57 protein-coding genes (1 of these 57 cut by a window edge) are annotated in these 56,824 nt (G+C 70.0%); 41 read left to right on the top strand and 16 right to left on the bottom strand.

The window, feature by feature from the left end:
- Positions 1-608, top strand: partial view of a M28 family peptidase gene (locus ACU6XJ_RS18910; protein ID WP_476313158.1) — the 3' end only. The gene continues 1,555 nt to the left of window position 1, outside the view; 608 of the gene's 2,163 nt are visible here — the last part of the coding sequence; its start codon lies off the left edge, out of view; it ends in the stop codon at positions 606-608.
- Between the two features lie 128 nt (positions 609-736).
- Complete coding sequence (locus ACU6XJ_RS18915) at positions 737-2,998, top strand: ATP-binding protein (RefSeq protein ID WP_476313161.1); 2,262 nt, start codon at positions 737-739, stop codon at positions 2,996-2,998.
- Position 2,999: 1 nt separating this feature from the next.
- On the opposite strand, the gene ACU6XJ_RS18920 is transcribed toward ACU6XJ_RS18915, so the two are convergent.
- Positions 3,000-4,304, bottom strand: a complete 1,305-nt coding sequence (locus ACU6XJ_RS18920; RefSeq protein ID WP_476313164.1) for an MFS transporter — start codon at positions 4,302-4,304, stop codon at positions 3,000-3,002.
- A gap of 49 nt (positions 4,305-4,353) precedes the next feature.
- Positions 4,354-4,875, bottom strand: coding sequence for a CGNR zinc finger domain-containing protein (locus tag ACU6XJ_RS18925; RefSeq protein WP_476313166.1), 522 nt, complete (start codon positions 4,873-4,875; stop codon positions 4,354-4,356).
- 56 nt (positions 4,876-4,931) lie between these two features.
- Here ACU6XJ_RS18925 and ACU6XJ_RS18930 point away from each other — a divergent pair, with 56 nt between their 5' ends.
- A complete protein-coding gene (locus tag ACU6XJ_RS18930) occupies positions 4,932-6,233 on the top strand; it encodes an MATE family efflux transporter (protein ID WP_476313169.1) in 1,302 nt (433 codons plus the stop codon).
- On the opposite strand, the gene ACU6XJ_RS18935 is transcribed toward ACU6XJ_RS18930, so the two are convergent.
- Positions 6,230-6,544, bottom strand: coding sequence for an ArsR/SmtB family transcription factor (locus tag ACU6XJ_RS18935; RefSeq protein ID WP_476313172.1), 315 nt, complete (start codon positions 6,542-6,544; stop codon positions 6,230-6,232). The genes ACU6XJ_RS18930 and ACU6XJ_RS18935 overlap by 4 nt on opposite strands.
- A gap of 155 nt (positions 6,545-6,699) precedes the next feature.
- On the opposite strand from ACU6XJ_RS18935, the gene truB reads away from it, so the two are divergent.
- A complete protein-coding gene (gene truB, locus ACU6XJ_RS18940; RefSeq protein ID WP_476314091.1) occupies positions 6,700-7,620 on the top strand; it encodes a tRNA pseudouridine(55) synthase TruB in 921 nt (306 codons plus the stop codon).
- A gap of 3 nt (positions 7,621-7,623) precedes the next feature.
- On the opposite strand, the gene ACU6XJ_RS18945 is transcribed toward truB, so the two are convergent.
- Positions 7,624-8,031 carry a VOC family protein gene (locus ACU6XJ_RS18945; RefSeq protein ID WP_476313174.1) on the bottom strand — a complete coding sequence of 136 codons (408 nt, stop codon included), beginning with the start codon at positions 8,029-8,031 and terminating at the stop codon, positions 7,624-7,626.
- A gap of 123 nt (positions 8,032-8,154) precedes the next feature.
- Here ACU6XJ_RS18945 and ACU6XJ_RS18950 point away from each other — a divergent pair, with 123 nt between their 5' ends.
- The 8 genes from ACU6XJ_RS18950 (at position 8,155) to ACU6XJ_RS18985 (ending at position 15,789) form a co-directional block, all read left to right on the top strand.
- A complete protein-coding gene (locus tag ACU6XJ_RS18950) occupies positions 8,155-9,105 on the top strand; it encodes a bifunctional riboflavin kinase/FAD synthetase (protein ID WP_476313177.1) in 951 nt (316 codons plus the stop codon).
- Between the two features lie 232 nt (positions 9,106-9,337).
- Complete coding sequence (locus ACU6XJ_RS18955; RefSeq protein ID WP_476313179.1) at positions 9,338-9,820, top strand: XRE family transcriptional regulator; 483 nt, start codon at positions 9,338-9,340, stop codon at positions 9,818-9,820.
- Positions 9,820-10,320, top strand: a complete 501-nt coding sequence (gene thpR, locus ACU6XJ_RS18960; protein WP_476313181.1) for an RNA 2',3'-cyclic phosphodiesterase — start codon at positions 9,820-9,822, stop codon at positions 10,318-10,320. Before ACU6XJ_RS18955 ends, thpR begins: the two co-directional genes overlap by 1 nt.
- Positions 10,321-10,482: 162 nt before the next feature.
- The gene (gene rpsO, locus ACU6XJ_RS18965) at positions 10,483-10,752 is read left to right on the top strand and encodes a 30S ribosomal protein S15 (protein ID WP_476313184.1); all 270 of its coding nucleotides are present in this window, start codon (positions 10,483-10,485) and stop codon (positions 10,750-10,752) included.
- 264 nt (positions 10,753-11,016) lie between these two features.
- Complete coding sequence (locus tag ACU6XJ_RS18970) at positions 11,017-13,227, top strand: polyribonucleotide nucleotidyltransferase (protein ID WP_476313187.1); 2,211 nt, start codon at positions 11,017-11,019, stop codon at positions 13,225-13,227.
- 26 nt (positions 13,228-13,253) lie between these two features.
- Positions 13,254-14,591 carry a M16 family metallopeptidase gene (locus ACU6XJ_RS18975; RefSeq protein ID WP_476313190.1) on the top strand — a complete coding sequence of 446 codons (1,338 nt, stop codon included), beginning with the start codon at positions 13,254-13,256 and terminating at the stop codon, positions 14,589-14,591.
- Entirely contained in the window at positions 14,588-15,355 is a 768-nt protein-coding gene (dapB, locus tag ACU6XJ_RS18980; RefSeq protein ID WP_476313193.1) for a 4-hydroxy-tetrahydrodipicolinate reductase, read from the top strand. Before ACU6XJ_RS18975 ends, dapB begins: the two co-directional genes overlap by 4 nt.
- Positions 15,352-15,789 carry a hypothetical protein gene (locus ACU6XJ_RS18985; RefSeq protein ID WP_476313196.1) on the top strand — a complete coding sequence of 146 codons (438 nt, stop codon included), beginning with the start codon at positions 15,352-15,354 and terminating at the stop codon, positions 15,787-15,789. The genes dapB and ACU6XJ_RS18985 overlap by 4 nt, the downstream gene beginning before the upstream one ends.
- 22 nt (positions 15,790-15,811) lie before the next feature.
- Here ACU6XJ_RS18985 and ACU6XJ_RS18990 read toward each other — a convergent pair whose 3' ends face one another.
- Both ACU6XJ_RS18990 and ACU6XJ_RS18995 read right to left on the bottom strand, forming a co-directional pair.
- Complete coding sequence (locus tag ACU6XJ_RS18990; RefSeq protein WP_476313198.1) at positions 15,812-16,300, bottom strand: hypothetical protein; 489 nt, start codon at positions 16,298-16,300, stop codon at positions 15,812-15,814.
- 304 nt (positions 16,301-16,604) lie between these two features.
- A complete protein-coding gene (locus ACU6XJ_RS18995; RefSeq protein WP_476313201.1) occupies positions 16,605-17,123 on the bottom strand; it encodes an N-acetyltransferase family protein in 519 nt (172 codons plus the stop codon).
- Between the two features lie 87 nt (positions 17,124-17,210).
- Here ACU6XJ_RS18995 and ACU6XJ_RS19000 point away from each other — a divergent pair, with 87 nt between their 5' ends.
- The 3 genes from ACU6XJ_RS19000 to ACU6XJ_RS19010 all read left to right on the top strand — a co-directional run bounded on the left by ACU6XJ_RS19000 (position 17,211) and on the right by ACU6XJ_RS19010 (position 20,928).
- A complete protein-coding gene (locus ACU6XJ_RS19000) occupies positions 17,211-18,224 on the top strand; it encodes an NADP-dependent oxidoreductase (RefSeq protein WP_476313204.1) in 1,014 nt (337 codons plus the stop codon).
- Positions 18,225-18,499: 275 nt separating this feature from the next.
- Positions 18,500-20,371, top strand: coding sequence for a protein kinase domain-containing protein (locus ACU6XJ_RS19005; protein WP_476313207.1), 1,872 nt, complete (start codon positions 18,500-18,502; stop codon positions 20,369-20,371).
- A gap of 41 nt (positions 20,372-20,412) precedes the next feature.
- Positions 20,413-20,928: a GNAT family N-acetyltransferase gene (locus tag ACU6XJ_RS19010; protein WP_476313209.1), complete on the top strand. Its 516-nt coding sequence runs from the start codon at positions 20,413-20,415 to the stop codon at positions 20,926-20,928.
- Here ACU6XJ_RS19010 and ACU6XJ_RS19015 read toward each other — a convergent pair.
- Positions 20,901-22,238 carry a helix-turn-helix domain-containing protein gene (locus tag ACU6XJ_RS19015; RefSeq protein WP_476313212.1) on the bottom strand — a complete coding sequence of 446 codons (1,338 nt, stop codon included), beginning with the start codon at positions 22,236-22,238 and terminating at the stop codon, positions 20,901-20,903. The genes ACU6XJ_RS19010 and ACU6XJ_RS19015 overlap by 28 nt on opposite strands.
- A gap of 197 nt (positions 22,239-22,435) precedes the next feature.
- Between ACU6XJ_RS19015 and ACU6XJ_RS19020 the strand changes: the two genes are divergently transcribed.
- Both ACU6XJ_RS19020 and ACU6XJ_RS19025 read left to right on the top strand, forming a co-directional pair.
- A complete protein-coding gene (locus ACU6XJ_RS19020; RefSeq protein ID WP_476313214.1) occupies positions 22,436-23,374 on the top strand; it encodes an EamA family transporter in 939 nt (312 codons plus the stop codon).
- Positions 23,375-23,407: 33 nt separating this feature from the next.
- Positions 23,408-24,679: a winged helix-turn-helix domain-containing protein gene (locus tag ACU6XJ_RS19025; protein ID WP_476313216.1), complete on the top strand. Its 1,272-nt coding sequence runs from the start codon at positions 23,408-23,410 to the stop codon at positions 24,677-24,679.
- A gap of 383 nt (positions 24,680-25,062) precedes the next feature.
- Here the strand turns inward: ACU6XJ_RS19025 and ACU6XJ_RS19030 are convergent, their stop codons facing one another.
- From ACU6XJ_RS19030 to ACU6XJ_RS19040, 3 genes are all read right to left on the bottom strand, one after another.
- Positions 25,063-25,581 carry an SRPBCC family protein gene (locus ACU6XJ_RS19030; protein WP_476313219.1) on the bottom strand — a complete coding sequence of 173 codons (519 nt, stop codon included), beginning with the start codon at positions 25,579-25,581 and terminating at the stop codon, positions 25,063-25,065.
- 156 nt (positions 25,582-25,737) lie between these two features.
- Entirely contained in the window at positions 25,738-26,667 is a 930-nt protein-coding gene (locus ACU6XJ_RS19035) for a DUF4097 family beta strand repeat-containing protein (protein ID WP_476313222.1), read from the bottom strand.
- A gap of 20 nt (positions 26,668-26,687) precedes the next feature.
- On the bottom strand, positions 26,688-27,167 hold the full coding sequence (locus tag ACU6XJ_RS19040; RefSeq protein ID WP_476313224.1) for a toxin-antitoxin system HicB family antitoxin: 480 nt from the start codon (positions 27,165-27,167) through the stop codon (positions 26,688-26,690).
- A gap of 178 nt (positions 27,168-27,345) precedes the next feature.
- Here ACU6XJ_RS19040 and thyX point away from each other — a divergent pair, with 178 nt between their 5' ends.
- The 6 genes from thyX (at position 27,346) to ACU6XJ_RS19070 (ending at position 32,486) form a co-directional block, all read left to right on the top strand.
- The gene (thyX, locus tag ACU6XJ_RS19045; RefSeq protein WP_476313227.1) at positions 27,346-28,098 is read left to right on the top strand and encodes an FAD-dependent thymidylate synthase; all 753 of its coding nucleotides are present in this window, start codon (positions 27,346-27,348) and stop codon (positions 28,096-28,098) included.
- Positions 28,099-28,169: 71 nt separating this feature from the next.
- Positions 28,170-28,568, top strand: a complete 399-nt coding sequence (locus tag ACU6XJ_RS19050) for an ACT domain-containing protein (protein ID WP_476313230.1) — start codon at positions 28,170-28,172, stop codon at positions 28,566-28,568.
- A gap of 267 nt (positions 28,569-28,835) precedes the next feature.
- A complete protein-coding gene (locus ACU6XJ_RS19055) occupies positions 28,836-29,063 on the top strand; it encodes a hypothetical protein (RefSeq protein ID WP_476313233.1) in 228 nt (75 codons plus the stop codon).
- A gap of 9 nt (positions 29,064-29,072) precedes the next feature.
- Positions 29,073-29,699, top strand: a complete 627-nt coding sequence (locus ACU6XJ_RS19060) for a TIGR03085 family metal-binding protein (protein WP_476313236.1) — start codon at positions 29,073-29,075, stop codon at positions 29,697-29,699.
- A gap of 79 nt (positions 29,700-29,778) precedes the next feature.
- Positions 29,779-30,795, top strand: a complete 1,017-nt coding sequence (dapA, locus tag ACU6XJ_RS19065; RefSeq protein ID WP_476313239.1) for a 4-hydroxy-tetrahydrodipicolinate synthase — start codon at positions 29,779-29,781, stop codon at positions 30,793-30,795.
- Positions 30,792-32,486 (top strand): ribonuclease J, encoded by a 1,695-nt coding sequence (locus ACU6XJ_RS19070; protein ID WP_476313242.1) that lies wholly within the window; start codon positions 30,792-30,794, stop codon positions 32,484-32,486. The genes dapA and ACU6XJ_RS19070 overlap by 4 nt, the downstream gene beginning before the upstream one ends.
- A gap of 71 nt (positions 32,487-32,557) precedes the next feature.
- Here the strand turns inward: ACU6XJ_RS19070 and ACU6XJ_RS19075 are convergent, their stop codons facing one another.
- On the bottom strand, positions 32,558-33,370 hold the full coding sequence (locus tag ACU6XJ_RS19075) for a lysophospholipid acyltransferase family protein (RefSeq protein WP_476313244.1): 813 nt from the start codon (positions 33,368-33,370) through the stop codon (positions 32,558-32,560).
- A gap of 231 nt (positions 33,371-33,601) precedes the next feature.
- Here ACU6XJ_RS19075 and ACU6XJ_RS19080 point away from each other — a divergent pair, with 231 nt between their 5' ends.
- Together ACU6XJ_RS19080 and ACU6XJ_RS19085 are read left to right on the top strand one after the other, a co-directional pair.
- Positions 33,602-36,055, top strand: coding sequence for an FtsK/SpoIIIE family DNA translocase (locus ACU6XJ_RS19080; protein WP_476313246.1), 2,454 nt, complete (start codon positions 33,602-33,604; stop codon positions 36,053-36,055).
- Between the two features lie 313 nt (positions 36,056-36,368).
- Entirely contained in the window at positions 36,369-37,787 is a 1,419-nt protein-coding gene (locus ACU6XJ_RS19085; protein ID WP_476313249.1) for a S8 family peptidase, read from the top strand.
- Between the two features lie 325 nt (positions 37,788-38,112).
- Here ACU6XJ_RS19085 and ACU6XJ_RS19090 read toward each other — a convergent pair whose 3' ends face one another.
- Genes ACU6XJ_RS19090 through ACU6XJ_RS19100 form a run of 3 tightly spaced genes read right to left on the bottom strand, consistent with a single transcriptional unit; the run spans position 38,113 to position 40,761 of the window.
- Positions 38,113-38,427, bottom strand: a complete 315-nt coding sequence (locus tag ACU6XJ_RS19090; RefSeq protein ID WP_476313252.1) for a hypothetical protein — start codon at positions 38,425-38,427, stop codon at positions 38,113-38,115.
- A complete protein-coding gene (locus ACU6XJ_RS19095) occupies positions 38,424-38,675 on the bottom strand; it encodes a hypothetical protein (protein WP_476313254.1) in 252 nt (83 codons plus the stop codon). Before ACU6XJ_RS19095 ends, ACU6XJ_RS19090 begins: the two co-directional genes overlap by 4 nt.
- Positions 38,676-38,691: 16 nt before the next feature.
- Positions 38,692-40,761 carry a HelD family protein gene (locus ACU6XJ_RS19100; protein ID WP_476313257.1) on the bottom strand — a complete coding sequence of 690 codons (2,070 nt, stop codon included), beginning with the start codon at positions 40,759-40,761 and terminating at the stop codon, positions 38,692-38,694.
- Between the two features lie 149 nt (positions 40,762-40,910).
- On the opposite strand from ACU6XJ_RS19100, the gene ACU6XJ_RS19105 reads away from it, so the two are divergent.
- Together ACU6XJ_RS19105 and idi are read left to right on the top strand one after the other, a co-directional pair.
- Positions 40,911-41,783, top strand: a complete 873-nt coding sequence (locus ACU6XJ_RS19105; RefSeq protein ID WP_476313259.1) for an alpha/beta fold hydrolase — start codon at positions 40,911-40,913, stop codon at positions 41,781-41,783.
- 59 nt (positions 41,784-41,842) lie between these two features.
- Positions 41,843-42,382 carry an isopentenyl-diphosphate Delta-isomerase gene (gene idi, locus ACU6XJ_RS19110; protein ID WP_476313261.1) on the top strand — a complete coding sequence of 180 codons (540 nt, stop codon included), beginning with the start codon at positions 41,843-41,845 and terminating at the stop codon, positions 42,380-42,382.
- Here idi and ACU6XJ_RS19115 read toward each other — a convergent pair.
- Positions 42,379-42,825 (bottom strand): phospholipase, encoded by a 447-nt coding sequence (locus ACU6XJ_RS19115; RefSeq protein ID WP_476313264.1) that lies wholly within the window; start codon positions 42,823-42,825, stop codon positions 42,379-42,381. The genes idi and ACU6XJ_RS19115 overlap by 4 nt on opposite strands.
- Positions 42,826-42,928: 103 nt before the next feature.
- Positions 42,929-43,462 (bottom strand): amino-acid N-acetyltransferase, encoded by a 534-nt coding sequence (locus ACU6XJ_RS19120; protein ID WP_476313266.1) that lies wholly within the window; start codon positions 43,460-43,462, stop codon positions 42,929-42,931.
- 125 nt (positions 43,463-43,587) lie between these two features.
- Here ACU6XJ_RS19120 and rimO point away from each other — a divergent pair, with 125 nt between their 5' ends.
- The 14 genes from rimO (at position 43,588) to ACU6XJ_RS19190 (ending at position 56,790) form a co-directional block, all read left to right on the top strand.
- Positions 43,588-44,994, top strand: coding sequence for a 30S ribosomal protein S12 methylthiotransferase RimO (gene rimO / locus ACU6XJ_RS19125; RefSeq protein WP_476314093.1), 1,407 nt, complete (start codon positions 43,588-43,590; stop codon positions 44,992-44,994).
- The gene (pgsA, locus tag ACU6XJ_RS19130) at positions 44,991-45,566 is read left to right on the top strand and encodes a CDP-diacylglycerol--glycerol-3-phosphate 3-phosphatidyltransferase (protein ID WP_476313269.1); all 576 of its coding nucleotides are present in this window, start codon (positions 44,991-44,993) and stop codon (positions 45,564-45,566) included. The genes rimO and pgsA overlap by 4 nt, the downstream gene beginning before the upstream one ends.
- A gap of 8 nt (positions 45,567-45,574) precedes the next feature.
- Positions 45,575-46,090, top strand: coding sequence for a CinA family protein (locus ACU6XJ_RS19135; RefSeq protein ID WP_476314095.1), 516 nt, complete (start codon positions 45,575-45,577; stop codon positions 46,088-46,090).
- 343 nt (positions 46,091-46,433) lie between these two features.
- Positions 46,434-46,910, top strand: a complete 477-nt coding sequence (locus ACU6XJ_RS19140; RefSeq protein WP_476313272.1) for a helix-turn-helix domain-containing protein — start codon at positions 46,434-46,436, stop codon at positions 46,908-46,910.
- A 179-nt stretch (positions 46,911-47,089) separates the two neighbouring features.
- A complete protein-coding gene (locus ACU6XJ_RS19145; RefSeq protein WP_476313275.1) occupies positions 47,090-47,902 on the top strand; it encodes a PspA/IM30 family protein in 813 nt (270 codons plus the stop codon).
- A gap of 176 nt (positions 47,903-48,078) precedes the next feature.
- Positions 48,079-48,876 (top strand): phage shock envelope stress response protein PspM, encoded by a 798-nt coding sequence (pspM, locus tag ACU6XJ_RS19150; protein ID WP_476313278.1) that lies wholly within the window; start codon positions 48,079-48,081, stop codon positions 48,874-48,876.
- Between the two features lie 392 nt (positions 48,877-49,268).
- Positions 49,269-50,588: a uracil-xanthine permease family protein gene (locus tag ACU6XJ_RS19155; protein ID WP_476313280.1), complete on the top strand. Its 1,320-nt coding sequence runs from the start codon at positions 49,269-49,271 to the stop codon at positions 50,586-50,588.
- Between the two features lie 205 nt (positions 50,589-50,793).
- A complete protein-coding gene (locus tag ACU6XJ_RS19160) occupies positions 50,794-52,140 on the top strand; it encodes a hypothetical protein (protein WP_476313282.1) in 1,347 nt (448 codons plus the stop codon).
- Positions 52,137-52,559, top strand: a complete 423-nt coding sequence (locus ACU6XJ_RS19165) for a hypothetical protein (protein WP_476313284.1) — start codon at positions 52,137-52,139, stop codon at positions 52,557-52,559. The genes ACU6XJ_RS19160 and ACU6XJ_RS19165 overlap by 4 nt, the downstream gene beginning before the upstream one ends.
- A 120-nt stretch (positions 52,560-52,679) precedes the next feature.
- Entirely contained in the window at positions 52,680-53,714 is a 1,035-nt protein-coding gene (locus tag ACU6XJ_RS19170) for a hypothetical protein (RefSeq protein ID WP_476313287.1), read from the top strand.
- Positions 53,711-54,265 (top strand): hypothetical protein, encoded by a 555-nt coding sequence (locus ACU6XJ_RS19175; RefSeq protein WP_476313290.1) that lies wholly within the window; start codon positions 53,711-53,713, stop codon positions 54,263-54,265. The genes ACU6XJ_RS19170 and ACU6XJ_RS19175 overlap by 4 nt, the downstream gene beginning before the upstream one ends.
- Complete coding sequence (locus ACU6XJ_RS19180) at positions 54,250-55,461, top strand: sensor histidine kinase (protein WP_476313292.1); 1,212 nt, start codon at positions 54,250-54,252, stop codon at positions 55,459-55,461. The genes ACU6XJ_RS19175 and ACU6XJ_RS19180 overlap by 16 nt, the downstream gene beginning before the upstream one ends.
- Entirely contained in the window at positions 55,458-56,114 is a 657-nt protein-coding gene (locus tag ACU6XJ_RS19185; RefSeq protein ID WP_476313294.1) for a response regulator, read from the top strand. Before ACU6XJ_RS19180 ends, ACU6XJ_RS19185 begins: the two co-directional genes overlap by 4 nt.
- Positions 56,115-56,214: 100 nt before the next feature.
- On the top strand, positions 56,215-56,790 hold the full coding sequence (locus ACU6XJ_RS19190; RefSeq protein ID WP_476313296.1) for a snapalysin family zinc-dependent metalloprotease: 576 nt from the start codon (positions 56,215-56,217) through the stop codon (positions 56,788-56,790).
- Positions 56,791-56,824: the final 34 nt, after the last annotated feature.

Consider the following 56,824-nt stretch of genomic DNA (forward strand, 5'->3'; position numbering starts at 1 on the left):
AGCGCAAGATCAAGGGCTACCTCAACTTCGACATGATCGGCTCCACCAACCCCGGCTACTTCATCAACAACATCACCACCGAGCTGGGCAAGGCGTTCAAGGGCTACTTCGACGAGATCAACGTGCCGACCGAGGAGAACACCGAGGGCAAGAACCGCTCGGATGACGCCTCCTTCACCAACGGCGGCATCGCCTCCAGCGGCACCGCGACCGGTGCCAGCTACCGGATGACCGCGGCGCAGGCCCAGAAGTGGGGCGGCCGCTCCGGCGTCGCCTACGACACCTGCTACCACCAGCGCTGCGACACCACCAGCAACATCAGCACCACCGCGCTGGACCGCACCGCCAACTCCATCGCCTACGCGATCTGGAAGCTGGCGGTCGGCGCCGCGTCCCCGGCGCCCACCAGCGGCCCGGCTCCGACCGGCACCCCGGCCCCGACGCCGTGCGCGGGCACGGACGCCTGGGAGTCCTCGAAGTGGTACTGGAACGGCGACCGGGTGACCTACAACGGCCGCAAGTGGCTCGCTACCTGGGGTTCGCAGAACCAGGCGCCTGGTTCGATCTCCGGGAGCATGTCCGCATGGAAGGACGAGGGCGCCTGCTGAGGCCCTTGGGCATTCGCCCAACCTGGCGTCGGCCCCCTGGTCTCTTCCCGTGGACCAGGGGGCCGACGCCGTCATAGGCCGGTCGGGCTATGACCGCACTACACTCGGTCACGTCTGGGGGTGAGGACGTGACGGGAGTTCCGGCCGAGGTGACCAGCTTCCTCGGCAGGCGGCGCGAGCTGTCGGTGCTGCGGCGGCTGCTGTCCGAGCACCGGCTGGTGACCCTGGCCGGGCCGGGCGGGGTCGGCAAGACCCGGCTGGCCACCCAGGCCATCGGCCGGGCCGGGGAGATCTTCGGCGACGGCGCTCTGCTGGTGGAGCTGGCCGAGTTGCGGGACACCGAGCTGCTGGCCGATGTGGTGGCCAACGCCCTCGGGCTGCGTGACCAGTCGCCGCGGCCCCCGGTGGACGTCGTCGTCGACCACCTGCGCGCCAAGCGCCTGCTGCTCGTCCTGGACAACTGCGAGCACCTGGTCGAGGCCGCCGCCGAGTTCGTCCAGGCGCTGTTGGCGGGCTGCCCTGAGCTGGTGGTGCTGACCACCAGCAGGCAGCCGCTGGGCGTCGATGCCGAGCAGGTGATGGCGGTGCCGCCGCTGGCCGTGCCCGACGGGGTGGGCACACCAGATGAGCTGAGCCAGTACGACGCGGTGCAGCTGTTCACCGACCGGGCCAGGGCCGTGCTGCCCGGTTTCGAGGTCACCGAGCACAACTTCGCCGACCTCGCGGAGCTGTGCCGTCTGCTGGAGGGCCTGCCGCTGGCCATCGAACTGGCCGCGGTCCGGATGCGGGCGCTGTCCGTCGGACAGCTGGCGCAGCGCCTCACCCGGCGGCTGCCCGCGCTGACCATGGGTCCCCGCACCGCGCCGGAGCGGCAGCAGACGCTGCGCGCCACCATCGACTGGAGCCACGGGCTGTGCTCGGCGTCCGAACAGCTGTTCTGGGCGCGGGCCTCCATCTTCTCCGGCGGGTTCGACGCCGAGGCCGCCGAGTACGTCTGCGGCGGCCCCGAGGTCAACGTGCCCGCCGCGATCGACACGCTGCTGGCCAAGTCGATCCTGCTCCGCGAGGAGCAGGACGGCGAGGTCCGCTACCGGATGCTGGAGACGCTGCGCGAGTACGGCCAGGAGCAGCTTGGCGAGGACCGGTGCCGGATCATCCGCAGGCACCGCGACTGGTTCGCCGACCTCGCCGCGGGATTCGACCGCGGCTGGCTCGGCCCGGACCAGGTGCGCTGGGTGCGGCGGCTGCGGCGGGACCACGCCAACTTCCGCTTCGCCCTGGAGTACTCGGTCAACGAGCCCGGCGAGGCGGTGGCGGCGATCCGTGCGGGCATCGCCGTGATCCACTACTACATGCTGTCCGGGTACCTCAGCGAGGGCCGCACCGCGATGGCGCGCGCCCTGCACGGTGTGCCCGAGGACGCGCCGGAACGCGGCACCGCGCTGTGGATCAACGCGATGGCGGCGCTGGTGGTGACCGACCTGTCCTCGGCGGGCCAGTGGCTGACCGAGGCCGACCAGCGGGCCCGGCGGACCGGCGACGAGGTGCTCACCGCCAGGACGGCGGTGGCCTGGGGCATTCTCTACACCTTCGGCGGCGACCTGCCGAAGGCGATCACCTACCTGACCGGCGCCATCCGCACCTTCGCCGAGCACCGGCTGCTGGCCGACGAGCTCTTCGCGCGCATGTTCGCCGGTCAGGCCTACGGACTCGACGGCGACTGCGACACCGGCCGAGCGGTGCTGGCCGAAGGCCTGGCCCGCAGTGAGGCATGCGGCGAGATCTACTTCCGAAGCTGGCTGCTGCACGGCCTGGCGCAGGTGGAGCTGTCCGATGAGAAGCCCGACACCGCACAGGACATCGCCCGGCGGGCGCTGCGGCTCCAGACCGAGATCGGCAACCGCTTCACCGCGGCCTTCACCTGCGACCTGCTGGCGTGGGCCGCCAACCAGCGCGGCGAGTACGCCCGCGCCGCGACCCTGTTCGGCGTCGCGGACACCGTCTGGTCGCTGCTGGGTTCCACCCCGGCCGCCTATCCGACCTTCGGCCGCGCCCACGACCTCAACTTCGCCCAGGTCAAAGACCTGCTGGGGGAGGCGGAACTGCGGCGGCGCATGACCGAGGGCTGCACCATGTCCCGGGAGCAGGCCATGGCCTACGCGATGGGCGAGGAATCCACCACGAGCAGGCCCGACCGCGGCGGGCTTACCCGCCGCGAGTTCCAGATCGCCCGGCTGGTGGCCGACGGCCTCAGCAACGCCGATATCGCCGCCAAGCTGGTGATTTCCCCACGCACCGCGGAGACCCATGTGGACCGCATCTCCCGCAAGCTGGGCTTCAGCAGCCGGACCCAGATCGCCTCCTGGGCCGCCCGCCACGGCGACTCCTGAGTTACTTCGCGGTGAGGGTGAAGCGCGAGGTCTCCGGCGCCGCGATCAGACAGCCGATGCTGACCAGCAGCGTGATCAGGACGTAGACCGAGACCGCGACCCAACTGCCGAACCACTGGAGCAGCTGCACGGAGATGATCGGGGCGAGCGCGCCGCCGAGGACACCCGCGAGCTGGTAGCCCAGCGAGGCGCCGCTGTAGCGCAGCCGAGTGCTGAACAGCTCGGCGATGAACGCCGCCTGCGGGCCGTACATGGCGGCGTGGAACACCAGCGCGACCACCGCCGCCAACACGATCAACACCGTGGACTTGGTGTCCAGCAGCGGGAAGAACGCGAAGATCCACACCGCCGCGCCGATCGCACCCGCCAGCGACACCGGGCGGCGGCCATACCGGTCGGACAGCGCCCCGAACAGCGGGATCAGCGCCAACTGGACGGCGGACCCGATGTAGACGCCCGCCAGCCCGACGCTCTTGGACAGGTGAAGCTGCTGGGTGACGTAGGTGATGATGAACAACACGAACGTGTAGAACGCCACGTCAACGCCCACCCTGGCGCCGATGGCGGTGAAGATCTCCTTGGTGTGCAGCCGGAAAACATCCAGCAGCGGCATGCTCGCCTTCTGGCCCGTGCGCTCGACCTCCGCGAACAGCGGGCTCTCCGCGATCGTCATGCGGATCCACAGGCCGACGATCACCAGCAGCGCGGACAGCAGGAACGGCAGCCGCCAGCCCCAGGACAGGAAGGCCTCGTCGGACAGCGTCGCGGCCAGCACCGCCAGCACGCCCGCCGCCAGCAGGTTGCCCGCGGGCACCCCCACCTGCGGCCAACTCGCGTTCAGCCCGCGTTTGGCGGGGTCGCCGTGCTCCAGCGACATCAGCACCGCGCCGCCCCATTCGCCGCCCAGGCCGAGCCCCTGGAGGAACCGCAGCGTGACCAGCAGGATCGGCGCGGCCACGCCGATCGTGGCATAGGTGGGCAGCAGGCCGATGGCGGCGGTGGCCAGGCCCATCAGCAGCAGCGTGATCACCAGCACGTTCTTGCGTCCGATGCGGTCGCCGTAGTGGCCGAACACCGCCCCGCCGACCGGCCGCGCCACGAAGCCGATCGCATAGGTGGTGAAGGCCAGCAGCGTCCCGGTCAGCGGCTCGTAGTTCGGGAAGAACACCTTCCCGAACACCAGGGCGGCTGCCGTGCCGTAGAGGAAGAAGTCGTACCACTCCAGCGCGGTGCCGATCAGGCTGGCGACGATGACCCGTCGCGCGCTCCGCGACCGGCCCTGCTCCACATTGGACGTCGTTGTCATGCCGGACATCGTCGCTGACTATGTGGTCACGGCGGCATAACGGTTGGGTTCAGGCGCGTCGCCGGGAACGGTGCGCGGCCACGTGGACCCGGTTCGCGCAGCGTGCGGAGCAGAACCGCTTGGCCCGGTTGGTGGAGGTGTCCAGGAAGAAGGTCTCGCAGTCGGTCGCGGCGCAGTGGCCCCAGCGTTCCAGGCCGTAGCGGCTGATCCCGGCGGCCATGCCCCAGGCCACGGCGGCGGCGACCTCGGTGGCGGGGGTGGCCTGCGGGTCGGCGACGTGGATGTGCCAGTTGGGCTGCTCGCCGTGCCCTGAGGACAGCTGCGGCTGCGGCGGATGCGCCTTGAGCAGCGTGTTCACCTCCGCCAGCACCTCGGCGGGCGCATCGGCCACCGCCGCGGCCAGCACCCGGCGCAGCCCGGCGGCCACCTCGCGGAGCACCACCAGGTCGCCATCGCCCGCGTTGTTGGCCCACCACGGCTCCTCGTGCAGCGCGGCACGCAGCGCGGCGACGTCCTCGAGCGGGCTGTTCGCCAGCCGCAGTGCCACGTCGAGGTAAGCAGCGTTGTCCATCTACGGTCCTTACCGTAAGGTGCTGTTCCGGAGTTCACACCTTACCGGGAGCGCGCATGGGGGAGATCGGTCCACGCCGGGTGGCGGGTCTCGCGCTGCCCGCGCTCGGAGTGCTCGCCGCGGAGCCGCTGTACCTGCTGGTGGACACCGCGGTCGTCGGCCACCTCGGCGGGGTGCCGCTGGCGGCGCTCGCGATCGGCGTGCTGGTGCTGGGCCTGGTCTCGGCGCAGCTCACGTTCCTCTCCTACGGCACCACCGCCCGCGCCGCCCGGCTGCACGGAGCGGGCCGCCGCGAGGACGCGGTGGGCGAGGGCGTGCAGGCCACCTGGCTGGCGCTGGCCGTCGGGCTCGTACTGCTGACGCTCGGCCAACTGCTGGCCGAGCCCATCGCCCGCGCGCTGGCCGACGATCACGCGGTGGCGGGGGAGGCGGTGCGGTGGCTGCGGATCGCGCTGCTCGGCGTGCCCGCGATCCTCGTCACGATGGCGGGCAACGGCTGGATGCGCGGCGTGCAGGACACCGCCCGGCCGCTGCGCTACGTCCTGCTCGGCAACGGCATCTCCGCGGTGCTCTGCCCGCTGCTGGTCTACCCCGCGGGCTGGGGCCTGATCGGCTCGGCGCTGGCCAACGTGGTGGGCCAGGCGGCGAGCGCGGCGCTGTTCCTCGCCGCGCTGCGCCGGGAACGGGTGCCGGTGCGTCCACAGTGGAGCATCATGCGGTCCCAGCTGGGCATGGCCCGCGACCTCGTGCTGCGCAGCCTGGCGTTCCAGGTCTGCTTCGTCTCCGCGCTCGCGGTGGCCACCCGCACCTCGGTGGCCGCGGCAGGCGCCCACCACATCGTGCTCCAGCTCTGGACGTTCGTGGCGATGCTGCTCGACTCGCTGGCGATCGCCGCGCAGTCGCTGGTCGGCGCCGAACTCGGCGCGAGCAGGCAGGCCGCCGCCCGCGCGCTCGCCTGGCGGATCACCCGCTACGGCCTGGTCGCGGGCGCGGCCCTCGGCGTGGTGTTCGCGGCGGGATCGGGACTGCTGCCCGCCGCCTTCACCTCCGACGCCGCGGTGCTCGGTGAGATTCCCCACGCCTGGTGGTTCTTCGTGCTGCTCCAGCCCATCGCGGGTGTGGTGTTCGCCCTCGACGGCGTGCTGCTCGGCGCGGGCGACGCCGCGTTCCTGCGCACCGCGACGCTGGTCAGCGGACTGATCGGCTTTCTCCCGTTGATCTGGGCCTCGCTCGCCTTCGGCTGGGGCCTGGCGGGCATCTGGACCGGCCTGTCGGTGTTCATGCTGCTCCGCCTGGCCACCCTGCTCCTGCGCACCGCCTCCGACCGCTGGGCGATCGCGGGCGCCGTCCGCGCCTAGACCTGCGCGGGTGCGGTGAGGACGGCACCGAGCAGGCCGGGGAAGAGGTCCTCGAGATCGGCGCGGCGCAGCGAGTTGAAGCGCTGGGTGCCTTCGCAGCGGACCTGGATCACCCCGGCCTCGCGCAGTACCTTGAAGTGCTCCGACAGCGTGGACTTCCCCACGTTGACCTCGAACGCGCTGCACGTCATCTCGTGCTCGGCGTCATCGGCCAGGCAGCGCACGATGTGCAGCCGCGTCGGATCGGACAGCGCGTGCAGCACCCTGGTCAGCCGCATCTCCTCGCGGCTGGGATGTTCGATCACCCTCATGCTCAACCCTCGCAATCCGGGCTCCATGGTGCCACGCGCCGCTCAAGATCAACCGGTGGCCGAGGTTATGCCGAAGTTGAAAGCCACTCGGTTTTGATGGGGAGCCGGTGAACATCCGGAGATCGGCGTGCCGCAGAATGACTCGCGTGGCCTGTATCCAACTAGAGAACGGACGTGCGGTCCTGCCCTCCCCCGTCGCTCCCGGCCTGCTGGTCGTGGACAAGCCGAGCGGGATGACCTCCCACGACGTGGTTGCCAAGGTGCGCAAGCTGATCGGCACCCGCAAGGTCGGGCACGCCGGCACGCTGGACCCCATGGCGACCGGTGTGCTGGTGCTGGGTGTGGAACGCGCCACCAAGCTGCTCGGTCACCTCGCCCTCGACACCAAGGCCTACCTCACGAGCATCCGCCTGGGGTCGGCGACCAGCACCGACGACGCCGAAGGCGAGGTGCTCTCCAGCGCCGACGCCTCCGACGTGGAGGACGACGCGATCACCGTCGGAATCCGCGCTCTGACCGGCGAGATCATGCAGGTGCCCAGCGCCGTCAGCGCCGTGAAGGTCGACGGCCGCCGCGCCTACGAGCGGGTGCGGGCGGGCGAGCAGGTCGAGCTGGAACCGCGCAAGATCACCGTCTCCCGCTTCGACGTGCTCATGATCCGCCGCGACCCCGAACTCGGCGTCACCGACATCGACGCGATGGTGGAGTGCTCCTCGGGCACCTACGTGCGCGCCCTGGCCCGCGACCTCGGCCGCAGGCTCGGCGTCGGCGGCCACCTGACCGCGCTGCGTCGCACCAGGGTCGGCTCGTTCACGCTGCGCTCGTCCCGCACCCTCGACCAGCTCGCCGAGGACCCGACGCTCAGCTACGACCTGGACGCCGCCGTCGCCGCCGCCTTCCCCTGCCGCGAGGTGGACCAACTGGAGGCCGACGCCCTGGCCCACGGCCGCCGCATCCCGGCGGTCGGCTCCAAGGGCACCACCGGCATCTTCGGCCCCACCGGCACGGCGGTCGGCCTGGTCGTGGAGCAAGGCAAGACGGCCAAGCCGGTGCTGGTGCTCAACCCCGCGGACTGAGGCTCAGGACTTCGACGCCAGCACCTCCAGGTAGTGCGGGTTGTACATGATGCCCAGGATGTTGCCGAACGGGTCGATCACCGAGGCGCCGATGAAGCCCTCGCCGAAGTCGCGCGGCGCTTGGTGCTCCTTCGCGCCCATCGCCAGCAGCCGCTCCAGCGTGGCGGGCACGTCGTCCACCGCCCAGTACACGATCGCGCCGCCCGGCTCGCGCGCCCCGCTGTCGGGGCCGAGCTCGGACAGGAACCGGCTGTCCAGCAGACCCAGTTCGTGCTGGTAGTCGCCGATCCGGAACTCGGCGTAAGCACCCCGGTCGAAGTACGGCTCGACACCGAGCAGCTCGGTGTACCAGCTCTTGGCCGCCTCGATGTCGGAGGTCAGGTAGGCGACGGTGGTGAGTCCCCGCAGCATGGTGTTCCCCTTCGGTCGAACGTCTCGACCGGACGGTAGGCGCCGACACCGACAAAAACGTGCATTGCGTCTCATAGGCAGGTGAGCCGGTGGTGTCGGGGCGTCAGCAACTAGGCTGATCGTGTGCAACGCTGGCGTGGGTTGGAACAGTTGCCGGGCGGATGGGGACGCTGTGTGGTCACCATCGGCGTCTTCGATGGGGTCCACCGCGGACACCAGCAGTTGATCGGCCGGGCGGTGGAGCTCGCGCGGGAGCGCGGCCTGCCCTCGGTGCTGATGACCTTCGACCCGCATCCCTCCGAGGTGGTGCGGCCGGGCAGCCATCCCTACCAGCTCACCACGCTGCGCCGACGCGCCGACATCGTCGAGCAGTTGGGCATCGACGTGTTCTGCGTGCTGCCCTTCACCCCCGAGCTGTCCCGCATGCCCGCCGACGAGTTCGTGCACGAACTGCTGGTGGAGAAGCTGCACGTGGCGGCCGTGGTGGTGGGGGAGAATTTCACCTTCGGCCACCGCGCCGCGGGCAACGTGGAGATGCTGCGCTCGCTCGGCCGCCGGTTCGGCTTCGTCACCGAGGGCGCCAGCCTGCTCACCGAGGGACCGGTGACCTTCTCCTCCACCTACATCAGGGCCTGCATCGACGCGGGCGATGTCACCGCCGCCGAGGACGCCCTCGGCCGCCCGCACCGCCTCGACGGCATCGTGGTCCGCGGCGACGGCCGGGGCCGCGAGATCGGCTTCCCCACCGCCAACCTCTCCACCCCGCGCTACGCCGCCATCCCGGCCGACGGCATCTACGCCTGCCGATTCGTCCACTTCGGACACGACGGCAGCGAGCCGCCCGCCGACAAGCACCTCAAGGCGGCGGTGTCCATCGGCACCAACCCGACCTTCTCCGGCAAGGAGCGCAGGGTGGAGGCCCACGTCCTGGACACCGACGAGGACTACTACGGCGAGCGCGTCGGCATCGACTTCGTCGCCCGCATCCGCGACATGATCCGCTTCGAAACCGTCGACGCCCTGCTCGACCGCATGCACGTCGACGTCCGCCAGACCCGCGAGATCCTTTCGTAACTCCAGGTCAACCCTCGTGAGTGCACGGCTCCGTTCTGACGGGCCCGCGCACTCACGAGCTCTGACCAGCGCAAATGCCTCGAACGGGTGACAGTGGCCGCCGCCTGGTCGTGCGGTGGGCGACACGATCTTGGGGATTCCGCCACGCGGAGCAACCGGCACCTGGCAGGATGCCCACCAGGACACCGTTCAAGGTGACCTTTCGCCAGTTGAGGACCCGGGGGAGAAACCGGTGGAGGAGCAGAAGGTCGTCGCGCGCAACCTGGCGCAGCAGCGGGAGTGGTACGGGGAACCGCTGGGTGACCGCGTCCGCAGACTGGTGGTGGCCTTCGACGTGTCCCAGGCCCAGCTTGCCGACGTCCTGGGCATCAGCGCCCCCATGCTCAGCCAGGTGATGAGCGGCCGCCGCGCCAAGATCGGCAACCCGGCGGTGCTCGCCCGCATGGTCATGCTCGAACGCCGCGTCCTCACCCCCGACGTCGCCTCCGGGGACCGCGAGGCCATCCGGCTCGCGCTGGAGGAGGTCCGCGCCTCCCGCCCCACCGTGGGCCGCGGCGGACTGCCGATCAACGAGCACAACGCCGACAACAACTCCGTGCTCGGCGGCCTGCGCGAACTCGCGGCGCCCGAGGACCTCATGGAGGCCGCCCGCATGGTCGGGCCGCGTTTCCCCGCGCTGGCCAGCCTGCTCCGCCGCGCCGCCGAACTGCGCTGATGCGGCTGTTCGCCGCGATCCACCCGCCGCCGCACGCCTGCGAGCACCTCGCGGCACACCTCACCCTGCCCGAGGGCGTCCGCGCCAACCCGCCGCGGAAATGGCACATCACCGTGGCCTTCTACGGCGATGCCCCGGACAGCGCGAAGGCCGTCCGGCGACTGGACCGCAAGGTGGCGGGCCTGGCCGCGCCCACGCTGCGGCTGAAGGGCGCCGACACCTTCCCCGGCGTGCTGTGGGTCGGCGTGCACGGCGAGACGCCGGGGCACGACGGCCTGCTCCGCAGGCTCGCGCTGGCGGCGGGCGCCGACCGGTTCACGGCGCATGTGACGATCGCCAGGGCCAAGGGAACGCCAGCCGTGCCCGCGGCGTTGTACGACTACGAGGGCCCGCTGTGGTCGCCGACCGAGGTCGTGCTGATCAACAGCAGGCTGGTCGACGGCATCCACGAGTACGAGCCGGTGCACCGCGTACCGCTGGTCACCCGGACGAGTGGTTAACGAACCTCCCGCGACCTGCGCCGTGTCCGATGCGAAGATCCATTGGGTACCTGATACCCTCCGACATTGGGTGTGGCTGCGGTCCGTGGCGGCCTCCACCGTCTTACCCCGCGTGTGTCCACCGCTGGGGCCTCACGGCACAGATAGCAAGGAGAACATCGCGTGGCACTGTCCACTGACCAGAAGAAGAGCATCCTCACCGAATACGGCACCCACGAGGGTGACACCGGTTCGCCGGAGGCTCAGGTGGCGCTGCTGACCAAGCGGATCAGCGACCTCACCGAACACCTCAAGAAGCACAAGCACGACCACCACTCGCGTCGTGGTCTGCTGCTGCTGGTCGGCCGTCGCCGCCGGCTGCTGAACTACCTCTCGGACGTGGACATCGCCCGCTACCGGTCGCTGATCGGTCGGCTCGGCCTGCGCCGCTGACGCTTCACCGGCGGGGAGGCCCCAAACCTGTTTTGACCGGCTTCCCCGCCGGCGCAACACCAACTCAATACTGAACAACTAACCGTGGTCACCCCCCTTCGCCGGTGGGGACGCTCTCGCTCCGCCGGTCCTCGGTAGTGGTTCCCGAAAGACGCCATGGGCGGTCTGCGGGGACTTCGATCGAAGACCGGCACTGTTGAAGATGGAAAGAGGGCGCTCCCGTTCGGGGTGGTAGGGGACCACATCCACGAGGAGCACTGCACAGTGACTGATCTCCAGGTCGCCGAGGCAACCGCCGTCATCGATAACGGCAGGTTCGGCTCGCGCACCATTCGCTTCGAGACGGGCAGGCTGGCCCGCCAGGCAGCAGGCAGCGTCGTCGCCTACCTGGACGACGAGACCATGCTGCTGTCGGCCACCACGGCCAGCAAGCACCCCAAAGAGCACTTCGACTTCTTCCCGCTGACGGTGGACGTCGAGGAGCGCATGTACGCCGCGGGACGCATCCCCGGCTCGTTCTTCCGCCGCGAGGGCCGTCCCTCCACCGACGCCATCCTCACCTGCCGCCTCATCGACCGCCCGCTGCGCCCGTCCTTCGTGGACGGCCTGCGCAACGAGATCCAGGTCGTGGTGACGGTGATGAGCCTCAACCCCGCCGACCTCTACGACGTGGTCGCCATCAACGCCGCCTCCGCCTCCACCCAGCTCGCGGGCCTGCCGTTCTCCGGCCCGATCGGCGCCACCCGCGTCGCGCTGGTGGAGGGCCAGTGGGTCGCCTTCCCGACCCACGAGCAGCTGGAGAAGGCCGTCTTCGACATGGTCGTCGCCGGTCGCATCGTCGGTGACGACGTCGCGATCATGATGGTCGAGGCCGAGGCCACCGACAACGTCATCGCGTTGATCGAGGGGGGCGCGCCGACGCCCACCGAGCAGATCGTCGCCGAGGGCCTCGAGGCGTCCAAGCCGTTCATCAAGGTGCTCTGCGAGGCCCAGCAGCAGCTGGCCACCGTGGCTGCCAAGGAGACCGGCGAGTTCCCGGTGTTCCTGGCCTACGAGCAGGACATCTTCGCCGCGGTCGAGGCCGCGGTCTCCGAGGAGCTCGCGCAGGCGCTGACCATCTCGGGCAAGCAGGAGCGCGAGGCCAGGCTGGACGAGATCAAGGCCTCCACCCTGGAGAAGGTCGGCACCGGCGACGGCGAGGAGTTCGAGGGCCGGGCCAAGGAGGTCGGCGCCGCGTTCCGCTCGCTGACCAAGAAGCTGGTCCGCCAGCGCATCCTGCGCGACCAGGTCCGCATCGACGGCCGCGGTCTGACCGACATCCGCGGCCTGTCCGCCGAGGTCGCCACCATCCCGAGGGCGCACGGCTCGGCGCTGTTCGAGCGCGGCGAGACCCAGATCCTGGGTGTCACCACGCTGAACATGCTGCGCATGGAGCAGATGATCGACTCGCTCTCGCCCGAGACGACCAAGCGCTACCTGCACCACTACAACTTCCCGCCGTTCTCCACCGGTGAGACCGGCCGCGTTGGCTCGCCCAAGCGCCGCGAGATCGGCCACGGCGCGCTCGCCGAGCGGGCGATCATGCCGGTGCTGCCCAAGCGCGAGGAGTTCCCCTACGCGATCCGCCAGGTCTCCGAGGCGCTGAGCTCCAACGGCTCCACCTCGATGGGCTCGGTCTGCGCGTCCACGATGTCGCTGCTCAACGCCGGTGTGCCGCTGAAGGCGCCGGTCGCGGGCATCGCGATGGGCCTGGTGTCCGATGAGGTCGACGGCGAGACCCGCTACGTCGCGCTGACCGACATCCTCGGCGCCGAGGACGCCTTCGGCGATATGGACTTCAAGGTCGCGGGCACCAAGGAGTTCGTGACCGCCCTTCAGCTGGACACCAAGCTGGACGGCATCCCCTCCGACGTGCTGGCCAAGGCGCTCGCCCAGGCCAAGGACGCCCGTCTCACCATCCTGGACGTCATGGCCGAGGCCATCGACGCCCCGGACGAGATGAGCCCCTTCGCCCCGCGCGTGACGTCGGTGAAGATCCCGGTCGACAAGATCGGCGAGGTGATCGGGCCCAAGGGCAAGATGATCAACTCGATCACCGAGGAGACCGGCGCCGACATCTCCATCGAGGACGACGGCACCATCTACGTCGGCGCGTCCGACGGCCCGTCCGCGGAGGCCGCGATCAACTTGATCAACGCCATCGCGAACCCGCAGCTTCCCAAGGTCGGGGAGCGGTTCCTCGGCACCGTGGTGAAGACGGCCGCCTTCGGCGCGTTCGTCTCGCTGGTGCCGGGCAAGGACGGCCTGGTGCACATCTCCAAGCTGGGCAACGGCAAGCGCATCGGCAAGGTCGAGGACGTGGTCAAGGTCGGCGACAAGCTGCGTGTCGAGGTCGCCGACATCGACAGTCGCGGCAAGATCAGCCTGGTCCTGGTCAACGAGGAGAACGCGCCCGCCGAGGCCGCTTCGCAGTGACCGCCAGACGCATCCCCGCAGCGGCCGTGAACGCTTCCGTTCACGGCCGCTCGGCTACCGAGGTACTGGAGTCCACCCCGGACGGCTGCTCGGTGCGGCGCACCGTGCTGCCCAGCGGCCTGCGGGTGGTGACCGAGCGGCTGCCGGGCGTGCGCTCGGCGGCGGTGGGCATCTGGGTCGGCGTCGGCTCCCGCGACGAGCAGCCGGTCGAGGCGGGCGCCGCGCACTACCTGGAGCACCTGCTGTTCAAGGGCACCCAGCGGCGCACCGCCAAGCAGATCGCCGAGGAGATCGACAACGTCGGCGGCGAGCTCAACGCGTTCACGGCCAAGGAGCACACCTGCTTCTACTCCCACGTGCTGGACAGCGATCTGGCGCTGGGCATCGACCTGGTCGGCGATGTGGTGTTCGACGCGCTGCTCACCGCGTCCGATGTGGAGACCGAGCGCGGCGTCGTGCTGGAGGAGATCGCCATCCGGGACGACGACCCGGAGGACCTGCTGCACGACGAGTTCTGCACCGCGCTGCTGGGCACCCACCCGCTGGGTCGCCCGGTGCTGGGCAGCGAAGAGTCGATCGTGGCGATGGAGCGGGAGACGCTGTACGGCTTCTACCGCAACCACTACACCCAGCCCCGCATGGTGCTGTCGGTGGCGGGCAACGTCGAACACGACCGCGTCGTGCAGCTTGTCTGCGACCTGCTCGGCGAACGCGGCACCGACGCCTCCCCGGTGCCGGTGCGCTCGGGCATCGCCGAAGTGACCGGCGCCCGTCCGTTGACGTTCCGCTACGACGACTCCGAGCAGGCGCACCTGATGCTCGGCGTGTCCGCGATCGACCGCCACGACGACCGCCGCTACGCGATGGGCATCCTCAACGCCGCGCTCGGCGGCGGCATGAGCTCCCGGCTGTTCCAGGAGATCCGCGAGCGCCGCGGCCTGGCGTACTCGGTGTACTCCTCGGTGGCCTCCTACGCCGACACCGGCAGCCTCGCGGTGTACGCGGGCTGCCAGCCCGACCGGCTGGGCCAGGTCACCGCGGTGGCCCGCGACGTGCTGGCCGACATCGCCGCCGACGGCCTGACCGAGGCCGAGGTGGCCCGCGGCAAGGGCCAGCTTCGCGGTGGGCTCGTGCTCGGCCTGGAGGACACCAGTTCGCGGATGACTCGCATCGGCAAGGGCGAGCTGAACTACGGCTACTACACCAGCGTCTCCGACACCCTCGCCAAGATCGAGGCGGTGACCGCTGAACAGGTGTCCGATCTCGCAGCCGATCTTCTCCGACACCCTTTCCGGGCCGCGATCGTCGGGCCGTACGCTGCTGCCGACGAGCTGCCGAACGAGGTGCACGAGGTGATCGCATGACCCGGTCCTTTGCGGACGACCCCATTCGCGTAGGCGTGCTGGGCGCCCGCGGCCGGATGGGTGCCGAGGTCTGCAAGGCGGTGGACGCCGCCGAGGGCATGGACGTCGTGGCGATGGTCGACGCCGGGGACTGGCTGTTCAACATCTCCGACGCGGGCGCCGAGGTCGTGGTGGACTTCACCCACCCCGATGTGGCTATGGACAACGTGCGGTTCTGCGTCGACCAGGGCATTCACGCCGTCGTGGGCACCTCCGGCTTCGACGCGGAGAAGCAGGCCACGATCCGCGGCTGGCTGGAGCACAAGCCCGAACTGGGTGTGCTGATCGCGCCGAACTTCGCCATCGGCGCCGTGCTGAGCATGCGGTTCGCCGAGATGGCCGCCAAGTACTACGAGTCGGTGGAGATCATCGAGCTGCACCACCCGCGCAAGGCCGACGCCCCGTCGGGCACCGCGGCGCACACCGCGGAGCTGGTCGGCAAGGCCCGCTCCGCCGCGGGCATGGGCGCGGTGCCGGACGCCACCACCAAGGAAGCCGACGGCGCCCGCGGCGCCGAGCTCAACGGCGTACGCGTGCACTCGGTGCGGCTGTCGGGACTCATCGCCCACCAGGAGGTGCTGTTCGGCACCGAGGGCGAGACCCTGACGCTGCGTCACGACTCGCTGGACCGCAAGTCCTTCATGCCGGGCGTGCTGCTCGCCGTGCGGCAGATCTTGACCCGTCCCGGCCTCACCGTCGGCCTGGACGCGTTCATGGAACTGTGAAGGCCCGGACCACGGCGCTGCTGCTCACCGCGGCGCTGGCGGTGTACCTGGTCTTGTTGACCGGCCGTGCGGTGGCGTTGATCGGCACCGGCACGGCCGTCGGCATCGGTCTGGGCTTGGGCATCCTGCTGCTCCCGCTGATCGGTGCGGGCCTGGTGCTGGCCGAACTCCGCTTCGGCCTGCGCACCGAGCGGCTGGCCCGCCGCCTCGCCGAGGAAGACGCCCTGCTGGACGTCTCCGACCTCCCGCGCCGCGCCTCCGGCCGCGTCGAGCGGGACGCCGCCGACACCTGGTTCGCCCTCCGCAAGGCCGAGGTCGAGGCCGACCCCGACGACTGGCGCGGCTGGTTCAACCTCGCCCAGGCCTACGACCTGGCGGGTGACCGCGGCCGCGCCCGCGAGTCCATGCGCCGCGCCATCGACCTGGCGGGCTGAGGCACAGCGCGTTTTCCGCCAGTCAGGCGAAGTAGCCGACGAAGAACGTCGGCGCCGCCGCGAGCGCGGCGAACCGGATGAAGCGGCCGGACAGCCCGGTCAGCACGAACACCTCGGTGCGCACCTTCGCCAGCCCCGCCATGATCGCGATCGCCGCGTACGGCGGCAGGCTCGACACCGCGCTGATCCACAGCACCACGGCGGTCCAGCGCGGACGACGGCCGCAGGTGTCGCGGAACCGCTCCAGCCAGAGTTCCCAGCGGCCCTTGTCGGCGCGGGGCTTGCGCTGCATCCAGGCGGGCAGCTTGATCTTGCCGTGGCCCGCGAAGAAGTACAGCAGCTTCCCGCCGATCTGCCCCACTGCGATCACGAGGCCCAGGGCCCACCACGGCAACGTCGGATCATTGAGTACCAGGCCGATCAGGAAAAGCTCCACGCTGATCAGCGGCACCAGCGCCGACGCGACAGCCACCCCGAACGCGGCGGCAAGCCAACCCGTCAGTACCAGCACGCGAGAGATCCCCAGAAGTCGGAGCGGAATCGACGCCGCGAAGGCTAGCAGCCGGGGATGGCCAGAAGATGGCCGGTAGAAGACACCCCCCGCCCGCCCGGGGGGCGTCGCCCTGCGCGAGCCTATCGAGTTCCGAATCGGCGCCGCGACCGAGAAAAGCAGATCTGTGGATAGGTGGGGCTGCTGTGGATAACTCGCCCGAAAACCGGGCTTGTTGGCGCTGCGAGTGAGGCGACCGTGATATGGACGTCGGCGGATGGGTGCGACCGGGTCGGCTTTGCCTGCTGGGAAGACAGAGTCGGGGTCATGCGAAGTGCAGGTCCAGGTCGCCGCGGACGCGGATCTCGCGGAGCATGCGGCCTTCGCCGGTGTCCAGGCTGCGGATGGCGCCGTCGGTCGACCAGCCCGCCCTGCGGTAGAAGGCCAGGGAGGCGTGGTCCTCCGCGGGCACCCAGGCGATGCCGGTCGCCGCACCGCGCTCGCGCAGTGCCTGCGCGGCGGTGCCCAGGAGGCGGCCGCCGTGGCCGCGGCGGCCCCAGCGCGGCTCCACCAGCAGGGTGGCGATCAGCGCGTCCTCGCCGTCGGGGTCCGGGCCCGCCGCGCAGAACCCCACCGCGAACTCGCCCTCGGTGGCCACGAAGACCTCCGCCGCGTCTCCCTGCACCGTCGCCAGCCAGGCCTGTTCCACCTCGTCGCCGTCGATGGCGGCCAACGCGGCGGCGGGGAGCAGTCGGGCGTAGGCCGCATGCCAAGTGGTGCGCTGGATGCGGGTGATGTCCGGCACGTCGTCAGCGTGCGCGCGGTGTACGGAGGCCACTGCCATGCGTCAAAACTAGCGGGCGCGGAATAGCCGACTACCCTTGAGGTGTTGCGAATAGAAACGCTGTTACATATGAAGGGAAACGCAACCATGGCTCTGCCGGCGACCGGCCGCGAGGTTCACCTGATCTCCCGCCCCAAGGGACTGCCCACCGACGACAACTTCGCGGTCCGCGAGGCCGACGTGCGCGAACCCGCCGACGGTGAGGCGCTGGTCAAGGCCCTGTACATGTCGGTGGACCCGGCCATGCGCGGCTGGATGAACGAGGGCCGCTCCTATGTCCCGCCGCTGGGACTGAACGAGGTCATGCGCGGCGGCGCCGTCGGCGAGGTCGTCGCCTCGAAGTCGGACACGCTCGCCGTGGGCGACACGGTGCTGGGCATGTTCGGCTGGCGCGAGTACGTCACCGCCCCCGGCAAGCACTTCCGCAAGGTGGACACCTCCGTCGCGCCCGCGTCGGCCTACCTCGGTGTGCTGGGCATGCCCGGACTGACCGCCTACGCGGGACTGACCGAGATCGCGAAGCTGCGTGAAGGCGACACCGTGTTCGTCTCCGGTGCCGCGGGCGCGGTCGGCAGCCTGGCGGGCCAGCTTGCCAAGCTGAAGGGCGCGAAGCGGGTCATCGGCAGCGCCGGATCGGCGGAGAAGGTCGACCACCTGATCAACACCCTCGGCTTCGACGCGGCGTTCAATTACAAGGACGGACCCGTCCACAAGCAGCTTCGCGCCGCCGCCCCCGACGGCATCGACGTGTACTTCGACAACGTCGGTGGCGACCACCTGGAGGCCGCCATCGGGGCCATGAACGACTTCGGCCGGGCCGCGCTGTGCGGCGCGATCTCGCAGTACAACACGACCGAACCCGCCCCCGGCCCCCGCAACTTGATGCTCGCCGTTGCCCGCCGCCTCACCCTGCGCGGCTTCATCGTGATCGACCACGCCGACCTGGCCGACCAGTTCTTCGCCGAGGTCTCCGGCTACCTCAAGGACGGCAAGATCCACTACGAGGAGACGGTCGTCGACGGCGGCATCGACAACTCGGTGGAGGCCCTGCTCGGCCTGTTCGCGGGCCGCAACCGGGGCAAGATGCTCGTCAAGTTCTGACCCTCCGGGGGCGGCGCGTATGCGACAGGGAGGCGGCATCGGGCGGCGGTAACCTCGCGGTGTGACCTGCGAGGTCGCCCGATGCGGCAACCTGCGGCGGGTGGCGGCCGTCTTAGATGGTGAAGGCCTGGCCGGCCCATGTGCGCATTGCGCGGGCCGGACAAGATCCGTTTGCGGATTTCGTCGTTATGACAACGGGATCGGCGGTCGCGGGTCGTTCATGTCGGAGCCCTACGATAAGCGCCCGGTGCGAGACAAACGGAGGATCCGGATAGGTGGACGTTGTCACGGACCTGGTCGCAGAGCTGCTCAGGCAGCTGCACCGGCAGTTCGGCGCCACCGTCTGCCCCGGTGACTGGGCCATCACCCTGACCGTGGCCGGTGCGTTCTTCGCGGGCTTCCCGGCCGCGGGCGCCGTGCTCGCGGCACTGATCCGCAAGTTCACCGGCAACCGCTACCACGTCGGCACGGTGACCGTGTTCATCGCGATCGGCGCCGTCTTCGGGTTCCTGTTGCCCTGGCTGATGTTCAGCGCCAGTGAGTATCTGGTCACCAGCGGCCAGCGAGTACTCGGCGGCTACTTCGGCTCCTCGTACTGCTACCTGCCGCCGCAGGGCGCCTACTTCCGCGAGGCCCCCTCGGTGCTGCGTTCGGTCACCGACCCCGGCGACTTCGGCGTCGCGGGCTGGGTCGCGCTGCTGGGCGTGACCTTGCTGCCGCTGATGTCCTGGCCGTTCATCGCCCTCCAGGGTCGCGCCGCGATGCGTCGCGGCCCCGGCTGGCCGATCCGGCTGTTCTGGCTGCCGTTCGTGCTGCTGGTGTTGTTCACCGGTGACCTGAGCAGCACCGTCGTATCGCACCTGTGGGCGGGCTTCCTGCCCGCGAGCATGCTCGGCGCGATCGTGGTGTGGCTCTTCGGCGCACCGCCGTGGTCGGTGATCAACCGATCGGCGAAACCCGAGCGGGAGCCGAAGGCCCTCCAAGCCGCCCAGCCCCAGCAGGCCCAGGGCGCGCACCCGTACCAGGCTCGGCAGGCACTGCCTCCGTACCAGCAGCCGCAGCCCTCGGCGCAGGCCGTGCCGCCCTACCAGCCCGCGCCGCTCGGATACCACCCGATGCCGCCCACCGGGCCGCCACGGCAGCCGCACCGGCCGACCGCCGTGATGCCGGACGCGGCCGCCGCGCTGGCCCAGCCGCCGCCCGACGCGGGCGGATTGGCCGCCACGCCGGGTCCACTGCCGTTCGCGGTGCCCGGTGCGCCCGCCCCGGTGGGGATGACCACGCAGAAGGCAGGCGATTCGGGCTGGATTCTGACCGGGGACCGCTTCGAGCGGCTCTCCAAGCTCGGACAGGGCGGTTTCGGCTCGGTCTGGCTGGCTCGGGACACCGATCTGGACCGCAGGGTGGCGATCAAACTGGCCCACGCCCCCGACGAGGAGACCGAGCAGCGCATGCTCCGCGAGGCCAGGGCGCTGGCCGCGGTGCGCCACCCCAACTGCGTGCGGATCTACGACATCGTGCGCGGCGACGGCGGACTGGCGATCGTCATGGAGTACATCGAGGGCGGCACGCTCGCCGACGCTGTTCGCGAGGTCGGCGTGCTGGACGACTTCGCCGCCGCCCGGTTGTGGTCCACCATGGCGGGCGCGTTGGTCGCCGCACACGCCCAGGGCGTGCTGCACCGCGACGTCAAGCCCACCAACGTGCTGCTGGACGGGTCCGGCCTGGCGCACCTGATCGACTTCGGCATCGCCCGCACCAAGGGCGACCGCACCCTCACCCGCACCGGCCTGATGGTCGGCACACCCGACTTCTTGGCGCAGGAGGTCGCCGCGGGCAGCGCCGCCACGCCCGCCTCCGACGCCTGGCAACTGGCAGCCACGGTCAGCTACGGCATGACCGGCAAGTCCCCACGCGGCCGCCGCAGCGAACCCGGCGTGGCTCTACTGGCCGCTGCCGAGGGTCAGGCGTGCATCAACCTGCCGAAGCAGAGCGCCCACTACCAGCTTTTGTGCAGCGCCCTGGACAACAACCCGGCCCGCCGCCCCACGCTCCAGTTCATCCAGCGCGAACTCCAGACCTGGCTCACCCGTCGCGGCCAGTCCGTGGACGGCCCGGTCACCACGGTGGTTCGCCCTCCGGTGTAAATCCGGTTGCCCGCTGGGCGCGGGGACCGGAGGATGCCCCGGTGCTGATTCGCCGGGAACGACCGCAGGACGCCGATGCCGTGGCCGCCGTCCACACCGCCGCCTTCGGCAAGGACACCGCCGATCCGGTGGAGCCGAAGCTCGTGGAGTGGCTGCGCGCCGATGAGGGCTGGATTCCGCAGCTGTCCTGGGTGGCGGAACTGGACGGCGAAGTGGTCGGGCACGTCGTGTGCACGCGCGCCGTTGTCGAGCCCAGCGGCGGCGCGGCGTTGGGGCTCGGCCCGCTCGGCGTGCTGCCTCAGCAGCAGGGCACGGGTGTGGGCAAGGCGTTGATGCACGCGGTGATCGGCGCGGCCGACGCGCTGGGGGAGCGGCTGATCGTGCTGCTAGGCGACCCGAAGTACTACTCCCGCTTCGGTTTCGAGTCGGCGGACCGCCATGGCATCGAACCACCGGTGGCGGACTGGGCGCAGTATTTCCAGGCGCTCCCACTCACGGCATATGAACCGTCCCTGCGCGGCAGGTTCCGTTACGCGGCGCCTTTCGACCGGCTCTGAAGCTTCCTGATCTCGGCCGCCATGTCCTGGCAATCGGAAGTGGACCGCTTGGCCGCCGCTTCCGCCAACGGAGATAGCCGATCGATCACACGCTTGGACCCCATCTTCTCCGCGTCCTTCAACAACCCCTCAGTCATCTTTATGGCAACATCGGTCTCACCGACGGTCACATGCGCTATCGCCAGCTTGGTTTGCTCGAAGAGTTGACTTCGAGCTGTCGCCGAGCCGCGTAGACGGAGGGCGTGTTTAAGCGTTGCGATAGCGGCTTCGGGCTTGCCGCTTGTCTCCAGTTGGGCGAAACCATCCGTTGCGAAGAGATCCGCCTCGGTGAACTGCTGCGCCCATCCGTATGGTCCGCCGCTGGACTTGAAATGTTGGTGGGTACGACGTAGGGCCTTCTTGGCTTCCTCATGGAGCCCGAGATAGCTGTATGCCCTCATGCAGTTGGAGGCCAGAACCGCCACCGCCATGGGGTTTCCGCTGGCGTATGCGGCTTCTTCACCCATTTGGAAGAGTTTCAACGCCGCATCGGCATCTCGGTTGTGTAGATCGATCCGACCAGCCTTGGATAGCAGACCGGCGATCTCGCCTTGGTCGCCAAGGATCTTCGCCAGCTCCAGGGCCTGGCCGTAGAAGCGTCGCGCCAGGCTCTGCTGCCCGATGTCGAACGAGGTCCAACCCGCGACGGACTGGGATCTGATCACTGCTCGGATCAGCTGCGGCCGGACCTTGTCATCGCAGTCGGAGTCGAGGAGGAGAACAGCCCATTTGGCGTGGCCCACAGCGGCGGCGTGTAGCGCACTTCCGCCGTACTGCGCGTCGATGGCTCGCAACGCGTCCGAGGCCTTCTGCATGCGCACCACATCGGTGAGGCCCACCCGGCCGGGTATCGGGGTCCTGGCGTCGGCGGTGAAGAATTCGCCGAGACCGATCTTGGGGTCGATCTGGGTGCCGAAGACCAAGACCGCCCCGAGATTCACGAACTTTCGCCGCTGCACGTCCTCGTCCTCCTCACCTCCCGCCTGCGGCGGGCCGGAACCTGGGTCGTACGCCACTCCCCTGTAACCACGGGGTATGCCGAGGCACTCCGAAATTCGGACGAGCAGGTCATAGGACTGAACCTTGCGTCCCCTCATGATTTCGCTGACCTCGGACTGCGCTCGGCCGCAGAGAGTGGCCATCCTGCGCTGAGACACCCCGTTTTCCGACATCAGTCGGAAGACCGCCCCGATGTCCTGTCGGCCCAGGGCGATCCGCATCTCCGGCAGTTCCCACAGCTTCTTGGGTGGCCGTTTCGTGTGTTCGCTCATGCGCCCGATATCGGCTTCCGAAGTAGCGGAGTGCGAACTGTCATCACTCAACGTATCGTCTGGTGCGACGAGCGGTAGTCGGCCGATCGGTTGAACCGATCGTTAAACGGCAAATCGGCCGAATGGCCGTTTCAGCGGCGGGGGAGATGGCCGAAAATCGCGAGCTTTCTGTCGTACCCCTGTGCGAGCGTGGGGGTGTGTCCGTCACCCAAACCCCGGTCAGCAGCCGGCCCTCACCCGCAACGACCGGCCTGCTGGCCGGTTTTGCCGCGCTCGCGGTCGTCTACGTCGTATGGGGCTCGACGTACTTCGGCATCCGCCTCGTCATCGAATCGGCCCCGCCCATCCTCTCCGCGGGCTTCCGCTTCCTCGCCGCGGGCGTGCTGGTGGCGCTGCTGGTCCTGATCATGTCCGGACCACGCAGCCTGCGCATGGACCTCCGCCAGTTCGGCACCGCCGCCCTGGGCGGACTGCTGCTGCCCGCCATCGGCAACGGCGGCGTCACCATCGCCGAACAGCAGGTCGCCTCCGGCCTGGCCGCTCTGCTGGTGGCCTCCGTCCCGCTCTACGTCGCCGTGCACCGCTGGCTGCTGGGCGACCGCCCGTCCGCCAAGACCCTCGTCGGCGTGGCGATCGGCTTCGGCGGCCTGATGATCCTGGTCCTCGCGGGCAACCACGCCGGTTCCGCCGGTACCCACGGCTCGGCCTGGTGGGGGCCCTGGGTGATCCTGCTGGCCGCGTTGGCCTGGTCCATCGGCACCGTCGCCACCTCGCGGCTTCCCGTGCCGCCCAACGTCTTCGCCCTATCCGCGGTCCAGATGCTGGTCGGCGGCCTGATCATGACCGTGACCGGGTTCGCCGCGGGCGAGCCGCTGCACCTGTCCCAGATCACCGCGACAAGCTGGTGGGCCTGGCTGTACCTGGTGCTGGCGGGCGGCGCGGCGATGGTCTGCTACGCGCTGGCGATCAAGCGCCTGCCGGTGTCCACGGTGGCCACCTACGCCTACGTCAACCCGGTCATCGCGGTGCTGCTGGGCGTGTTGTTCGCCAACGAGAGCTTCAGCCTCAGCCAGCTTGTCGGCGGCGCCGTGGTCCTGGTCGCGGTGGTGCTGGTGGTGCGGGCCGAACGCCGCTGAAAACTGTCAGACCCGTTTGGCACCATGCACACCGTGCACACGATGACCTTGGCCGCGGCCCGCCGCACCGCGCTGGCGGCGCAGGGCTTCGCCGACCCGCGCCCCAGCGGGCCGGTGTCCCGGCGTCACCTTCAGCGCGTGCTGGCCCGCACCCAGCTACTCCAGTTGGACAGCGTCAACGTGGCGGTCCGCGCGCACTACGCCCCGGTGTTCAGCAGGCTCGGCCCGTACAGCCGCGACCTGCTGGACGAGGCGGCCTGGTCGCATTCGACCAAGCGCCCCAGGCTGCTGGTGGAGTACTGGGCGCACGAGGCGAGCCTGCTGCCGGTGGAGGACTGGCCGCTGCTGCGCTGGCGCATGCGGCACTACGCGAGCCTGCGGGGCCGCTACTGGAAGGTCATGGAAGCCGCTCCCGGGCTGGGCGACGAGGTCATCGCCGCCGTCAAGGAACTCGGCCCCATCGGCGCGGGCGCCTTGGAGCGCGAACTGGAACGCCACCCGCCGACCGGCGTCCGGGGCGGCTGGTGGAACCGCTCCAACACCAAGATCGCCTGCGAGTACCTCTTCTCCGTCGGCGAACTCACCACCGGCACCCGCCGCGGCTTCCAACGCCTCTACGACCTGCCGGAACGCGTCCTGCCGCCCGAGGTCATGGCGCACCGCGACCTGGACGACGAGGAGGCCGCCCGCCTGCTGATCGAACGCTCCGCGCAGGCCCTCGGTGTGGCCACCGAAACCGACCTTCGCGACTACTACCGCCTCGGGCCCGCCCGCTCCCGGCAGGCCGTCGCCGAGTTGGTGGACGCCGGTGTCCTGGAGCCCACCCAGGTGGCGGGCTGGGCCAAACCGGCCTACCGGCACCTGGAGGCCCGCACCCCGCGCAAGGTCTCCGCGCGGGCCCTGTTGTGCCCGTTCGACCCGTTGATCTGGGAACGCGACCGCACGGAACGCCTCTTCGACTTCCACTACCGCATCGAGATCTACACGCCCGAACCCAAGCGGACCTACGGCTACTACGTCTTCCCTTTTCTGCTGGACGACCAGCTGGTGGCCCGCGTCGACCTCAAGGCCGACCGCTCCGCCAGGGTGCTGCGCGTCCCCGGCGCGTTCCTGGAAACCCACACCGACCCCAAGCCCTTCGGCCTCACCCTCGCCGACCCCGGCCGGGTGGCCGAGGAACTGGCCGCCGAACTCCGCGCCATGGCGCTGTGGCTCGACCTGGACGAGGTGCAGATCGGCGAGAAGGGCGACCTGGCCCCCGCTCTGCGTCAGGCGGTTGCCAACTCCACCTCGAACGCCCTCTGACCTACGGGACGCGCCCGCCGGAGTGAGCGCACGGTATGTGGCCGTGTCATCACTCATCGTGGTCCAATGGCAGGGTGGGGGTAGGGCATTCGGCCCTGAGCCGACCTGGGCAGTGCGTGCTGGGCTGAGCGCGCAGTCGGTCACGGAAGGGGAGTCGGGAATTGGACGCACTTTCCACGGCTTCCGCTGGTCATACAACCGTGCCCATTACCGCTATGCGATCGCCGCGGTCGCCCAGCGAACCGACCTCACCACGGACGGGAGCGTCCAACCATGGCTTGCATCGGCTGCCCGTGCGGCGATGAACTCCAGCGGGCCGCAGAACCACGGGAGCCAAGCCCCGCACATCACCTGACCGACTCAACCCCGGAGTCCGCCATTGGTCAGCTACGAGCAGGCTGCGCTTCGGCTGCTGCTCTCCGGCGGACGGTGCGGGCGAGAATCCCCAAGGTGGCCTTGAGGGCGGATTCGGGGACCACCGGGAAGGTGATGCGTTGCTTCCACTCCGGGTCGATCTCCGACCAGTCGTAGTAGGACGTGACGAGGGTGCCGTCCTGGGCAGGCTCCAGCCGGTAGCCGTAGATGTGACGGACATAGGGCCGGATTCGGCCCTCGACGGTCCAGGCGATCTCCTCGTCAGGGACGAGCTTGGTGATGACAACCTCGACGTCGTACTTGCCCAGGGGCAGGTCCCCGAGGGCTTCCCGGTCCATGTGGACCACGAACCGGTCGCCAGCCCGCTTGACCGGGTCCCCTTCGGCGTCCATGAGCATCCCCGAGGCGTCGATGTCCACGTGGCCCTTCGGATCGGTCAGGACCGCGAAGACCGCGCCCACGGGGGCGGAGATGTGTCGGGAGACCTCGATCCGTTCGAGGTGGGCGCTGGGCTCGTTGGCGCTCATCACGTCGTTCCTTTTCTCAGGGGGACGCGGTCGATTCTCTCAGGGTGACCCGGCCGACGAGGGAGCGGCGGCGGCAATGCGGGCAGGCGCGGGTGATCAGGCAGCGGAGATCCCGGGAGGCCGAACGGCTCCTCCCGGGACTCGCCGCGTGCGGCGTCAGACCGCGGCCGTGGTGACCACCGCGGATCCGGTGGCCGTGTGGGCGCGCAGGCGGACCGACGGCGCGGTGCCCTCGGGGGCCTGCTGGGAGACGTCGAGTTCGCTGCGGGCGTGGCCGATGCCGGAGGAGACATCCACGTTGGCGCCCGCGCCGGGGCGGATGCCGACCCGGACATCGCCGGTGCCGGTCTGGAGGTCGATGGTGCCCGCGGCGGCGTCGGCGACCGTCACGTCACCCGCGCCGGACTTCACCCGCAGGTCGGCCTGCACGGCGCCGAGCCAGATGTCGCCGCTGCCGGTCATCACCGAGGCGGCCTCGCCGATCGAGGAAGCCTCGACATCGCCGGTGCCGGTCTTGATCCGCAGCGGGGACCGCACCGGACCCAGCTTCACGTTGCCCGCGCCGGAACGCACCGACGTGTTGCCCGTCGCGCGGTCCACCTGCACCGAACCGGTGCCGGTCGCGACGTCCACCGAACCCGCCTCGCCGCGCACCGACACCTCGGCGGTGTCCGTGCCGACGGTCAGCGAGGAACCGGCGGGCGCCAGCACCGTGATGACCAGCGGCACCGTGCGCAGCAGAAACTCGCGCGGGCTGGTCACGACCAGTCGCTTGCCCGCCAACTCGATCCGGGTGTTCGCGACCGCCTGCGCCGCAAGCTCTTCCCTGCTCTGGCCCTTGAACTGGCTGCCGACCTGGGCGCCGACCCAGCCCAGCAGACCGGAGATGCCGCCGGACAGCGCGTCGCCCTGCTGTTCCTTCACGGCGACCGCGACGTGCGCGGCCAAGCCGCCCTCGACCTGCTCATCCACGAAGTTGATCTCGGTGAGGCCCGCGCCGACCCGCACGTGCACGTCCAGCGGTCCGTCGACCGTGAAAGGCTGCTGCCGGGTCACCGGCTGCACCTCGATGCTGTTCTCTTCCATGCTCTCCACCCCTCAGTGCGTCAGCCCTGTACCCAGCCCTTGATGCGGTTGCCGCCGCCGTGTTCCGGCTGCGGCCACTGCCGAGGGCCCTTGTTGTGCAGCGCGCCCTGAACGGCCTGGCCGAGCCAGGTGTTCAGCGAGACGCCCTGCGCCGCGGCGGCCTGTTCCGCCTTGGCCTTGAGTTCGTCGAAGATCCGCAGCGTCACGCGGCTCACGTCACCGCCGAGCGGCGGTGCTTCCGCGGTGCCGGTGTCGCCGCCCGCGGCGGTCACCGAGACGGCCACGTCCCTGCCGTCCAGCCGGACCTCGACGACCTGCCCGTGCAGCGACGCGGTCACCTCCGCGGCCAGGTCGGACAGCGCGTTCATGATCGCCAGCCTGGCGGCGGGCTCCAGCGCCACCGACAGCACGCTCGCCGAGCGCTGCGTCTGCTCGTCCCCGGCCGCGGCCGCCGCCGCGAGGTCCTGCCGGAGACGCTCGATGTAAGGCGTCAGATCCATGACGCCACTATGACATCAGAATTGACGTCATGCAACCGTCAAGCTGGTGTCGCGAGGGTGAACGTCACATCTGGCCGCGACACGCCGTACACCCGACCGGGGTGTGCGGTCGCCGTATTACGCTGCCCGGAGCCACCGGGAAAGTGGCTGATCAAGAGCGTGGAGAAGGGGCGGGGAAGTGGCAGAGACGGTGGCGCCGCGGGTGCAGTTGATCGCCAAGACCGAGTTCTTCCCGCCGGCCGACGTGCCGTGGACGACCGACGCCGACGGCGGCGAGGCGCTGGCCGAGTTCGCCGGGCGGGCCTGCTACCAGTCCTGGAAGAAGCCCAACCCCAAGACCGCCACCAACGCCGGCTACCTGCACCACATCCTGGAGGTCGGCCACCTCTCCGTGCTGGAGCACGGGGTGGTCAGCTTCTACCTCACCGGCATCTCCCGCTCGCTGACCCACGAGCTGATCCGGCACCGCCACTTCTCCTACTCGCAGCTGTCCCAGCGGTATGTGCCCGAGCGTGACGCCGCGATGGTCGAGCCCGAGGTGATCGCCGACGACCCGGAGCTGCACGCGAAGTTCCTGGCCGCCGCGGAGGCGAGCGTGCAGGCCTACAACGAGCTGCTGGAAGGTCTGGAGAAGCGGTTCGCCGACGTCCCGAACGCGACGCTGCGGCGCAAGCAGGCCCGGCAGGCCGCCCGCGCCGTGCTGCCCAACGCGACCGAGACCCGCATCGTGGTGACCGGCAACTACCGCGCTTGGCGGCACTTCATCGCGATGCGCGCCTCCGAGCACGCCGATGTGGAGATCCGCGCCCTGGCCGTGGAGTGCCTGCGGCAGCTCCAGAAGGCCGCCGCGAACGTGTTCGCGGACTTCGAGATCTCCACTCTGCCCGACGGCACGGAGGTCGCGTCCAGCCCAATGGTCCATGAGGGCTGACCAACCGGTCGCAAACATCTGCCTACCAATGGCTGGTGGCCAAAAGATGAAGCTTGTTTACGGTTGACGCCGTGAAGCTGACGCTTGATCTCCTGCCCGGCCGCTACGCCGTCGTCCGACTGCCCGCCGATGCCACCCTGCCACCCGAGTTGTTCCAGCGGCTCCAGGTCGGCGAGTTCGTCTCCCTGACCAGGACCACCGGCGAGTTGTCCGTCGTGTGCTCGGAGAAGCTCGCGCCGAAGGGCCGGGCCGAACTCGGCTGGCGCATCCTCGGCGTCCGCGGTCCGCTCAACTTCGGCCTCACCGGCATCCTCGCCGACCTCTCCGGCACGCTCGCCCAGGCGGGCGTGCCGATCTTCGCGGTCTCCACCTTCGACACCGACTACCTGCTGGTGCGGGACGGCGACCTGGAGAAGGCCATCACCGCACTGAGCACCACCGGTCACCGCGTCACCAGCCCCGCCCGCTGACTTCAGCCCGCCCCGCCACACCCGTGTGTGGTAACCGGGACTCCGATCCGGTTACCACGCACGGCAGGGTCGGCCCTGTGGGCGGCGACCGGACTTCCTCCCTCGGTTTGTCGCTCGGTCGGATTCGTGGGCGCGACAGGCTTCCGACCTGCGGCGATTCTCACGTCAAAAATCTTGGGCAAAAGTTGTGCGCGCCCGGACCCCCGTGGCTCCTACCTGTGAACGGCGAGGCAGCAGGCCTCGCCCGCGGGGTTTGAGGAGCTTGTCATGCACGACGTTCTGCGCAGGGCGATCGCTGTGGGCGGTCTGATCATCTCGCTCGGTCTCGGCGGCGCCCCCGCCGCCGGTCCGGCCGACAAGGTCACCGCCGCACCCGCGACCACGACCACCGTGCCGCCGACCACCACCAAGGGCGGGATCGTGTTCCACAACGCCGGAGGTGACGTCACCCTCGCCGTGAGCTGGTCGGAGGTGATCACCGCGAACCCCGGCTAGGGTGCCGGTATGCGCATAGCCCAGCGGGAACGCCAGGAACTGTGTGACCTCTTCGCCGAGGTGGGCCCGGACGCGCCGACGCTGTGCGGCGGCTGGCTCACCCGCGACCTCGCCGCGCACCTCGTGGTCCGCGAGCGCAGGCCCGACAGCGCACCCGGCATCCTCATCAAGCCGCTGGCCGCCTACACCGAGCGCGTCCAGCGCGGCTATGCGGCCAAACCGTGGCCCGAGCTGATCGACCTGGTCCGCACCGGACCGCCGGTGTGGCACCCGACCCGCATCGGACGCGTCGACGACCTCGTCAACACCGCCGAGTTCTTCGTGCACCACGAGGACGTCCGCCGCGGCCGCGAGGGCTGGCAGCCCCGCCCGCCGGAGCCGTACCGGGACGCCGCCCTGTGGTCGGTGCTCAATCGGATGGCGCCGCTGTTCTACCGAAAAAGCCCGTTCGGAGTGGTGCTGCGCACGCCAGGAGGCAAAGAACTTACGGCCAAACGCGGTCCCGACACCGTGTTCATCAGCGGACAAGCCGGTGAACTGCTCCTCTACGCCTTCGGCCGGGAGGCCGCCACGGTGTCATTCGACGGCGAACAACAAGCCGTCCTCGCAGTTCAGGGCCTTGATCGGGGACTGTGACGCAGCGGACGGAAGCCGTCCGGCGACGTGGGGTGGGCATGCGCGGAGGGATCGGCCCACTCGCGGTAGCGTCTCCACCATGACCGGATGCCCCACCGCAGCTCCCGGCCGACCATTCGGCCGCATTCTGACCGCCATGATCACGCCGTTCAACCGCGACGGAGCCGTCGACCTGGACGCGGCGCAGAAACTGGCTGTCCACCTGGTGGAGCTTGGCAACGACGGTCTGGTCCTCAACGGCACCACCGGGGAGAGCCCCACCACCAGCGACGCCGAGAAGGCAGACCTGGTGCGCGCCGTGGTGCAGGCGGTGGGGGATCGCGCCACCGTCATCACCGGTGCGGGCACCTACGACACCGCGCACAGCGTGCACCTGGCCGAGCAGGCCGCGGCCGCGGGCGCGCATGGTCTGCTCGTGGTCACCCCGTACTACTCGCGTCCCCCGCAGGCCGGTCTGATCGCGCACTTCACCACGGTCGCCGATGCCACCGATCTGCCGGTGATGCTCTACGACATCCCACCGAGATCGGTGGTGCCCATCGAGGTCGAGACGCTGTGCAGGCTCGCCGAGCACCCGCGCATCCTGGCCGTCAAGGACGCCAAGGGCGACCTGCGCGCCGGTGCCGAGGTGATGGCCGAGTCCGGCTTGGCCTACTACTCCGGCGACGACCCGCTGACCCTGCCCTGGCTCTCGGTTGGCGGCGTCGGCTGCGTCAGCGTGATCGGGCACGTGGTGGCCGACCAGATCCGGCAGATGGTCGACGCCTACGAGGGCGGCGACGTGACCACCGCCCGCGACATCAACTTCCGGCTGCTCAACGTCTACCGCGCGATGGCCCGCGCGGGCGGCGTGATCTTCTCCAAGGCGGCCGTCGAACTGCGCGGCATCCGCGTCGGCGAACCCCGGCTGCCGCTGCCGCCCGCCACCCCCGAGCAGCGGCACGGCATCGCCGCCGACCTCACCGAGGCAGGCGTGGAGCTTGAAGAGGAGCCCGCCAAATCCGCGGCCAAGGACCTCGCCGCCGCGCATGTCGCGGCCACCGACCTGGCCGCCGCCTACGTGCCGACCACGACCGCCCGGGTGCGTGACCGGTGAGCGCCACTGACGGTCCGGTCCCTCTCCGGCCCCCCGCGCCGCTGCCAGAGGGCGGCCTGCGGGTGGTGGCCCTGGGCGGCATCGGCGAGGTCGGCCGCAACATGACGGTGTTCGAGTACGACGGCAGGCTGCTGGTCGTGGACTGCGGGGTGCTGTTCCCCGAGGACGACGCGCCCGGCGTCGACCTGATCTTGCCGGACTTCCGCGCCATCGAGAACCGGCTGGACGAGATCGAGGCGGTCGTCCTAACCCACGGCCACGAGGACCACATCGGCGCGCTGCCGTTCCTGCTGCGGCTGCGCCCCGACCTGCCCGTGGTGGGCTCCCGGTTCACCCTTGCGCTGGTCGCGGCGAAATGCCGGGAGCACCGGCAGAACCCGACGCTGGTCGAGGTCACCGAAGGCCAGGCCACCAAGCACGGCGCGTTCGAACTGGAGTACTTCGCGGTCAACCACTCCATCCCCGACGCGCTGGCGGTCGCCATCCGCACGCCCGCCGGGTTGGTGCTGCACACCGGCGACATCAAGCTCGACCAGTTGCCGCTGGACGGCAGGCTCACCGACCTCGCGGGCTTCTCCCGCCTCGGTGACCAGGGCGTGGACCTGCTGCTGATCGACTCCACCAACGCCGAGGTTCCCGGCTTCGTCACCCCCGAGCGCGAGATCGGGCCGGTGCTGGACAACGTGATCTCCCGCGCCACCCAGCGCGTCATCGTCGCCTGTTTCGCCAGCCACGTGCACCGCGTGCAGCAGGTGTTCGACGTGGCAGCCGCACACGGCCGCAAGGTGGTGCTGGTCGGCCGGTCGATGCTGCGCAACATGGGCATCGCCGTCGACCTCGGCCTGCTGAAGGTGCCGGACGGGCTGATGATCGACCTCGACGAGGCGCTCATGCTGCCCGACGACAAGACGATCTTCGTCTCGACCGGTTCGCAGGGCGAGCCGCTGTCGGCGCTGTCCCGAATGGCGCGCGGCGACCACAAGCAGATCACCATCCGCGCGGGCGACACCGTCGTACTCGCGTCCTCGCTCATTCCGGGCAACGAGACCGCGGTGTTCGGCGTGGTCAACGGCCTGTCCCGGCTCGGCGCGCACGTCGTGCACCAGGCCAACGCCAAGGTGCACGTCTCCGGCCACGCCTCAGCGGGCGAACTGCTGTTCCTGTACAACTCGATCCGCCCGAGCAACGTCATGCCGGTGCACGGCGAATGGCGTCACCTGCGGGCCAACGCCGAACTCGCCACGCTCACCGGCGTGCACCCCGACCACGTCGTGCTCGCCGAGGACGGCGTGGTGGTCGACCTCGTGGACGGCAAGGCCCGGATCAGCGGCCGTGTCGAGGTGGGCCACGTCTACGTGGACGGCTTGTCCGTCGGCGATGTCGGCGAATCGACCCTGTCCGACCGCTTGGTGCTCGGCGAGGGTGGTTTCATCGCGATCACCGTCGCCGTGGACTCCACCACCGGCCGCGCGGTCGCACCGCCGACGATCTCCGGGCGCGGCTTCTCCGACGACCCGAAAGCGCTGGACGAGGTCGTGCACCTGGTGGAGGCCGAGCTGTCCCGCACCGAGGTGGAGGGCATCACCGACACCCACCGCATCGCCCAGTCCGTGCGCCGCGTGGTGGGCCGCTGGGTCGCCGACACCTACCGCCGCCGCCCGATGATCGTGCCCACCGTCATCCCGGTCTAGTCACCCGACAGGCAGGCTTATAAAGCTGTGAGGGGCAACTTCGGTTGCCCCTCACTGTCTTTGACCTGGGCTTACAGCTCCGGCTTCCAGGGGCTGAGCGTCTCCAGCGGACGGGTGGGGTCCTGGAACAGCGGCTTGTCCGGCTCCTGCGCCCGCAGCGGCAGCAGGTTCACGGCCAGCGCCCGCATGATGCGATCCCGAGCCCGAACCGCGTCGCCGGGCTTGCCCGCCGACAGGTCGGAGAGATCCACCACATCGCCGAAGTGGACGCGGAACGTCGGGCGGTTGCGAATGGCGCTCAGCCACGAGGTGATGAGGATCTTCACATCGTCCCAGCTCCCGACGGTGAGCGAACCCCAGTACATCGCCTCGTGCGCGCCCCACTGGCTGACCGGCACCACCGGGACGCCGCCCGCCAGCGCCATCCGGGCCACGCCTGTCTTGCCGCGCTCCGGCCACAGGCCGGGGTCGCGGCTGATCCGGCCCTCGGGGTAGACCAGCACGGGAGCGCCGGAGCCCAGGGCGTCCACGGCGCGCCCCATGGCCTCGGTGACGTTGCCCTTGCCGCGGTCCACCCGCAGGTGGCCGCAGCGGCGCATGATCGGCCCGCTGATCTTGGAGTCGAACAGTCCGCCGGTGGCCATGAAGCGGGGCGCGATGCCCGCCTTGTGGCAGGCGGCGATCAACACGATGACGTCGAAGTTGCCGATGTGGTTTGCGGCCAACAGCAGCGGCGTGCGGCGAAGCTCCGCGGGCACGCTGCCGGTCACCACGAGCTTGCCGGTCATCCGGACGATGACCAGGTCGACGACCATCAGCATCCGCCAGAGCAGCGGGGTCTGATGACGCTGGTAGGTGGTGGGCCGACGCCGCAGCGGGCGCATCCGACGACCGCCAGGCGAGCGGTGCAGAAGGTGCGGCCGGTTGCGCCGACGAAGCAGCGTACGGCGTGTCGGCTCGTCTGGCACGGAATGCAAGGCGACCATGAGAACGCAGCATGTCATGTCGGGCGGCACTATGGTGAGCCTGCCCGGCTAGATCATGTCACCGATGTGTCACCTGTTCCTTGAGTGACGGTTGTGGCGGAAGGGGTGTGCCGGGCTACCGTGTGGGTCATGGCGAGCCGGACGACTGCCTCCAAGCGGGGGGCCACCCGCGGACGCGGCACGCCCAAACCCGCCGCCAAGGCCGCGCCCCGCAAGAAGCCCGCCACCCGCAAACCGGCCCCGCGCCGCACCGCCAAGAGCCGCAAGCCCAGCCCGCCCGCGGCCATCTGGCACTTCTTCGCCCGCGGCATGGGCGGCATGGCCCGCGCGGTGGGCCGCACCAAGGAGATCGACCCCGCCCACCGCCGCGACGGCATGGCGCTGCTGCTGATCGCTGTCGCCGTGGTCGCCGCGGCAGGGGTCTGGTGGGGCGCGGGCGGCCCGGTCGGCGACGTGGTGCAAAGCCTGCTGCGCAGCGCGATCGGCACGGCCGCGCTGGCGCTTCCGGTGGTGCTGGCCCTGATCGCGTTGATCCTGATGCGCACCGAGGCCCAGCCCGAGAACCGGCCCCGCATCGTCCTCGGCGCCCTGCTGCTCACCCTCGGCGTGCTCGGCTTCATCCACGTCGCGTTCGGCCCCCCGCCGGGCGGCCCCATCGATGTGACCAAGCCGATGGGCCCGGCGGGCGCGCTGGGCTTCGTGGTCGGCAGCCCGCTCGCGCACGGCCTCACCCAGGGCGTGGGCGGTGCGGTGCTCGCGTTGATCGCCGTCTACGGCTTCTTGGTGCTGATCGGCGTCCCGGTCCGCGAGGTGCCCGCGAGGCTGCGCGACCTCTTCGTGTCCGCGCCTTCCGAGGACGACCACTTCGCCGAGGACGACGAGCCCACCAAGGCGCTGGAGGCCCCAGGCGCCGAGGTGCGTCTGCGCAGGCCGTCCCGGCGCCGCCAGGCGGCCATGTCCGACGAAGAGGAGCCCCCGCAACCCGAACTGCCGCTGGGCCCCACCCCGGCCCCGACCCGACCCAGCCAGGTCAAGGCCACCCCGCCCGCCGCGGAGAAGCCCGCGGCCCCGCCGCAGCCGCGCAAGGTCGACGGCGACTACCAACTTCCGCCGCCCGGCCTTCTGCAGGAAGGCGACATCCCGAAGGCCCGCAGCAAGGCCAACGACGCGATGATCGAGGCCATCACCGGGGTGCTGGACCAGTTCTCCATCGACGCGCAGGTCACCGGCTTCACCCGAGGCCCCACCGTCACCCGCTACGAGGTCGAACTCGGCCCCGGCGTGAAGGTCGAGAAGATCACCGCGCTGACCAAGAACATCGCCTACGCGGTGGCCACCGACAACGTGCGGCTGCTCGCCCCCATCCCCGGCAAGTCGGCGGTCGGCATCGAGGTGCCCAACACCGACCGCGAGATGGTGCGCCTCGGTGACGTGCTGCGCTCCAACGAGGCGATGAAGAGCACCCACCCGCTGGTGATCGGCCTCGGCAAGGACATCGAAGGCCACATGATCACCGCGAACCTGGCCAAGATGCCGCACCTGCTGTGCGCGGGCTCCACCGGCTCCGGAAAGTCCAGCTTCGTCAACTCCATGCTGGTGTCCCTGCTGGCCAGGGCCACCCCCGACGAGGTCAGGATGATCCTGATCGACCCGAAGATGGTCGAGTTGACGCCGTACGAGGGCATTCCGCACCTCATCACGCCCATCATCACCCAGCCCAAGAAGGCCGCCGCCGCGCTGGCCTGGCTGGTGGAGGAGATGGAGCAGCGCTACCAGGACATGCAGGTCAACCGGGTCCGCCACATCGACGACTTCAACCGCAAGGTCAAGTCCGGCGAGATCAGTGCCCCGCCAGGCTCCGAACGCGACTACCGCCCCTACCCCTACATCCTGGCGATCGTGGACGAGTTGGCGGACCTGATGATGACCGCCCCCCGCGACGTCGAGGACGCCATCGTCCGCATCACCCAGAAGGCCCGCGCCGCAGGCATCCACCTGGTTCTGGCCACCCAGCGCCCCTCCGTGGACGTGGTCACCGGCCTGATCAAGACCAACGTCCCGTCCCGCCTGGCTTTCGCCACCTCCTCCCTCACGGACAGCCGCGTCATCCTCGACCAGCCCGGCGCCGAGAAGCTGATCGGCATGGGCGACGGCCTGTACCTGCCGATGGGCGCCTCCCGCCCGGTCCGCGTCCAAGGCGCCTACGTCGGCGACGACGAGATCAACGCGATCGTCACCTTCACCAAGGACCAGGCACAACCGGACTACACCGACGGCGTCACAGCCGCCCAACCCGCCGAGAAGAAGGAGATCGACGCCGACATCGGCGACGACCTCGACCTCCTGGTGCAGGCCACCGAACTGATCGTCACCAGCCAGTTCGGCTCCACCTCGATGCTCCAACGCAAACTCCGCGTCGGCTTCGCCAAAGCAGGCCGCCTGATGGACCTCCTCGAGTCCCGCGGCGTGGTCGGCCCCTCCGAAGGCTCCAAGGCCCGCGAGGTCCTGATCAAGCCCGACGAACTCGACTCGGTCCTCTACCTCATGCGCGGCGGCGGCCCCGTCTCCACCGACGAAGACTGATCGGCCGCTTCTTCCCGGTCCGCCGCTTTGTCGCGGCCGAAAGTGATCGCCCCACCGCGTCGCCTTTCCCAGGTCTGACCCCCATTCGGGGCGTCCGCGGCGAGCTCTGCTGACAAAACGTGATCACCCAGAACTGATTCCCACAGTTCTTATTCTGTTTATTTGTGCAGGTCACGGTTGTATCTCGCTTTGTGGCTCACGTCGCGTCATGTTCTTTTCTGATCTGCCTTCACCTAGTTAAGTTCCGCCTATCGCGTTGTTGGGTCACTCCCTGTTGCCCGCACGCGGTCACCCCTGCGAAAGGAACAGCCAGGTGCGACTCAACAGGAGAGCGCTCACCGCCATCGCGGTCGGCGCCACGACGGTGGCCAGTGGGTTCTTTGCCACCGGTGCGCTCGCCGCCCCCGCCGCCCAGCCCGAAGCCGCCGGACCGGCGGTGTCCAAGCTGATCGTCACGTACAAGTCCGGTGCCGCCGAGGAGGCCTCCGACGACGCGGCCGCCATCGACGCCCGCACCAAGGGCCACGGCCTGAAGGTGCAGCGCAGGCTGGGCACCGGCGGTGTGCTGGTCGATCTGGGCGGGAGCGTGCGCGGTAAGGCGCTGGACAGCGTGCTGCGCCGGTACCAGGCCGACCCGGACGTGGCCGTGGTCGAGCCGGACGCGCTGATGACCGCGCAGGCCGAGGTCAACGACCCCGAGTACACCAAGCAGTGGGACTTCTTCGAGGCCAAGGCGGGCATGAACGTGCCCGGCGCGTGGGACGCCTCGACCGGCAGCGGCGTGACCGTGGCGGTGCTGGACACCGGCTACGTCAAGCACTCCGACCTGGCGGGCAACATCATCGCCGGTTACGACTTCATCTCCGACGCCGCCAACGCCCGGGACGGCAACGGCCGGGACGCCGATGCCGCCGACAACGGCGACTGGAACGACACCGACGGCGAGTGCGGCGCCGACTCCAAGGCGCACAAGTCGACCTGGCACGGCACCCACGTGGCGGGCACCATCGCCGCCTCGGCCAACAACGACAAGGGCGTGGCAGGCGTGGCCTACCGCGCCAAGATCCAGCCGGTGCGCGTGCTGGGCAAGTGCGGCGGCTCGCTGTCCGACATCGCCGACGCCATTACCTGGGCCTCCGGCGGCAAGGTGCGCGGCATCCCGGCCAACAACACCCCGGCCAAGGTCATCAACATGAGCCTGGGCGGTTCGGGCACCTGCGGCGGCACCTACCAGGCGGCCATCACCGGCGCCGTCAAGCGCGGCACCACCGTGGTCGTCGCGGCGGGCAACTCCAACAAGGACGTCTCCGGTTTCCGCCCGGCCAACTGCAACAACGTCGTCTCCGTCGCATCCAGCGACCGCAACGGCGACCGCGCCTTCTACTCCAACTTCGGCAAGCTCATCGACGTCGCCGCCCCCGGTGGCGAGGTCCGCCGCGAGACCGACGCGCCGGGCACCGTGACCACGCCGGAGGACGGCATCTGGTCCACCCTCAACGACGGCGCGAGCACCGCGGGCAGTGAGAACTACGCGCCGAAGATGGGCACCAGCATGGCCGCCCCGCACGTCGCGGGCCTGGTCGCGCTGATGCTGGCCAAGAAGAGCGGCCTCACGCCCGCCGAGGTGGAGTCCGCGATCAAGGCAGGCGCCCGCCCCCTGCCCGGCACCTGCACCGGCGGCTGCGGCGCGGGCCTTGCCGACGCCGCGAAAACCGTGGGCGCCCTGAACTAGATACCCGCCCCCAACAACCGTGGGTGCCCTGAGCTAAAACCCGCCACGAAAATGGCCGGGCCGGAACCGCTTCCGGCCCGGCCTTCTTTTGCCACGGCCACCAAGCTAGCCCCCGCCCGCCCGGGGGGACGACCCCTCGGTCAGCCTATCGACCCGCTCGCCGATCGCGAAGGCGGTGAAGTGCATCTGTGGATAGCGGGGGGGCCTGTGGATGACACGCCGAGAAGCGAGGGCCGTCAGTGGTCGACCTGTTTGTGATCGGGCTACGGTGGAAGGCCGCTCATCGATCGATGCGGAGCCTGGTATCGACCGATGCGGAGCCTGCTTATCGATCGCTGTGGAAGTCGTTCACCGGTCGATACGAGGCGAGGTCGTCAACGGATCGGTGTAGGGCGATCTCCAGCCACAGCACGGCTTCCGCCCGTGCGGAGCCGAGCGCGGCGACCGCTTCCTGGAGGTCGTGGGCGGCGGCCAGCACCAGGCCCAAGGCGTCCAGCAGTTCGTAGTCGTCGGTGTCCAGCACCAGTTCGTTGAGCGGCCTGCCGATCAGGTCGACCAGGTCGTCGGGAAACCGCTCCAGCGCGGGCAGCCCGTCCAGCGCCAGCCGCACCGAGGCCGCGACCTCGCCGACCGAGGTCACCTGTGCTCCTTCAGCAGCTGCTGGGCCCGCGCCAGCCGGGCCACCGCGTACTCGACGCAGCCCTGGGCGTAGCGCACCTGGTTCAACGCCCGAGCGCTGTGCACCGAGGCCGAGCCCGTCCACGCGCCCGCCAGCCGCAGCGCCTGCTCCGTGAGCTGCTCCCGCGCCCGGTCCAGCTCACCGAGCGGGACGATCTCCGCGAGCCGGGCCGCGGTCTCCCGCTGCTCGGCCGTCAGCATGGTTCCCACCCGATCGAGGGTACGGCTACCGCCAGCCGCCTTCGCTGTCGACGATCGTCATCCGCTGCGTGGCGCGCGTCATCGCCACGTACAGCGCGCGGCGGCCGGTGGCCGACTCGGTGAGGAACTGGGCGGGCTCCACGACGATGGTGGCGTCGTACTCCAGGCCCTTGGCCTCCAGGCTGCCCACCACCTTGAGCCGCTCGTCGGTGATGGCGGCCAGCCAGCGGCGCACCTCGTCGGTGCGTTCCATCACGCTGATCACGCCCACCGTACCGTCCACATCGGACAGTGCCTCGCCGACCGCCAGCCGGACCGTCGACGGCACCTCTGCGGGATTCACGGTGGACACCACGGGCTCGATGCCGGTGCTGCGCACGGCGATCGGCAGCTGCTCGGGGCGCGTCAGCTCCGCCACCACCGTGGCGGCCAGCGCGAAGATCTCCGCGGAGTTGCGGTAGTTGGTGCGCAGCAGGAAGTGCCGGTGGTTGCGGGTGCTCAGCGCCTCCCGGCGGGCCTGCGCCGCCTCCCTCGGGTCCGCCCACGAGGTCTGCACGGGATCGCCGACGATCGTCCAGCTCGCATACCGCCCGCGCCGCCCGACCATGCGCCACTGCATGGGGGAGAGGTCTTGCGACTCGTCCACCACGATGTGCGAGTACTCCGGCAGCCGCTCGGACCGCCAGGACGGGTCGCGGCGCAGCGACTTCGGCACCGGCGGCGGACCGAGCAGCTCACGCAGCTCATCCAGCAAGGCGATGTCCGCCATGGAGATCCGGTCCTCCCGCCACGCGGAGGCGAGCAGGTCGATCTCGGCGGCGGACAGGGCGTGCCGGGCCGCCTCCTCCAACCGCTCCTTGTCCCGCAGCCAGCCCAGCACCTCCGCCGCCCGCAGCGGCGGCCACCAGCGCACCAGGAAGCGGTGGAACTCCATCCGCTCGCCAAGCTCCGTGACCAGCTCGTCGCGCACCGGCCGGAAACGCCCGTCGGCGTAGGACTCGGCCTTGCGCCACAACGCCTCCAGCAACGCGTCCGCCGCCCGCAGCCGGGAGCGGTTGGGCGGGCGGCCCTTGCGGTGCACGGCGCGGCGCACCGCCGCGAGCTCGGCCGCGTCGAGTTTGAGCACCTCGCCGCCGTAGAGGATGCGCATCTCCTCCGGCGCGCCGGGCGGCCGCTGCCGCATCAGCCTGCGCAGCACCTGCCGCATCCGCAGCGAGCCCTTGATCGCCGCCACCGGCGCAGGGTCGGTGTACTGGGCGGTGAAGCCGGACACCAGGTCGCCCAGCGAGCGCAACTCGGCGTCGTGCTCGCCCATCGAGGGAAGCACCCGGGAGATGTAGTTGGTGAACACCGGCGAGGGACCGACCACCAGCACTCCGTAGCGGCCCAACCGGTGCCGCTCGCGGTAGAGCAGGTACGCCACGCGGTGCAGGGCCACCGCCGTCTTGCCGGTGCCCGGCCCGCCGGTGATCTCGGTGACGCCGCCCGAAGGCGCCCGGATCGCGTCGTCCTGCTCCTTCTGGATCGTCGCGACGATGTCGTGCATGGTCTCGCCGCGGGCCCGCCCGAGCGCCGCCATCAGGGCGCCCTCGCCCACGATGCGGACGTGCGCGGGCAGCTCCGCCTCGGTGTCCAGCAGGTCGTCGTCGATGTCCACCACCTGCTCGGACAGGCAGCGGATCACCCTGCGGCGCAACATGCCCATCGGCTCGGCGGCGGTGGCCTGGTAGAACGGCGCGGCGGCCGGGGCGCGCCAGTCGGTGACCAGGTTGGCGAACTCGACATCGCGGACGCCCATCCGGCCGATGTGCAGGGTGGAGCCGTCCGCGGGGTCCAGCCTGCCGAACACCAGCCCGGCGTGCTCGGTCTCCAGCGCCTGCAGCAGCCGGTTGGCGTGGGCGACCATCACGTCCCGCTCCAGCAGCATGGTCGCCTGCTCGAAGGTGGCCTCCCGCTCGGCGCCGTGCGCCCGCTCGAAGCCACGGTCCCGCATATCCCTCGCCTCGGTCCGCAGTTCAGCCAACCGGGCGTATACCTGGTCCACGTGCGCCTGTTCGACGGCGATTTCGGCCGCGCGGACGCCACTGTCGTTCACGTGGACTCCTGTACCTGGTCGAGAGGGCGGAAGAGCGACGATACGTGGCTTTCGCGCGCGACGTGATACCACCTTGGCAAACGTCCGCATCCCGACGCGGTCGTGCTCCGATTGGCGGCACGTCGGGACCCGGTATTACGTTGTGGCGCGTGAGGCTGGACAACTTGCCCGCGGCTGTCAGCGACTGGCGGGAGGGCGGGCGTTTCGTCACCACCCAGTACGGTCAGATCTTCACGCGTGCGACTCCGGGCAGCGGACCTGCGTTGTTGTTCCTGCACGGGTTCCCTACCAGCTCTTACGACTGGCGCCTGGTGATCGAGCGGCTGCCGGGCCGGTCGACGCTCGCCCTGGACTTTTTGGGCTTCGGGCTGTCCGACAAGCCGGAGCGGCACGACTACACGCTGCACGAGCAGGCCGACATCGTGGAGCGCGTGGTGCTCTCCCACGGTCTCGACCGGGTGATCCTGGTCGCCCACGACATGGGCACCTCGGTGGCCACCGAGCTGATGGCCCGCGACCTCGCGGGACAGCTGGCGTTCCGGCTGGAGAGGGTCGTGCTGTCCAACGGCAGCGTGATCGTGGAGCGGGCCAGCCTGCGGCCGGTGCAGCGACTGCTGCGCTCGCATCTGGGGCCGGTGCTGTCCACGCTGAACAACCGGCCGATCTTCACTCGGCAGCTCGGCCAGGTGTTCTCCGCCACCCACCCGATGCCCCGCGACGAGGGGCGGGCCCAGTGGGCGCTGGTCGCGACCAAGAACGGGCACCGGTTGCAGCACAAGCTGATCCACTACATCGGGGAGCGGACCACTTACGCTCAGCGCTGGCACGGCGCGGTGCGGGACTGGCCCAAGCCGGTCGGGTTCCTGTGGGGCCTGCTGGACCCGGTGGCCACCACCGACGTCCTCGGCGGGCTGGTCGAGCTGCGGCCGCACGCCCAGGTGCGGCACCTGCCCGAGCTCGGGCACTACCCGCAGCTGGAAGACGCCGAAACCTACACCACCGCGCTCGCCGAATTGTGTTGAATCAGCTTTTCGCGTGGTTCTGCTGTATTCCGCGGGCGCGGTCATGAGAGGTTGAGGACATGACGCAGGTGGAACTCGTGGATGAAGTCGGTGCGCCCATTGGAGTTTGCGACAAACTCGCCGCCCATCAACGACCGGGCCAACTCCACCGAGCCTTTTCGGTGTTCCTGCTCGACACCGCGGGCAAGCTGCTGTTGCAGCGCAGGGCCGCGGTGAAATACCACTCCGGCGGATTGCTCAGCAACACCTGCTGCGGCCATCCGCTGCCGGGGGAGGACCCCGCCGTCGCCGCCCGCCGCCGGGTGGCCGAGGAACTCGGGCTGCACGACATCACGCTGCGGCCTGCGGGAACCGTGCTGTACCGGGTCACCGACACCGTCAGCGGCCTGCACGAACACGAGTGGAACCACCTCTTCGTCGGCGTGTACCGCGACCAGCCCGACCCCGACCCGGACGAGGTCTCCGAGGTCCGCGGCATTGCCCTGTCCGACTTGGACAAAGCCCGTGCCGAGGAACCTTTCAGCGCCTGGTTCGCCTCCGTCTACGACGCGGCCGAACCCGCCTTGCAGGCCCTGCGGCACGAGCTTTCCGGCGACTAACCGAAGTTGCGCACCGCCCAGTAGTAGACATCCGCGGTCTTGCGGCAGTTGGCGTCGGTGCCGCACACGCCGTACATGTCGGATCGGAAGTTGTCGTCGATCCGCTTCCGGTTCGTCTCGGTGAACCGGGACTGCTTCTTGTAGTTGCGATAGCCGAAATCGTGGCGGTGGCAGGCGGGCAGGAACTTGTAGCCGAACGGATTGTCCGGGGACTTCGAGCAGCCGTCCGAGGACCAGTCCAACTGGTCGGCGTACGGGCGGCCGTCGCGAATGGTGACGAACTGCGAGAGCGACTTGCTGTACAGATAGGTATCGGTGGTCGAGCGAAGCTGCTCGGGGCTGAGCGCGGCATGCGCCTGCCCGGCTCCGAGCAGCAGCGCGGCGGTGGTGGCGAACGCGGCCAGCGTGCCGCGGCCAGCGCGGCGTCGCACGGTGGTGGCCATTGGATTCCTCCCAGTGAATACGCGAAATGCGCAGGAGGAGTTTCGGGCCTGCCGAAAGCCCGCGGCAAGGCTTTCCGTTGACGTGCCGATGAATTTTCAGCGGTTATCGAGTGATTCCGGATTCTGGATCGACATTCGCCAGTTCCAAAAGCATCCGCGTGTTGCCGAAGGTGTTCGGTTTGACATAGGGCAGGTCGAGGAACTCCGCGACACCCTCGTCGGCGGAGCGCCGCATCTCGTCGTAGACCTCCGGACTCACCGGGGTGCCCTCGATGGCCACGAACCCCTGGGAGGCGAAGAAGTCGGTCTCGAAGGTGAGCACGAACACCCTGGCCAACCCCAGTTCGCGGGCGGTCGCGGTGAGCCGCCGCACGATCAGCGCGCCGATGCCGCGGCCGCGGAAGCTGTCATCCACCGCGATCGTGCGGATCTCGGCCAAGTCCTCCCAGAGCACGTGCAGCGCGCCGCAGCCCACGACCCGCCCGGCCTCCTCGGCCACCCAGAACTCCTGCACGTCCTCGTACAGCGTGACGAGTTCCTTGGCCAGCAGCACCTTGCCCGCGTAGTGGTCGACCAGCTTCTTGATCGAGCGGACGTCGCTCGTCCTGGCCCGTCGCACGGCGATGTCTGTTTCCACGGTCTTAACTTAGCCTCGCCTTACTCGTGCAGTCGTCGTGGTATGCACGGGGACTGTCCATAGTCCCAGACCGGCCGGTTACGCTGGTTGCCGTGTCTACTCCCAGTTCCGAACGCCGCGTGGCCATGCTCACGTTGGGCTGTGCCCGCAACGAGGTGGACTCCGAGGAGCTGGCAGGCCGTCTCACCGAGGGGGGCTGGCAGCTCATCGAGCCCGACTCCACCGGTGACACCCCCGACGTCGTACTCGTGAACACCTGCGGCTTCATCGCCTCCGCCAAGAAGGACTCCGTCGACACGCTGCTCGCCGCGACCGACACCGGCGCCAAGGTGGTCGCCGTCGGCTGCATGGCCGAGCGCTACGGCAAGGAGCTCGCCGACGCGCTGCCCGAGGCCGCCGCGGTGCTCGGCTTCGACCACTACCCGGAGCTGTCGGACCGCCTGGACGACATCGTGGCGGGCAAGCGCATCGACTCGCACACCCCCGTCGACCGGCGCACGCTGCTGCCGATCACGCCGGTGGCGCGCCCCGCCGCGGCCGCCGAGGTGACCGTGCCCGGCCACGGCGGCTGGGGTCCGCGCGTGCTGCGCCGCCGCCTGGACGGCTCCCCGGTCGCCTCGCTGAAGATCGCCTCCGGCTGCGACCGGCGCTGTTCCTTCTGCGCCATCCCGTCCTTCCGCGGCGCGTTCAACTCCCGGCAGGCCGCCGACGTGCTCGGCGAGGCCGCCTGGCTGGCCGAGAACGGCGCCAAGGAGCTCTACCTGGTCAGCGAGAACTCCACCTCCTACGGCAAGGACCTCGGCGACGTCGGCGCGCTGGAGAAGCTGCTGCCGCGACTCGCCGCGGTGCCCGGCATCGAGCGGGTGCGGGTGTCCTACCTCCAGCCCGCCGAGACCCGTCCCGGCCTGATCAACGCCATCGCCCGCACCCCGGGCGTCGCCGACTACTTCGACATGTCCTTCCAGCACTCCAGCGAACGCGTGCTGCGCAGGATGAAGCGGTTCGGCTCCACGGATTCGTTCCTCGCGCTGACCGAGCAGATCCGCGAACTCGCGCCCGCCGCGGGCATCCGCAGCAACTTCATCGTGGGCTTCCCCGGCGAGACCGAGGAGGACCTCGCCGAACTGCGGCGCTTCCTCACCGGCGCCCGGCTCGACGCGGTCGGCGTGTTCGGCTACTCCGACGAGGACGGCACCGCCGCCGTCGACCTGGACGGCAAGGTCGACGAGGACACCATCACCGAGCGGGTGTCGCAGATCTCCGCGCTGGCCGAGGAGATCTCCGCGCAGCGCGCCGAGGACCGCGTCGGCGACGAGGTCGTGGTGCTGGTCGAGCAGGCTGCGAGCGAGGACGACGACTGCGTCGGCCGCGCCGCCCACCAGGCACCCGAGGTCGACGGAGAGTGCGTGCTGGAGGACGCCGACGGCATCGAGGTCGGCACCCTGGTGCGCGCCAAGGTGATCGGCTCCGAGGGAGTGGACCTGATCGTCACGCCGCTGGAGGTGCTGCGGCCCGCCGGAGGCGCGCGGTGACCTCCGAGCAGGGCAGACCCGTGCCGCTGCTCAACGTCGCGAACATCCTGACGATGTCCCGGCTGGCGCTGGTCCCGGTGTTCCTGGTGGCGCTGCTGACCGAGGACGACCTCCGCTGGCGGCTGGCCGCCTGCGCGATCTTTGTCATCGCCTCCATCACCGACCACGTCGACGGCGACTTGGCCCGGCGGCACAACCTGGTCACCGACTTCGGCAAGATCGCCGACCCGATCGCGGACAAGGCGCTGATCGGCTCCGCGCTGGTGGGGCTGTCCGTGCTCGGTGAGTTGCCCTGGTGGGTCACAGTCGTGATCATGGCCCGCGAGTTGGGGATCACCGCCATGCGCTTCGTGGTGCTACGCCACGGCGTCATCCCGGCCAGCCGCGGCGGCAAGGCCAAAACGCTGGCCCAGATCGTCGCGATCGTGCTCTACCTGCTGCCGCTGCCGTCCTGGCTCGACCCGCTGCGGTGGATCGTGATGGGGATCGCGGTGGCGCTGACCGTGGGCACCGGCATCGACTACGTGTTCCAGGCCATCCGGCTGCGATCCACCGCGAGGCTGTCCGAATGAGCGACGACATGAGCAGGGACCTGCTGGACTGCCTCGGTCTCGACGCGCCCGCCGTGACGCGGCTGGTGCGCGGCCTCGCCGAGCGCAAGCAGACCGTGGCCACCGCCGAGTCACTGACCGGTGGGCTGGTCGCGGCCGCACTGACCTGCATCTCCGGTGCCAGCGCCGTGCTGCGCGGCGGACTTGTCGTCTACGCCACACCGCTGAAGTCCGAACTGGCGGGTGTCGACGCGGCGTTGCTGGCCGAACACGGAGCCGTGCATCCGGAGGTGGCCGCGCAACTGGCCGTCGGGGCACGGGCGACGTGCGGTGCGACCTGGGGGCTGGGCCTGACCGGGGTCGCGGGCCCCGACCCGCAGGACGGCAAGCTGCCCGGCACGGTGCACATCGCCATCGCGGGTCCGCACGCGGTGATGCGCGAGCCGGTGGTGCGGTCGCTGGCCCTGCCCGGTGGGCGGGACGCGGTGCGCTCCGCCGCGGTCCGGGCCGCTCTCGATCTTCTGGGCACCACAGGTTCTGCGTGAGCAAACCGCACAACCCGGAAGATCGTCACGTTTTGCCCAGGTCAATCGGGAAGAAACCCGCGCGCGGCGGTGTTGAATGGATCGGCTGCGGGATCTTCGGCTCCCGAAGTGTGAGACAGGTTATAGCCCGAAGGGGCATGCGAGTGGGCTATTCGAGTGGCTCGCCCGATGAGTCAGTTCGCCCTCGGCGGATTCCAGGCAGAATCTCGCGGAAATTCGGGGCAGTCGCGCACCCGGCGCCGGCCGGCTGGGTAACGTGGCAGCATCGCGGGGCACATCGTCGTCGCGAGTGCGGGTATCCGCACAGCAAGGCTTGAACCGGCTGGAGGAAGGGAGGGGCGCGATGACCGTGCTGCTGCGGGAAGCAATCGGGGAACGGCTTCGCCGTACCCGCACCGATCAACGCCGTACCCTGCGCGAAGTGTCCCGGTCGGCTCGGGTCAGCCTCGGCTACCTCTCGGAGGTGGAACGCGGGCGCAAGGAACCGTCCAGCGAGCTGCTGGCGGCCATCTGTGACGCGCTCGAGCTGCCACTGCCGCAGCTGCTGGACAACGTGGCCTCGGATATGCGCGGCACCCCGGAGACCGTGCCGGTTCCGGTGCCCGCCGTGCCCGCCCCCGCGCTCACACCGCAGACCGCCAAGGTGCCCGCGAGGGCCAAGGCGACCGCGTCCGTCGGCGCCGTCGGCACGGACGGCGACCTGCTGGCCGAACTGCTCGAGGTCGAGACCTCCGACCTGCTGCTCCAGCCCGCACTGACCCATCGGCTGTCCATGTCGCTGGACCAGCGCGCGCCCCGCGGCCGGGTGTTCGCCGCCTAACCGGATGATCTTCGAACGAGCCCGTCCTGATCTTCAGGGCGGGCCGTTCGCTTTTGTCACGGCCGAGGGGTCGATTGCAACACCCGGTGGAAGCCCTGAGAGACACCTGAGACGATGGAACTCGCCAACCACGTCGATCGTTTCCGGATAGTCGGCACGCAAGAGAGCAGGCGGAGGAGATGGCCAACCCGTTCGTGAAGGCTTGGAAGTACTTCCTGGCTTCCTTCTCGTCCAAGATCGATGAGCATGCCGATCCGAAGGTGCAGATTCAGCAGGCCATCGAGGAGGCCCAGCGCCAGCACCAGGCGCTGACGCAGCAGGCTGCCGCCGTCATCGGCAACCAGCGCCAACTGGAGATGAAGCTCAACCGCCAGCTCAACGAGATCGAGAAGTTGCAGGCGGCGGCCCGGCAGGCACTGGTGCTCGCCGACCAGGCCCGCGCCGCGGGTGACACGGCTCGGGCGGGCCAGTACGAGCAGAGCGCGCAGGCCTTCGCCACCCAGCTTGTCAACGTGGAGCAGTCCATCGAGGACCTCAAGGGGCTGCACGACCAGTCGTTGCAGGCCGCGGAGCAGGCCAAGCACGCGGTCAAGCGCAACGAGATGGTGATGCAGCAGAAGCTCGCCGAGCGCACCAAGCTGCTCTCGCAGCTGGAGCAGGCCAGGATGCAGGAGCAGGTCTCCGCTTCGCTGCACCAGATGAGCGAGTTGGCCGCGCCCGGCAACACGCCATCGCTGGACGAGGTGCGGGAGAAGATCGAGCGCCGCTACACGAACGCGCTGGGGCAGGCCGAACTCGCCCAGAACTCCGTGCAGGGCCGCATGCTGGAGGTCCAGCAGTCCACCACGGAGCTCGCGGGCAGCGCCCGCCTCGAGCAGATCCGCGCGTCGCTGCACGGCGGCGGTCAGCCCGCGGGCGAGATCACCGAGGGCACCCAGGGCGCGGTGCCGCCCACCCAACCGATCCAGCAGCGCCACCCACAGCAAGGCTGATGAAGGGGGTGTCTTGTGGATCCAGATCGCGTTATTCGCGCCCAGACGGCCCCTGACGCCGCCGCGAAATCGCCCGAGTACGCCCGGTACGAGGGCGATTCCGCGGCGACGTCAGGAACCGTCTGGATCACGAATCCCATCGACCAGGATCCACAGGACACCCCCTAGGAGGCCGGATGGCGGCGTTACGGCGTTTCGTTGCCGGACTCGCGGCGCAGCAACTGCCCACGCTGGGCAGCCCGGTGGTCGATGAGGTGCGCCGCAGGATCGTCGCCTGGAACGACCCGCGGGCCAAGTTGCTGCGTCAGCGCCGTCGCGCCGCCCGCAGGGTCGCGGTCCGGTCCTCCGTGGCCGGGGCCACCGGCCTGACCGCCGTCGCGGTCGCCGGGCTGCCCGGCGTCCTGCTGGAGGTGGCATTCGGTTCCGTCGCGGGCCTCGCCGCCCTCGGCGCGGCCACCGCGGGTGCCCGTTTCGTCGCACTGCGTCGTCAACCGCTGCCCGCCCCGCTGGCGATCCCGGCCCCGCTGCCGCCCGCGGCCTCGACGGCGCGCAACCCGATGCTCAAGCTCCGACAGGCACAGGACGGCCTGGCCGCCTGCCTTGCCCAGCTTTCCGCCGAGCATGTCGTGGAGATCCGGGAGGCCGCCGCCGCGGCCGGGGCGGCCCTGGAGGGGACCGCGCAGCGGGTGGTGGCGATCGAGCGCGCCAGGGATGCGACACCGCCGCTTCAGCGCGGTCCGCTGATCGCCGACATCCGCCGCCTGGCGGGTGAGTTGGACGCCGGGGTGGAGCAGTTCTGCGGTCTCGTCGGCACGGCGGGCCAAGCCGTCGCGGCGGGTTCGGGACTCGACGACCGGTGGAACGCCTCCCGGCATGCCCTCGACGACGCCGCCGACCGACTCTCCGGACTCACCGTCGCCATGCTCGAACTCCGCGGCGGACCCGGTCCCGGGTACGGTCACAACGTCCGATAAACGGACGATTCTTGTGTTGGATGAAATATCCTGGTTGTCCCCGGGCCACGAATACGTGAACAACCGCCCAACTCGGCGATCTCGCCCGCTCAACGCTCTTTTGTGACGCTCAGACGGAGCGCGGCTGACCCGCCGATCGGCGCTGGTCGAGCCTTCCCCCAGGCCGGTAAGCTTTTTCCCGACGGTTCGCGAGCTCCGGGCGATACCGCCGATGGAGTTACCGTGATTGTGACGATATTTGTCTGTGATTATTACGGGCGGTAGCCTGCGAATGAGCACGGTGGGAGCTAAGGGGAGCTTCTTTCGTCTTCATGTGTGGGCGCCGGTCTTTGGGAGTCCCGGCGGCCATTGTCATGCCATGATCCTCGCAACGGGAGTGCTGGGAGGCCTTAGTGGCATTGTGGACCGTGCATGGCGACGGACGCCGGGTCACGGCGGGTGATGTCGTCGAGCCACAGGAGCGGCTGAGCTGGCCGCTGACGATCGGCTTCGGCATCCAGCACCTGCTGGCGATGTTCGGCGCCACCGTCCTGGTGCCGGTGGCGCTCGGGCTCTCGGTCGAGACGACGCTGCTGTTCTCCGGTGTCGGCACGCTGGTCTTCCTGCTCATCACCCGCGGCAAGGTTCCCAGCTTCCTCGGGTCCTCCTTCGCCTTCCTCGCCCCCCTGATCGCGCTCAAGGAGGGCGGAGTTCCGCCCTCATCGTGGTTCGGTGGAATCGTGATCGTCGGCATGCTGCTCGCGATGATCGGCCTCGCGGTGAAGTCGCTGGGCGTACGGCTGCTGGACGCGATCATGCCGCCGGTGGTGACCGGCGGCGTCGTGGTGCTCATCGGTCTGAGCCTGGCCGACTCCGCGGTACAGAACTTCCTCGGCAAGACGGACGCCAACGATACGACCACGGACAGCACCCAGATCATGATCGGCGTCGTCACGCTCGGCGTGATCCTGACCTGTTCGGTGCTGCGTGGCCTGATCTCCCGCGTCGCCGTGCTGGTTGGCGTCGGTGCGGGGTGGGCGATGGCCGCCGTGGTCGGCGGCTTCGACTCCAAGAGAATCCAGAAACTCGAGGAGGCGCCCTGGCTCGGGCTGCCGGAGCTCAACGCGGTGACGATCGAGCCGACCGTGGTCATGGTGATGCTGCCGGTGGTGATCGTCCTCGTCGCCGAGAACGTCGGCCACGTCAAGGCCGTCGGCACCGTGATCGGCCGCAACCTCGACAAGCGCGTTGGCGATTCCCTGATGGGCGACGGGATCGCCACGATGCTCGCGGGCGCGGGCGGCGGCTCCGGCACCACCACCTACGCCGAGAACATCGGCGTGATGGCCGTGACCAAGGTTTATTCGACGGCCGCGTACATGGTTGCCGCGTTCACCGCCATCGCCTTCTCGTTCTCGCCCAAATTCGGCGCCATGGTGCAAACCATTCCCGCGGGCGCCATCGGCGGAGCGACGCTGGTCCTGTTCGGCCTGATCGGAATGCTGGGCATCAGGATCTGGTTCGACAACAAGGTGGACTTCACCGACCGCGTCAATTTCGTCATCGCGGGCACCGCCCTCACCGTCGGCCTCGGCAACCTCACCCTCAAAATGGGCAACCTCAGCTTCGCGGGCCTGACCTGGGCCACCGTCGGCCTCGTGATCATCTACCCGATCCTGCGCAAACTCTCCCAACTCAGCCGCGGCGAACGACCCACCACCCCTGAACACTGACGTCAGCCGCGCCCTGAGGGCCGGAATGAGTGTTTCCGGGTAATTCCTGCTGCCACTGAAAATGCGTGACGCCGCCTATGTCGAGGCGTGAGGTCCAACAAAGGTAGTTCCGCGGAACTACCGCACCCAGTGCCCGAGCCCGATCCCCAACTGATGCGCGACCCATAGCGTTCCCCACAGAAACGCGGCATTCGAGGGGGAACCGGTGAGGGGAACGCTGATCCTGTTGGTGGTAGCCGCCGTGACCGGTCTGGGGGTGGCCACGGCGCACGCCCACGGGATCAGCGACTCCTCCGAAGTCCACCTGGCGCAGACCTTCGCGGGCAATGAGCTCACGGTCGTCATCCGCCGCACGCAGGACATCCCAGGGCCGCTGAACGTCGACATCGTGGCGCACGACCCGGTGGCGCCGGTCCGGCTGGAACTACGGGCCACGCCGCTGGACGGCTCCGCGGCGCAGAAGGACCCGGCGCCGCGGACGCTGGAGATCAGCCGGTCCGGGATGCACCCGGTGGCGCTGCACGCGGATCGCACCGGGCGCTGGCAGCTGGAACTGCGGGCGGCGGGCCAGAAGGCGGTGTTGCCGTTTCGGGTGATGAAGCCAACGCCCGCCGCGTGGGAACCGGTGGCGTACGGGGGTTTCACCGCCACCGGGCTGTTCCTGCTGGTCGCCCTGGTACTCGCGGCGAGACGGCGGAACAGGGCCGCTCCGGCGGCGGCGGGCGCGGCAGTGATCGGGCTGACGGTGGCGTTGACGGCGGCACTGCTGTCCAAGGACATGGTCCCCGCCACCCCGCAGGGCGCGCCGCCCACCACGCAGAACAATCCCGCCGACGGGTCGTCGGCGAGCGGGCGGCCCTACGCCAATGTCGCGGTCACGACCGTGCCCGCCCAGCCCGCGGTCGGTGAGGAGTTCACGCTCAGGCTGCGGCTCACCGACGGTTCCACCGGGGCGCCGGTGGACGATTTGGTCGCCCATCACGCCGCGCTCACCCACACTGTGATCACCAGCGCGGACGGGGCGTTCTTCCGGCACCTGCACCCGGTGCGCACCGAGCCGGGGACGTTGGAGCTGCGCACCGCGGTGGACCGACCGGGGCGGTATGAGGTGCACACCGAGTTCGAGCGCGCCGACAGCGGCGCCTCGCTGGGCAGCGGCACCTTCACCGCGGTCGGCGCCGCCGCGCCCGCGGCGGAGACCGCACCCGACGTGGACGTGAGCTGGGAACCCATCCCGGTGGCGGGGCAGCCGAGCGGGCTGACCGTCACGGTGAAGGAGAACGGCAGGCCGGCGCGGGACCTCCAGCCGTGGCTGGGGATGGCGGGGCACCTGATCGTCAAGCAGGACAGCGGTTTGGGGCACGTGCACGAGCTGGCGTCCATGCCCGCGCCGGGGCAGCCGCAACCGGATGAGTCGGTGGCGAGCTACGGGCCGCGGCTGCGGTTCGTCTACAGCTTCCCCAAGCCGGGGCGTTACCAGGCGTGGGTGCAGTTCGCGCGGGACTACCGGATCTTCACGGTGCCGCTGGTGATCGAGGTGGGGGAGGAATGAAACGGATACCGCTACTGGTGAGCATCGGTGTCGTGCTGGTGGCCGTCGCGGCGGTGGTGCTGTGGCCTCGGCCCGCACCCGCCGAACTCGCGACGCGCACCGGCGGGTACGTGGTCCAAGTGCAGCTCAACGGCAGCGGCGCCACGGAGGTGCCGGTGGGGGACAGCAAGGTCGACGTGTGGCTGAAGCGGCACGACGGGCAGCAGGCGAACGCGGAGGAAGTGGTGTTGGAGGCGGTCATGCCCAGCATGGGCCACTCCGCGCGGCGGCTGGTCACGCAGCGGGTCACCGGGGAGCACTTTCGCGCCCGGGGCGAGCTGTTCGTGATGCCGGGGGACTGGGAACTGACGGTTCGGCTGCGGGACGCGGCGGGCCGGGACACGGCGAGCATCGGTCCGCTTCGGGCCGGGCAGCGGTGAGGGGGAGGGACATGAGCACAGCGACAAAGCCGGGGTGGACGCCGGTGGGACGGCTGCCCACCACATCCATGCGCCGGGCGGTGGAAGCGGCGCGAAGCCGCAACGGACAAGGGGGACAGCATGCACACCGTTGATCCACTGCCACTGGCCCAGCGGGTCGGGCCGTGGCTGCTGCTGGCGGGAGTCAGCACCGAGATGCTCGGCATGGTGTGGGACGTGCAGTGGCACGCCGACGTCGGGCCGGACACCTTCTTCACCGCCCCGCACCTCATGCTCTACATCGGCATGGCGGTCACCGGCCTGACCAGCCTCGCGGTCGTCCTGCTCGCCACCCGCGCCAGGCAGGACCACGCGGTGAAGGTGTTCGGGTACTTCCGGGCGCCGCTGCCGTTCCTGATCGCGGGCACCGGCGCGGCGGGCGGCCTGATCTACGGGCTGTCGGACCTGTGGTGGCACACCGTGTACGGCTTCGACGCCACACCGACCTCGCCGCCGCACGTCGCCATGTCGCTGTGCGGGCAGGCCGAGATGTTCGGTGCGCTGCTCGCCTTCGCGGTGGTGCGCCACCAGCGCATCGGGCGCTGGGGCCTGGCCACGACGGCCGCGGTGGTGATGGCCTCCACCGTGTTCCTGCTGCTCTCGGTGCCCTCGCTGCCGGGCGTCAGCACCTTCGTGATCGCGGTGGCGCTGGTGGTGGTGGCCACGCTGCTGCTGGTGGCGGGCCTGACCAGGACACCGGGCTGGGTCACCGCGACGGGACTGATCTACGCGGCGGTGCACGGCCTGAGCTACCTGTTCGGTCCATGGGCCACCCGCCTCTACGCCGAGGAGATGGGGCTGCCGCTGCGCGACTACGCCGACGGCGACATCGCCTGGCTGCCGGTCCTGTTCCCGATCGGCGTGGTCGTGGCGGCGGTGCTGGTCGATGTGGGGCTGCTGGTCGCCCGCGGGGTGACCGACAAGCCGGGGCTGCCGGTCGCGCTGATGGGCGCGGTCACCGCCGCGGTCATCGTGATCGGGTACCAGGTGATCCCGGTGAACGGGCCGCCGTCGACGGCGACGCTGCTGTCGGCCGTGGTGCTCGGCGCGGGGATCGGGTTGTACGGCTGGGTGCTGGCGGGAATGCTGCGCGCCCGTGGGGAGGTCACGTCATGAGGACGCTGCTGGTGGTACTCGCCGCCCTGCTGATTACCGCGCCCGCGGCGAACGCCGCCGCGCCGCCGGTGACGGTGGTGCACACCGAGACCGTGCAGGCAGGCCCGTACGAGGTGAAGGCGTCGTTCAGCGAGTGGCCGCTTCGCGCGGAACGCTCCCTGGACTTCCTGTTCGAACCCGCGGGCGGCATCGAGGGCAGGCGGGGATGGCTGACGCTGCTCAAACCGTCGGGTGCGGAGCAGGGCTGGCAGACCGCCCCCGGCCAGGGTGAGCAGCAGTTGCCGCGGCACCCGCGTGCCCAGGGCCAGTGGGGACTGGACGTCTACTCTCTGAACGAGGAGGGGACATGGCGCATGGTCTTCACGGTGGACGGCGACCAAGGCAGGGGCACCGGGACGCTGGCCGTGCCGGTCGGCCCGCGGCCCGGACCGTCGGCCGCGCTGAGCTGGACCATCGGTCTGCTGCCGCTGCCCATCGGCCTGCTCGCGCTGGGTTTCGCCTGGCAGCGGGTGCGGCGGACGGCGAGGCCTGACACATGGTCCTGGGCCTGAACCCACACGGACGCGGCGTCAGGGGGCTCACCGCCCCCTGGCGCTCGCTGGTGCAGCAGTGGCATGCCCGTGAGCCGTTGGAGCGCACCAACGACTTCTTCCTGATGGGCGGCCTGCTGCTGTCCGTGCTGTGGGGGCTCACCGAGGCGTCGAACATCCCGTTTTGGATCTTCGTCGGGTTCCTGGCGCTCACCCTGGTCCAGGTCCTGGCCCTGTGGTGGCTGCGCTCCGCGCCCCTCACGGTGCTGGTCGTCTGCTTCGCGGTGAACCTCGCCGCGGTGCTGGTGTTCGGGTCCGCGCTCTGGCTGGGTGTGGTGTTCGCGGGCTACGGCGTCGCGGTCGCCGCGCCATCGCCGCGCCGCCGGGTCGGGGTGTTCCTGCTGGTGGGCTTCGTCGCTCTGCACGCCGTGACCTTCTACTCCCGCAAGGTGTCGGTCGGCGAGGCGGTGTTCGGCGTGATCGTGCTCGCCAGCCTGTGGTTCGCGGGCCGCTTCGAGGCGGTCCAGCGGGAGCGGATCGTCGAACTGCGGGAGCGTTCGGTGCGGCTGGAGGCCGAACGCGCCGAGGCGGAGGCGCGGGCCGCCGAGCGGGAACGCGTGCAGCTGGCCCGCGAACTGCACGACATCCTCAACCACTCGATGACCGCCATCGTGCTCGACGCCGAGGCCAGCGCCCTGGACGACGACGACAATGCCAAGCGGGCGCTGCGCAGGGTCGCCGCCACCGGCCGCGCCTCCCTGGCCGAGTTGCGTCGCCTGCTCGGCGTGCTGCGCGCGGGCCCCGTCGACACCGGCACCGCGCCGACGCCCGGACTGTCCCAACTGGACAACCTGGTGGCCACCGTCGAAGCCGCGGGCCCTCGCGTCACGGTGCACCAGAACGGGGTGGCGGACCTGGACACCAGCATCGACCACGCCGCCTACCGCGTGATCCAGGAGTCGCTGACCAACGTGGCCCGCCACGCCGGGCCGGTCGACGTGCGGATCTCGCTGGGCCTGCGCGGCGACACCCTGGAGATCGTCATCGACAACGAGCCGCCCCCCGCGCCCCGCCCGCCGTCGACGGGCGCGGGCACCGGGCTGGTGGGCATGCGGGAACGCGTCGGCCTGCTCGGCGGCTCGGTGCGTGCCGAGCGCCGCGCCGACGGCGGCTTCACCGTCCGCGCCGAACTGCCGCTGAACGGGGTGCTGACATGAGCCTGCGGGTGGTCATCTGCGACGACGAGCAGCTGCTCCGCGAGGCACTGCGTCGCTTGGTCGACAGCGCGGAGGACTTGGACGTGGTCGGTCTCGCCGCCGACGGCGCCGAGGCCGTGGACCTGGTCGCCAGGCACGCCCCCGATGTGGCGTTGATGGACATCCGGATGCCCGGGATGGACGGCATCGAGGCCACCAAGGAGATCAGGCGACTCGGCCTGCCCACCCGCGTGCTGATCCTGACCACGTATGACCGCGACGCCTACGTGTACGCGGCGCTGGAGGCCGGTGCCAGCGGCTTCCTGCTGAAGGACGCACCCCCGGAGCGCCTGTGGGACGGCATCCGCGTGGTCGCCGCGGGCCAGTCGGTGCTCGCCCCGGAGGCCACCGCGCGGCTGATCGACGCGCTGCGCCCTGACCTGCCCACCGACGCCGACCGCGAGGTCCTCAACCGGGCGGCCGCGCTCACCGAACGGGAACGGGAGATCCTCGACCTGCTCGGCCGGGGCCTGTCCAACCAGGAGATCGCGGAGAAGCTGGTGATCAGCCGCTACACGGTGAAGGTGCACGTGTCCAGCGTGCTGTCCAAGCTCGGCCTCACCGACCGCGTACAGGCGGTGCTGGTCAGGTCGCGCCTGCGGGGGCTGCTCTGAAACGCATTCAACAGTTATGACCTGTTGATATGTGCGCCAAGCGGGTGGTTGCGGCCAGGGTGGAATTCCCTGTCAATCCCTGCAAGGCAAGGAGTCTCCCTTGTTCCCTGCGAAGTATGTCCGGATGCTGCTCGGTGGGTTCGCGGCGATCGCCCTGCTCGTCGCGCCCAGCGTGGCATCCGCCGCCTCCGACACCGGCAGCGCAGCGGCACGCACCATCTACTACAGCACCTCTCAGGCCGCCGAACTGGCGAGCCTGACCGACGAAGCGGCCGCGATCTGGAACCGCAACGTCGCCAACGTCCGCCTGGTCAAGGGCAGCGGCGGCATCTCCGTCCGCACCAGCGACAACGGACCGGCCCCCGGCCAGGCCAGCTGCATCGGCTGCACCTCCGGCTGGATCGGCCTGTACCGCAACCAGATCAAGAGCTCCGGTGCGGGCACGCTGCGGGTGATCGTGCACGAGTTCGGCCACATCCTCAGCCTGCGGCACCCGTCCGACATCGGTAACTGCGCCAAGGTGATGGCGGGCGGGCGCTGCGACAACGCCCAGCCCAGCAGCGGCGAGATCGCCGACGTCGACCGCTACTGGAGCGGCCGCAGCCGCCAGCACACGGTGACCGGCGTGCCCAACGAGATCGGCATCTTCGAGGCCCCCGCCCTCGCGGGCACCTGACGAAGAGGGTCGGCGCGGGCATAAGCCCGCGCCG

The sequence above is a fragment of the Actinorectispora metalli genome (assembly GCF_056323685.1).

Coding starts and splice junctions, on each gene's coding strand:
- rimO (WP_476314093.1), top strand. CDS start 43,588: ATGCTCACGTTGGGCTGTGCCCGCAACGAGGTGGACTCCGAGGAGCTG.
- ACU6XJ_RS19000 (WP_476313204.1), top strand. CDS start 17,211: ATGGCTCTGCCGGCGACCGGCCGCGAGGTTCACCTGATCTCCCGCCCC.
- ACU6XJ_RS19080 (WP_476313246.1), top strand. CDS start 33,602: ATGGCGAGCCGGACGACTGCCTCCAAGCGGGGGGCCACCCGCGGACGC.
- ACU6XJ_RS19145 (WP_476313275.1), top strand. CDS start 47,090: ATGGCCAACCCGTTCGTGAAGGCTTGGAAGTACTTCCTGGCTTCCTTC.
- ACU6XJ_RS19175 (WP_476313290.1), top strand. CDS start 53,711: ATGAGGACGCTGCTGGTGGTACTCGCCGCCCTGCTGATTACCGCGCCC.
- ACU6XJ_RS18945 (WP_476313174.1), bottom strand. CDS start 8,031: ATGCTGCGGGGACTCACCACCGTCGCCTACCTGACCTCCGACATCGAG.
- ACU6XJ_RS18930 (WP_476313169.1), top strand. CDS start 4,932: ATGGGGGAGATCGGTCCACGCCGGGTGGCGGGTCTCGCGCTGCCCGCG.
- ACU6XJ_RS19060 (WP_476313236.1), top strand. CDS start 29,073: ATGCGCATAGCCCAGCGGGAACGCCAGGAACTGTGTGACCTCTTCGCC.
- ACU6XJ_RS19140 (WP_476313272.1), top strand. CDS start 46,434: ATGACCGTGCTGCTGCGGGAAGCAATCGGGGAACGGCTTCGCCGTACC.
- ACU6XJ_RS18925 (WP_476313166.1), bottom strand. CDS start 4,875: ATGGACAACGCTGCTTACCTCGACGTGGCACTGCGGCTGGCGAACAGC.
- ACU6XJ_RS19115 (WP_476313264.1), bottom strand. CDS start 42,825: ATGGCCACCACCGTGCGACGCCGCGCTGGCCGCGGCACGCTGGCCGCG.
- dapA (WP_476313239.1), top strand. CDS start 29,779: ATGACCGGATGCCCCACCGCAGCTCCCGGCCGACCATTCGGCCGCATT.
- ACU6XJ_RS19040 (WP_476313224.1), bottom strand. CDS start 27,167: ATGGATCTGACGCCTTACATCGAGCGTCTCCGGCAGGACCTCGCGGCG.
- ACU6XJ_RS18995 (WP_476313201.1), bottom strand. CDS start 17,123: ATGGCAGTGGCCTCCGTACACCGCGCGCACGCTGACGACGTGCCGGAC.
- idi (WP_476313261.1), top strand. CDS start 41,843: ATGACGCAGGTGGAACTCGTGGATGAAGTCGGTGCGCCCATTGGAGTT.
- dapB (WP_476313193.1), top strand. CDS start 14,588: ATGACCCGGTCCTTTGCGGACGACCCCATTCGCGTAGGCGTGCTGGGC.
- ACU6XJ_RS18935 (WP_476313172.1), bottom strand. CDS start 6,544: ATGAGGGTGATCGAACATCCCAGCCGCGAGGAGATGCGGCTGACCAGG.
- pspM (WP_476313278.1), top strand. CDS start 48,079: ATGGCGGCGTTACGGCGTTTCGTTGCCGGACTCGCGGCGCAGCAACTG.
- ACU6XJ_RS19170 (WP_476313287.1), top strand. CDS start 52,680: ATGCACACCGTTGATCCACTGCCACTGGCCCAGCGGGTCGGGCCGTGG.
- ACU6XJ_RS18920 (WP_476313164.1), bottom strand. CDS start 4,304: ATGACAACGACGTCCAATGTGGAGCAGGGCCGGTCGCGGAGCGCGCGA.
- ACU6XJ_RS19030 (WP_476313219.1), bottom strand. CDS start 25,581: ATGAGCGCCAACGAGCCCAGCGCCCACCTCGAACGGATCGAGGTCTCC.
- ACU6XJ_RS19055 (WP_476313233.1), top strand. CDS start 28,836: ATGCACGACGTTCTGCGCAGGGCGATCGCTGTGGGCGGTCTGATCATC.
- ACU6XJ_RS19035 (WP_476313222.1), bottom strand. CDS start 26,667: ATGGAAGAGAACAGCATCGAGGTGCAGCCGGTGACCCGGCAGCAGCCT.
- ACU6XJ_RS19135 (WP_476314095.1), top strand. CDS start 45,575: ATGAGCAGGGACCTGCTGGACTGCCTCGGTCTCGACGCGCCCGCCGTG.
- ACU6XJ_RS19180 (WP_476313292.1), top strand. CDS start 54,250: ATGGTCCTGGGCCTGAACCCACACGGACGCGGCGTCAGGGGGCTCACC.
- thpR (WP_476313181.1), top strand. CDS start 9,820: ATGCGGCTGTTCGCCGCGATCCACCCGCCGCCGCACGCCTGCGAGCAC.
- ACU6XJ_RS19185 (WP_476313294.1), top strand. CDS start 55,458: ATGAGCCTGCGGGTGGTCATCTGCGACGACGAGCAGCTGCTCCGCGAG.
- ACU6XJ_RS19015 (WP_476313212.1), bottom strand. CDS start 22,238: ATGAGCGAACACACGAAACGGCCACCCAAGAAGCTGTGGGAACTGCCG.
- ACU6XJ_RS19165 (WP_476313284.1), top strand. CDS start 52,137: ATGAAACGGATACCGCTACTGGTGAGCATCGGTGTCGTGCTGGTGGCC.
- ACU6XJ_RS19075 (WP_476313244.1), bottom strand. CDS start 33,370: ATGCGCCCGCTGCGGCGTCGGCCCACCACCTACCAGCGTCATCAGACC.